This window comes from Candidatus Nitrosotalea sinensis (assembly GCF_900143675.1).
GTDB classification, from domain to species: Archaea; Thermoproteota; Nitrososphaeria; order Nitrososphaerales; family Nitrosopumilaceae; genus Nitrosotalea; species Nitrosotalea sinensis.
In genome coordinates this window covers 1-57,671 of sequence record NZ_FRFC01000003.1, presented here as the reverse complement: position 1 = coordinate 57,671, position 57,671 = coordinate 1, and the positions used below count along the sequence as shown (strand labels likewise).

59 protein-coding genes (1 of these 59 running past the window's edge) are annotated in these 57,671 nt (G+C 36.1%); 32 read left to right on the top strand and 27 right to left on the bottom strand.

Going from position 1 to position 57,671, the window contains the following annotated elements:
• A protein-coding gene (locus tag NSIN_RS01840; RefSeq protein WP_101009127.1) for a hypothetical protein crosses the window boundary here: on the top strand, window positions 1-618 show its 3' portion. It extends 285 nt beyond the left edge of the window; the window shows 618 of its 903 coding nt (coding positions 286-903); the start codon falls outside the window, past its left edge; the stop codon is at window positions 616-618.
• A gap of 348 nt (window positions 619-966) precedes the next feature.
• Here NSIN_RS01840 and NSIN_RS01835 read toward each other — a convergent pair whose 3' ends face one another.
• The 4 genes from NSIN_RS01835 to NSIN_RS01820 are packed head-to-tail and all read right to left on the bottom strand — an operon-like array spanning window position 967 to window position 4,394.
• Window positions 967-1,686, bottom strand: coding sequence for an SIR2 family NAD-dependent protein deacylase (locus NSIN_RS01835; RefSeq protein WP_101009126.1), 720 nt, complete (start codon window positions 1,684-1,686; stop codon window positions 967-969).
• Between the two features lie 3 nt (window positions 1,687-1,689).
• Window positions 1,690-2,589, bottom strand: a complete 900-nt coding sequence (rnz, locus tag NSIN_RS01830) for a ribonuclease Z (protein ID WP_101009125.1) — start codon at window positions 2,587-2,589, stop codon at window positions 1,690-1,692.
• Window positions 2,586-3,518: a DNA methyltransferase gene (locus tag NSIN_RS01825; RefSeq protein WP_101009124.1), complete on the bottom strand. Its 933-nt coding sequence runs from the start codon at window positions 3,516-3,518 to the stop codon at window positions 2,586-2,588. The genes rnz and NSIN_RS01825 overlap by 4 nt, the downstream gene beginning before the upstream one ends.
• Window positions 3,519-4,394, bottom strand: a complete 876-nt coding sequence (locus tag NSIN_RS01820; RefSeq protein ID WP_101009123.1) for a ribose-phosphate diphosphokinase — start codon at window positions 4,392-4,394, stop codon at window positions 3,519-3,521. It lies immediately after the preceding gene.
• 177 nt (window positions 4,395-4,571) lie between these two features.
• Between NSIN_RS01820 and NSIN_RS01815 the strand changes: the two genes are divergently transcribed.
• The 4 genes from NSIN_RS01815 (at window position 4,572) to NSIN_RS01800 (ending at window position 7,824) form a co-directional block, all read left to right on the top strand.
• On the top strand, window positions 4,572-5,489 hold the full coding sequence (locus tag NSIN_RS01815; protein WP_101009122.1) for a cobalamin-binding protein: 918 nt from the start codon (window positions 4,572-4,574) through the stop codon (window positions 5,487-5,489).
• A 65-nt stretch (window positions 5,490-5,554) separates the two neighbouring features.
• Complete coding sequence (locus NSIN_RS01810; protein ID WP_101009121.1) at window positions 5,555-6,400, top strand: metallophosphoesterase; 846 nt, start codon at window positions 5,555-5,557, stop codon at window positions 6,398-6,400.
• Window positions 6,401-6,404: 4 nt separating this feature from the next.
• Entirely contained in the window at window positions 6,405-6,947 is a 543-nt protein-coding gene (locus NSIN_RS01805; RefSeq protein WP_101009120.1) for a hemerythrin domain-containing protein, read from the top strand.
• Window positions 6,948-7,080: 133 nt separating this feature from the next.
• Window positions 7,081-7,824, top strand: a complete 744-nt coding sequence (locus NSIN_RS01800) for an HFX_2341 family transcriptional regulator domain-containing protein (RefSeq protein ID WP_245871873.1) — start codon at window positions 7,081-7,083, stop codon at window positions 7,822-7,824.
• Here NSIN_RS01800 and NSIN_RS01795 read toward each other — a convergent pair.
• The 3 genes from NSIN_RS01795 to NSIN_RS01785 form a co-directional block, all read right to left on the bottom strand.
• The gene (locus NSIN_RS01795) at window positions 7,821-8,039 is read right to left on the bottom strand and encodes a hypothetical protein (RefSeq protein WP_101009118.1); all 219 of its coding nucleotides are present in this window, start codon (window positions 8,037-8,039) and stop codon (window positions 7,821-7,823) included. The two genes, NSIN_RS01800 and NSIN_RS01795, sit on opposite strands and share 4 nt — an antisense overlap.
• A gap of 41 nt (window positions 8,040-8,080) precedes the next feature.
• Window positions 8,081-8,812 (bottom strand): SDR family NAD(P)-dependent oxidoreductase, encoded by a 732-nt coding sequence (locus NSIN_RS01790; protein WP_101009117.1) that lies wholly within the window; start codon window positions 8,810-8,812, stop codon window positions 8,081-8,083.
• 345 nt (window positions 8,813-9,157) lie between these two features.
• Complete coding sequence (locus tag NSIN_RS01785) at window positions 9,158-10,072, bottom strand: transcription initiation factor IIB (RefSeq protein WP_101009116.1); 915 nt, start codon at window positions 10,070-10,072, stop codon at window positions 9,158-9,160.
• 643 nt (window positions 10,073-10,715) lie between these two features.
• On the opposite strand from NSIN_RS01785, the gene NSIN_RS01780 reads away from it, so the two are divergent.
• A complete protein-coding gene (locus NSIN_RS01780) occupies window positions 10,716-11,354 on the top strand; it encodes a Snf7 family protein (RefSeq protein ID WP_101009115.1) in 639 nt (212 codons plus the stop codon).
• Here the strand turns inward: NSIN_RS01780 and NSIN_RS01775 are convergent.
• Window positions 11,351-12,592 (bottom strand): MFS transporter, encoded by a 1,242-nt coding sequence (locus NSIN_RS01775; RefSeq protein WP_245871872.1) that lies wholly within the window; start codon window positions 12,590-12,592, stop codon window positions 11,351-11,353. The two genes, NSIN_RS01780 and NSIN_RS01775, sit on opposite strands and share 4 nt — an antisense overlap.
• 431 nt (window positions 12,593-13,023) lie before the next feature.
• On the opposite strand from NSIN_RS01775, the gene NSIN_RS01770 reads away from it, so the two are divergent.
• Window positions 13,024-13,365 (top strand): hypothetical protein, encoded by a 342-nt coding sequence (locus NSIN_RS01770; RefSeq protein ID WP_101009113.1) that lies wholly within the window; start codon window positions 13,024-13,026, stop codon window positions 13,363-13,365.
• Here the strand turns inward: NSIN_RS01770 and NSIN_RS01765 are convergent.
• Window positions 13,362-13,946 carry a transcriptional regulator gene (locus tag NSIN_RS01765; RefSeq protein ID WP_245871871.1) on the bottom strand — a complete coding sequence of 195 codons (585 nt, stop codon included), beginning with the start codon at window positions 13,944-13,946 and terminating at the stop codon, window positions 13,362-13,364. The genes NSIN_RS01770 and NSIN_RS01765 overlap by 4 nt on opposite strands.
• A 243-nt stretch (window positions 13,947-14,189) precedes the next feature.
• Here NSIN_RS01765 and NSIN_RS01760 point away from each other — a divergent pair, with 243 nt between their 5' ends.
• A complete protein-coding gene (locus NSIN_RS01760; RefSeq protein WP_101009947.1) occupies window positions 14,190-14,507 on the top strand; it encodes a DUF6659 family protein in 318 nt (105 codons plus the stop codon).
• A 38-nt stretch (window positions 14,508-14,545) separates the two neighbouring features.
• On the opposite strand, the gene NSIN_RS09595 is transcribed toward NSIN_RS01760, so the two are convergent.
• A complete protein-coding gene (locus NSIN_RS09595) occupies window positions 14,546-14,872 on the bottom strand; it encodes a TRAM domain-containing protein (protein ID WP_101009112.1) in 327 nt (108 codons plus the stop codon).
• Between the two features lie 211 nt (window positions 14,873-15,083).
• Between NSIN_RS09595 and NSIN_RS01750 the strand changes: the two genes are divergently transcribed.
• The 4 genes from NSIN_RS01750 (at window position 15,084) to NSIN_RS01735 (ending at window position 18,176) form a co-directional block, all read left to right on the top strand.
• Complete coding sequence (locus tag NSIN_RS01750) at window positions 15,084-15,344, top strand: winged helix-turn-helix domain-containing protein (RefSeq protein WP_101009111.1); 261 nt, start codon at window positions 15,084-15,086, stop codon at window positions 15,342-15,344.
• Between the two features lie 2 nt (window positions 15,345-15,346).
• Window positions 15,347-16,543, top strand: coding sequence for a helix-turn-helix transcriptional regulator (locus tag NSIN_RS01745; RefSeq protein WP_101009110.1), 1,197 nt, complete (start codon window positions 15,347-15,349; stop codon window positions 16,541-16,543).
• Entirely contained in the window at window positions 16,540-17,886 is a 1,347-nt protein-coding gene (locus tag NSIN_RS01740) for a hypothetical protein (RefSeq protein WP_101009109.1), read from the top strand. The genes NSIN_RS01745 and NSIN_RS01740 overlap by 4 nt, the downstream gene beginning before the upstream one ends.
• Window positions 17,887-17,978: 92 nt before the next feature.
• Window positions 17,979-18,176 carry a hypothetical protein gene (locus NSIN_RS01735; protein ID WP_101009108.1) on the top strand — a complete coding sequence of 66 codons (198 nt, stop codon included), beginning with the start codon at window positions 17,979-17,981 and terminating at the stop codon, window positions 18,174-18,176.
• On the opposite strand, the gene NSIN_RS01730 is transcribed toward NSIN_RS01735, so the two are convergent.
• Window positions 18,173-20,533 (bottom strand): 6-bladed beta-propeller, encoded by a 2,361-nt coding sequence (locus NSIN_RS01730; protein ID WP_101009107.1) that lies wholly within the window; start codon window positions 20,531-20,533, stop codon window positions 18,173-18,175. The two genes, NSIN_RS01735 and NSIN_RS01730, sit on opposite strands and share 4 nt — an antisense overlap.
• 98 nt (window positions 20,534-20,631) lie before the next feature.
• On the opposite strand from NSIN_RS01730, the gene NSIN_RS01725 reads away from it, so the two are divergent.
• From NSIN_RS01725 to NSIN_RS01715, 3 genes are read left to right on the top strand one after another with little or no spacing between them, the layout of a single operon-like run.
• Entirely contained in the window at window positions 20,632-21,345 is a 714-nt protein-coding gene (locus tag NSIN_RS01725; protein WP_101009106.1) for a 7-carboxy-7-deazaguanine synthase QueE, read from the top strand.
• Window positions 21,345-21,905, top strand: a complete 561-nt coding sequence (folE, locus tag NSIN_RS01720; protein WP_101009105.1) for a GTP cyclohydrolase I FolE — start codon at window positions 21,345-21,347, stop codon at window positions 21,903-21,905. The genes NSIN_RS01725 and folE overlap by 1 nt, the downstream gene beginning before the upstream one ends.
• 38 nt (window positions 21,906-21,943) lie before the next feature.
• Window positions 21,944-22,198: a hypothetical protein gene (locus NSIN_RS01715; RefSeq protein WP_101009104.1), complete on the top strand. Its 255-nt coding sequence runs from the start codon at window positions 21,944-21,946 to the stop codon at window positions 22,196-22,198.
• Here the strand turns inward: NSIN_RS01715 and NSIN_RS01710 are convergent.
• Together NSIN_RS01710 and NSIN_RS01705 are read right to left on the bottom strand one after the other, a co-directional pair.
• The gene (locus NSIN_RS01710; RefSeq protein ID WP_101009103.1) at window positions 22,195-22,866 is read right to left on the bottom strand and encodes a 7-cyano-7-deazaguanine synthase; all 672 of its coding nucleotides are present in this window, start codon (window positions 22,864-22,866) and stop codon (window positions 22,195-22,197) included. The two genes, NSIN_RS01715 and NSIN_RS01710, sit on opposite strands and share 4 nt — an antisense overlap.
• Window positions 22,867-22,904: 38 nt before the next feature.
• Window positions 22,905-23,732, bottom strand: coding sequence for a GRP family sugar transporter (locus NSIN_RS01705; RefSeq protein WP_281259587.1), 828 nt, complete (start codon window positions 23,730-23,732; stop codon window positions 22,905-22,907).
• A gap of 84 nt (window positions 23,733-23,816) precedes the next feature.
• Here NSIN_RS01705 and NSIN_RS01700 point away from each other — a divergent pair, with 84 nt between their 5' ends.
• On the top strand, window positions 23,817-24,572 hold the full coding sequence (locus tag NSIN_RS01700) for an enoyl-CoA hydratase/isomerase family protein (RefSeq protein WP_101009101.1): 756 nt from the start codon (window positions 23,817-23,819) through the stop codon (window positions 24,570-24,572).
• Here NSIN_RS01700 and NSIN_RS01695 read toward each other — a convergent pair.
• Together NSIN_RS01695 and NSIN_RS01690 are read right to left on the bottom strand one after the other, a co-directional pair.
• Window positions 24,567-25,484, bottom strand: coding sequence for a homoserine kinase (locus tag NSIN_RS01695; RefSeq protein ID WP_101009100.1), 918 nt, complete (start codon window positions 25,482-25,484; stop codon window positions 24,567-24,569). The genes NSIN_RS01700 and NSIN_RS01695 overlap by 6 nt on opposite strands.
• Window positions 25,484-26,242: an ATP/GTP-binding protein gene (locus NSIN_RS01690; RefSeq protein ID WP_101009099.1), complete on the bottom strand. Its 759-nt coding sequence runs from the start codon at window positions 26,240-26,242 to the stop codon at window positions 25,484-25,486. Before NSIN_RS01690 ends, NSIN_RS01695 begins: the two co-directional genes overlap by 1 nt.
• A 57-nt stretch (window positions 26,243-26,299) precedes the next feature.
• Here NSIN_RS01690 and NSIN_RS01685 point away from each other — a divergent pair, with 57 nt between their 5' ends.
• On the top strand, window positions 26,300-27,316 hold the full coding sequence (locus NSIN_RS01685; protein ID WP_101009098.1) for a lysylphosphatidylglycerol synthase transmembrane domain-containing protein: 1,017 nt from the start codon (window positions 26,300-26,302) through the stop codon (window positions 27,314-27,316).
• A 36-nt stretch (window positions 27,317-27,352) separates the two neighbouring features.
• The gene (locus tag NSIN_RS01680) at window positions 27,353-28,147 is read left to right on the top strand and encodes an SDR family NAD(P)-dependent oxidoreductase (RefSeq protein ID WP_101009097.1); all 795 of its coding nucleotides are present in this window, start codon (window positions 27,353-27,355) and stop codon (window positions 28,145-28,147) included.
• Window positions 28,148-28,152: 5 nt separating this feature from the next.
• Here the strand turns inward: NSIN_RS01680 and NSIN_RS01675 are convergent, their stop codons facing one another.
• The 4 genes from NSIN_RS01675 to NSIN_RS01660 all read right to left on the bottom strand — a co-directional run bounded on the left by NSIN_RS01675 (window position 28,153) and on the right by NSIN_RS01660 (window position 31,314).
• Window positions 28,153-28,551 (bottom strand): hypothetical protein, encoded by a 399-nt coding sequence (locus NSIN_RS01675; RefSeq protein WP_101009096.1) that lies wholly within the window; start codon window positions 28,549-28,551, stop codon window positions 28,153-28,155.
• A gap of 15 nt (window positions 28,552-28,566) precedes the next feature.
• Window positions 28,567-28,788: a hypothetical protein gene (locus tag NSIN_RS01670; RefSeq protein WP_101009095.1), complete on the bottom strand. Its 222-nt coding sequence runs from the start codon at window positions 28,786-28,788 to the stop codon at window positions 28,567-28,569.
• Window positions 28,789-28,934: 146 nt separating this feature from the next.
• The gene (locus NSIN_RS01665) at window positions 28,935-30,158 is read right to left on the bottom strand and encodes a glycosyltransferase (RefSeq protein WP_101009094.1); all 1,224 of its coding nucleotides are present in this window, start codon (window positions 30,156-30,158) and stop codon (window positions 28,935-28,937) included.
• Window positions 30,159-30,189: 31 nt separating this feature from the next.
• Window positions 30,190-31,314: a thiamine biosynthesis protein gene (locus NSIN_RS01660; protein ID WP_101009093.1), complete on the bottom strand. Its 1,125-nt coding sequence runs from the start codon at window positions 31,312-31,314 to the stop codon at window positions 30,190-30,192.
• An 84-nt stretch (window positions 31,315-31,398) separates the two neighbouring features.
• On the opposite strand from NSIN_RS01660, the gene NSIN_RS01655 reads away from it, so the two are divergent.
• The 3 genes from NSIN_RS01655 to NSIN_RS01645 are packed head-to-tail and all read left to right on the top strand — an operon-like array spanning window position 31,399 to window position 33,998.
• Entirely contained in the window at window positions 31,399-32,115 is a 717-nt protein-coding gene (locus tag NSIN_RS01655; RefSeq protein ID WP_101009092.1) for a phosphoadenylyl-sulfate reductase, read from the top strand.
• A gap of 9 nt (window positions 32,116-32,124) precedes the next feature.
• The gene (sat, locus tag NSIN_RS01650; protein ID WP_245871870.1) at window positions 32,125-33,264 is read left to right on the top strand and encodes a sulfate adenylyltransferase; all 1,140 of its coding nucleotides are present in this window, start codon (window positions 32,125-32,127) and stop codon (window positions 33,262-33,264) included.
• A gap of 32 nt (window positions 33,265-33,296) precedes the next feature.
• Window positions 33,297-33,998, top strand: coding sequence for a hypothetical protein (locus NSIN_RS01645; protein ID WP_133124028.1), 702 nt, complete (start codon window positions 33,297-33,299; stop codon window positions 33,996-33,998).
• Here NSIN_RS01645 and NSIN_RS01640 read toward each other — a convergent pair.
• Window positions 33,995-34,609, bottom strand: coding sequence for an endonuclease III domain-containing protein (locus tag NSIN_RS01640; protein ID WP_101009942.1), 615 nt, complete (start codon window positions 34,607-34,609; stop codon window positions 33,995-33,997). The two genes, NSIN_RS01645 and NSIN_RS01640, sit on opposite strands and share 4 nt — an antisense overlap.
• Window positions 34,610-34,703: 94 nt before the next feature.
• Here NSIN_RS01640 and NSIN_RS01635 point away from each other — a divergent pair, with 94 nt between their 5' ends.
• Window positions 34,704-35,858, top strand: a complete 1,155-nt coding sequence (locus tag NSIN_RS01635; protein ID WP_101009090.1) for an aconitase X — start codon at window positions 34,704-34,706, stop codon at window positions 35,856-35,858.
• Complete coding sequence (locus NSIN_RS01630) at window positions 35,855-36,238, top strand: aconitase X swivel domain-containing protein (protein WP_101009089.1); 384 nt, start codon at window positions 35,855-35,857, stop codon at window positions 36,236-36,238. Before NSIN_RS01635 ends, NSIN_RS01630 begins: the two co-directional genes overlap by 4 nt.
• Here NSIN_RS01630 and NSIN_RS01625 read toward each other — a convergent pair.
• From NSIN_RS01625 to rqcH, 3 genes are read right to left on the bottom strand one after another with little or no spacing between them, the layout of a single operon-like run.
• The gene (locus tag NSIN_RS01625) at window positions 36,233-36,832 is read right to left on the bottom strand and encodes a TIGR00296 family protein (RefSeq protein WP_101009088.1); all 600 of its coding nucleotides are present in this window, start codon (window positions 36,830-36,832) and stop codon (window positions 36,233-36,235) included. The genes NSIN_RS01630 and NSIN_RS01625 overlap by 6 nt on opposite strands.
• A complete protein-coding gene (locus NSIN_RS01620) occupies window positions 36,829-37,314 on the bottom strand; it encodes a Mut7-C RNAse domain-containing protein (protein ID WP_101009087.1) in 486 nt (161 codons plus the stop codon). Before NSIN_RS01620 ends, NSIN_RS01625 begins: the two co-directional genes overlap by 4 nt.
• On the bottom strand, window positions 37,311-39,242 hold the full coding sequence (gene rqcH, locus NSIN_RS01615; protein WP_101009086.1) for a ribosome rescue protein RqcH: 1,932 nt from the start codon (window positions 39,240-39,242) through the stop codon (window positions 37,311-37,313). The genes NSIN_RS01620 and rqcH overlap by 4 nt, the downstream gene beginning before the upstream one ends.
• Before the next feature lie 100 nt (window positions 39,243-39,342).
• Here rqcH and NSIN_RS01610 point away from each other — a divergent pair, with 100 nt between their 5' ends.
• The 4 genes from NSIN_RS01610 to cobM are packed head-to-tail and all read left to right on the top strand — an operon-like array spanning window position 39,343 to window position 41,907.
• A complete protein-coding gene (locus NSIN_RS01610; protein ID WP_101009085.1) occupies window positions 39,343-39,771 on the top strand; it encodes a hypothetical protein in 429 nt (142 codons plus the stop codon).
• Between the two features lie 29 nt (window positions 39,772-39,800).
• Window positions 39,801-40,391, top strand: coding sequence for a precorrin-6Y C5,15-methyltransferase (decarboxylating) subunit CbiT (gene cbiT / locus NSIN_RS01605; protein ID WP_101009084.1), 591 nt, complete (start codon window positions 39,801-39,803; stop codon window positions 40,389-40,391).
• Window positions 40,392-40,424: 33 nt separating this feature from the next.
• Complete coding sequence (cobI, locus tag NSIN_RS01600; RefSeq protein ID WP_101009083.1) at window positions 40,425-41,147, top strand: precorrin-2 C(20)-methyltransferase; 723 nt, start codon at window positions 40,425-40,427, stop codon at window positions 41,145-41,147.
• Complete coding sequence (cobM, locus tag NSIN_RS01595; RefSeq protein WP_101009082.1) at window positions 41,140-41,907, top strand: precorrin-4 C(11)-methyltransferase; 768 nt, start codon at window positions 41,140-41,142, stop codon at window positions 41,905-41,907. The genes cobI and cobM overlap by 8 nt, the downstream gene beginning before the upstream one ends.
• Here the strand turns inward: cobM and NSIN_RS01590 are convergent.
• A complete protein-coding gene (locus NSIN_RS01590) occupies window positions 41,902-42,657 on the bottom strand; it encodes a glutamate racemase (protein WP_101009081.1) in 756 nt (251 codons plus the stop codon). The two genes, cobM and NSIN_RS01590, sit on opposite strands and share 6 nt — an antisense overlap.
• 110 nt (window positions 42,658-42,767) lie before the next feature.
• Here NSIN_RS01590 and NSIN_RS01585 point away from each other — a divergent pair, with 110 nt between their 5' ends.
• Complete coding sequence (locus NSIN_RS01585) at window positions 42,768-43,409, top strand: Snf7 family protein (protein WP_101009080.1); 642 nt, start codon at window positions 42,768-42,770, stop codon at window positions 43,407-43,409.
• A 110-nt stretch (window positions 43,410-43,519) separates the two neighbouring features.
• Here NSIN_RS01585 and NSIN_RS01580 read toward each other — a convergent pair whose 3' ends face one another.
• The gene (locus NSIN_RS01580) at window positions 43,520-44,194 is read right to left on the bottom strand and encodes a uracil-DNA glycosylase (protein WP_245871869.1); all 675 of its coding nucleotides are present in this window, start codon (window positions 44,192-44,194) and stop codon (window positions 43,520-43,522) included.
• Entirely contained in the window at window positions 44,187-44,954 is a 768-nt protein-coding gene (locus tag NSIN_RS01575; protein WP_101009078.1) for a hypothetical protein, read from the bottom strand. Before NSIN_RS01575 ends, NSIN_RS01580 begins: the two co-directional genes overlap by 8 nt.
• Window positions 44,955-45,306: 352 nt before the next feature.
• Here NSIN_RS01575 and NSIN_RS01570 point away from each other — a divergent pair, with 352 nt between their 5' ends.
• The 3 genes from NSIN_RS01570 (at window position 45,307) to NSIN_RS01560 (ending at window position 51,019) form a co-directional block, all read left to right on the top strand.
• Window positions 45,307-45,933 carry a hypothetical protein gene (locus NSIN_RS01570; protein WP_101009077.1) on the top strand — a complete coding sequence of 209 codons (627 nt, stop codon included), beginning with the start codon at window positions 45,307-45,309 and terminating at the stop codon, window positions 45,931-45,933.
• Window positions 45,934-46,188: 255 nt separating this feature from the next.
• Entirely contained in the window at window positions 46,189-49,002 is a 2,814-nt protein-coding gene (locus tag NSIN_RS01565) for a fibronectin type III domain-containing protein (RefSeq protein ID WP_133124027.1), read from the top strand.
• A gap of 130 nt (window positions 49,003-49,132) precedes the next feature.
• Entirely contained in the window at window positions 49,133-51,019 is a 1,887-nt protein-coding gene (locus tag NSIN_RS01560; RefSeq protein ID WP_101009075.1) for a hypothetical protein, read from the top strand.
• A gap of 310 nt (window positions 51,020-51,329) precedes the next feature.
• Here NSIN_RS01560 and NSIN_RS01555 read toward each other — a convergent pair whose 3' ends face one another.
• Window positions 51,330-51,890, bottom strand: a complete 561-nt coding sequence (locus tag NSIN_RS01555) for a hypothetical protein (RefSeq protein WP_133124026.1) — start codon at window positions 51,888-51,890, stop codon at window positions 51,330-51,332.
• A gap of 1,677 nt (window positions 51,891-53,567) precedes the next feature.
• Here NSIN_RS01555 and NSIN_RS01550 point away from each other — a divergent pair.
• The gene (locus NSIN_RS01550) at window positions 53,568-57,599 is read left to right on the top strand and encodes a LamG-like jellyroll fold domain-containing protein (RefSeq protein ID WP_165775220.1); all 4,032 of its coding nucleotides are present in this window, start codon (window positions 53,568-53,570) and stop codon (window positions 57,597-57,599) included.
• The last annotated feature ends 72 nt before the right edge of the window (window positions 57,600-57,671 follow it).

The window sequence follows — 57,671 nt, the reverse complement described above, 5'->3', positions numbered from 1 at the left end:
TTTGCAAAGAATGGAAATACATGCCAAATTTCTGTACCTGATCTTGCCCAGACAATAAACGGAAAGAAACAACTTACAGGTATTATTCAACTTGATAATTGCTCATCAAATCTGGGTGATCCAGTCCAAGTTGTACAACTTACAGTAAAACCAGACTCTCCTCAAGTAAATGTCTCAAGTGGTCTTGAGGTAACACCATATTCTGATAAATCTTCCACATCTACCATAACTACACCTGGCAGCTTGTCAGGTATATCGCAGCCTAGTACTAGTACATCACCTCAAACAGCACAAGGTACAACACTTCCCACACTGCCGCCATACTATGATACCATCAAGCTGACTGTAACAAATCAGGGAACAGGTGCCACACTAAACTTTGTAGATTCATCCGGCCAGACCAAGTCTGTTCTTGTTACAATGAAAAACAGTGATTCTGTAATCTTTAGCGGTACTTTTTACTCGTCCCAATTTACTGCTGATGTAAAGGACGTTCCAGATACACCGCATATCATAGAAATGACAATAGACAATACTGTCTATGGCACATTACATGCATCTGCATATGCTCCATCTAACATGCAAAACTCTACCATAACTGGAATATTGTCACAGTAGGGGGGGGGGGCCTAAAGGTCTCTGTATTGCGTTGCTAGTCCAGACAGTAACTTTTGGAATAAAATTATGATAAATAGTATAATGTCAAGGCAAAATCTTGATTATTCTGGTGTGATATACAAATTTTACAATAATAATTCGAAATCAATATAGAAAATCATAATAATTATTAAATAAGACAATGCCCTAGTTAAAGTAATGCGGAAAGATGCAAATTCTGGCAAATGAATTTGCGTGGCCCTGCGAAAAACAGTACATAGTTAAGCACAAGAACAGTGCGAACGGCAAGAGAATGCTTTTGCCTATACAGGGTCACGCCGTCACACCCTCTTGACGTTTTTTAAAATCCTAGCCTGATACTATATTTACAAGCCTTGGAAGGGCACTTGCAGCTGATTCTCTCAAGGATATATCCATGATATCAGACATGGGAGTTGGGTCTGTGTTCGCCTCTACCATGGTTGCACCATTCTGCTTGGCATATACGGGCAGCAAATTTGCAGGAGATACTGCAAGTGATGTTCCAACAACTATCATGATATCGCATGTACTTGCTTGTTTCATTGCATGCTCCCATACATCTTGTGGGAGAGCCTCGCCAAACCACACAACATCAGGCCTTAGCATGTTGCCGCACTTGCACAAGGGAGGAAGCTGCGAAAATCCAGTTGTTATCTTGTCTTTAAAACTACAGACAGTGCACTTGATTGTAATTATGCTTCCATGCAACTCGTACACATTTTTGCTCCCTGCCCTCTGATGAAGACTATCTATATTTTGAGTAAGTACGTGGACATTCTTGTATTTTCCAAGTTCAGCAATTGCCAAGTGTCCCGGATTTGGTTTGGCATCAAGAATGTTGCGTCTTCTTTCTTCATACCACTCCCACACAAGTTTTGGATCTTGATAAAAAGCATCTATCGTTGCAAGCTGCATTGGATCATATTTTCTCCAAAGACCTTCCTTTCCTCGAAAAGTTGGAATTCCACTTTCCTGTGATATCCCGGCACCTGTCACAAAAACAATTTTTTCTGCATCTTGCAATTTTTCTGATATGGCATCCCACATTTTTTATCTGATGTTAATCTCCAGCAGATCTCTTGCACCAACAACAGACTCGTGAATGGTCTTTGCCTCTCGTACAAGCTCGTCAGTGTTTTCATATCTTGCAGAAAAGTGTGTCAGTATCAAGTTTGTAACTCCTGCCTTTTTGGCAAGCTCTGCAGCTTCTTTTGATGTAGAGTGATAGTTTTCCTTTGCCTTGTCTTTTAATGAATCATCATATGTGGAATCAAATGTCATGTAATCACACCCCTTGAAAAATTCCTCAAGTTTTCTAGTGGGCCTAGTATCACCTGATATGCCAATTTTTATCCCCTTGCGCTTTTCTCCCATCACATCAGAAGGCCTTATTGTTCTTCCTTGAACTGTAATTTCCTTATCATTTTGCAACTCGTGCCAAAGCTTTCCCTCTGGTATTCCCAACTCCTTGGCCTTTTCAGGATAAAACCTTCCAGGCCTGTCATTTTCTGTAAATCTATACGAATACGCAGGAATAGAGTGCTCTGCCTCGCAAGTATGTATGTTATATCCAGAATCATCAAGCACTAGGCCCTCGCTAATTCTTGTTATTCTTACAGGAAATGTCAGCCCAAAGTTTAGCACCTTCAAGTTTGCAGCAATAAACTCCTCGATTCCTCTTGGGCCATAGATGTCAACGGATTCGGTCCTGTTCTGCAATGACATTGTCTGCAACAGTCCAAGTATGCCTACGCAGTGGTCCCCATGAAGATGTGTTACAAATATCCTAATCTTTTTGTTCCATCCAAGCTTTGCCTTTTGAAATGCAATCTGCGCTCCCTCTCCTGCATCAAACATTAGTATCTCTTTGTCAAGCACAAGACAGATGCATGTCATGCCACGCTCTGTTGTTGGTTGTGCTGCTGATGTTCCCAAGAATACAAGTTTCATGATAATACTCCTATGACCCTTGTCAAGCTCTTATGTCGATATATCTCGTATTTTTTTGCTTTGTTCATCTCTTCTACCTCTAAACCTTTTTTGTACACCATTACAAGTTTTTTTCTTTTTGGAATTATTGACAAAAAATCCTTGACAAGCCTCTGCGGAGGTATTGAGGATCTAGATGATATTCCATAGGGCAAGTCAGTTACAATGCCATCAATTTCATCTTTGAAATCAAGCATCTTGTTGTACTGGGAATTTATCACCCTGGAACGAAAACCATTTGCAGCAAGGTTCTTTGATGTTATCTTGCACATTATTTTATCATAGTCGATTCCTATTGCATTTATTCCCATGGATTCTGCTTCAAGCAAAATAGTACCTGTACCGCAGAATGGATCGCACAATGTCTTTCCCTCATTTAACTGGGACAAATTTACAACACACCTGCCAAGTTTCATATCAATCTCATGAGGATGCTTGACAGATTTTATCGGATGGACCGGAGTTACTATGTTATCTGCTATACCTAGATACTTTTTGTCATCTGTTACTATAACATATACAGTAAGGTGGGGATTTGAGAGCGACACTTGAGAGTCCCATTTTTTCTTTAGTATGCCTCCAACTTGTCTCTCAAGTGAGGTACCAATTTTCTTGGATGATAAATTAATGGTTCTGCACACAAAAGATTCTGGCTTTGTAATTGAGAGGTCAATCTGGGATGAATCCTCAAATGTATCTAGTATCTCACCTGAATATCTTGAAAAAGTAGACCTTGATGCTATCTTTTTCCATGATACCTTTGACTCTACAAAGACAAGTCGCGGACTAGATTGCACCCTAGTCTTGGTGTCATAGCTTTTTGATATTGATGTTATTTCGTCTCTTGCCAATTCCTCATGCTGACTTGGCAGCACGAAAAAACTTGTCATCTAGGTAAGCGCCTTGGCAATTATCGGGGAAACATCAACAACAGATGTCTTGCCAGGTATTGTATTTGCACTGATTATCTTTGTGACCCCGGCTTTTGTGATGTTCTTTTCTGCATCCCCTATTAGCAATGCATGTGTGCAACAGACATAGACCTTGCCGCTTTTTTGTTTCTTTAAAAATTCTGCAGCTTTTACAATGCTTCCTCCGGTACTTATCATGTCATCAACCAATATGACGTCTCTTCCCCTTATACCGTCAATCCCTTTTGATTTTATTATTACATTTCCAGTCTTTCTGTCTCTTTGTTTTTCAAGCGCAATGTAGTCAACACCCAAAAATTTGGCAAAGTTTTGTGCTCTCTCAGTTCCTCCCTTGTCGGGGGATACCACAAGTGGCTCATGTAATGACATTTTTTTGAAATGTCTTGCGAGCTCTTCAACGGCACTGACATTTTTTGCAGGAATCTGTAAGTGTTCCAGTGCTATCATGCTGTGGATATCCACAACAATTATTTTTGTTGCACCGGCGGCTTTGAACATCTTGGCTACCACTTCCATTGTTATTATCTCGCCTGGGAGAAACTGCCTGTCCTGTCTTGCATATCCCATGTATGGTATTACCACTGATACATTTGACGAGCATGCCCTTGCCTGTGATGTTATTGCAAGGCCTCGAATTAAATTCGAATCAACAGGTGGATAAATTGACTGGACAACTATAATTCTGCCTTCTGGCTTTTTCTTTAATGTTATTTTGCTCTCCCCATCTGGAAAAACGCGCAATTCACAGCCCACAAATTTGGATTTTAGTCTAGTAGCTATCTTTTTTGCCAATTGTTCTGAAGATGGGCCTCCAATAACTGTAAGCTTGGACATAAATCAAATCGAGCCTTGGGCTATTCTTAAGTTTTGAGGACTGGCAATTGAGCAGATCCTAGTCTTTTGAATCTGTTGTATTTTTTCAGGAACAAATTATGATATGGTATTTCATTTTCTCACATGTGAAAACAAAAACAAGTTTTAAACTAGATTATTACCAAGTAATTTCCTATAATGAGACTGGTATCATTCCTTCCAAGTGCAACAGAGATGCTTTACGAACTTGGTGTAGAGGATTATATCATGGCAGTAACCCATGAATGCAACTATCCAGCAGGGGCAAAGACAAAACCAAGGGTTATTCATTCTTCATTTGATCCGCAAAAAATGTCAAGCCAGGAAATTGATAGCAAGGTAGTAGAGCTTGCCAATTCTGGTAAGGATATTTACATTTTAGATGAGCAAGTACTCAAAAAAGCAAATCCCGATCTTATTGTGGCTCAGGGAATATGCGAAGTGTGCTCCCCTTATACAAGAGAAATAAGCAGAGCCATGACACTGCTTGAAAACAAGCCCGAGGTTCTCATACTGGACCCAAAAAATCTTGATGATATATTACAAAACATAATTCAAGTAGGAAACAAGGTAGGAAAACAAGAGAAAGCAAAAGAGCTTGTAGAAAAACTTCAAAAAAGAATCACTCGTATCAAAAATACTCACATTGTTTCCAAGCCCAAGGTGCTATGCATTGAATGGCTTGACCCTCTATTTTCAGCAGGGCATTGGGTGCCTCAAATGGTGGAAATTGCAGGGGGAATAAATGGAATAAGCTCAACAGGAGACAAGTCAAGAAGGATGCAAATAGAAGAAATTACAAAATTTGATCCTGACATTGTCATTCTAATGCCATGTGGATTTGACGTACAAAGAACAATTGCTGAATATGAAAAGTTACTTGAAAATCCTATCTGGCGCAAAATTAAGGCAGTAAATCGTGGTCAGGTCTATGCAGTAAATGCAAATGAATACTTTAGCAAGCCAGGCCCAAGAACCGTAACAGGAGTTGAAATTCTAGCAAAAATAATTCATCCTGATACATTCCGAGATCTTCAGATTCCAAAAAACTCTATCCAAAAAATTGATTTTGAATGATTCCATTTTTGCAAACTAGTTTCATGGAAAAATTTCAAATTAGGCCAATAATCTAACCTAGTTGATTGGATCTAGTATTTTCTGACATTCATGCAGATTTTAATGGACTTGATGTTATCGTCAAGACTGCGTCAAGTGATGATTTTGTAAAAAAATTTGGCTCTTTTTCAAGAATCATAAACTTGGGAGATCTACTTGAACGGGGTGTTCATCCAAAACAAGTAATATCCAAATTGCGATCACTCGAGCAGAATTATCCACTTTTTTCTGTGATGGGAAATCATGATGAAGGATTTCTTTCAGGGAAAACAGTTAGTGCGAGTTCCATTGAAAGCATGGATGCACACAAAGCCCTTGATGAAAATGACCTGTCATTTTTTAAGAAAAATAGCGACGGCACATTTGGAAACCAAGAGTTTGTTGATGCAAAAAATGGCTTGTTTTGCGTTCATGGGGGACCACTTGATCCAAAAAAGATAACTCCAAAAAATGCAGATGGAGAAGCTTGGCTATATCAGAGAAACTGGCAGAGATTAACTGATGAAGGATTTGAGTTTTTTAGCTATCATGGATATCATTACAAAGCATCATCGGCATTTGATGAGGCAAGCAACCATGTAAAAAATCACATAATACTATGTGGACACCAGCATATGGAAGCCGCTCTTGTACACAGGCAAGGAACCATTCACGACATTTATCATACACTTGATACAAAAAAAGAAAAAATTTCAGGTCACGTGTTAGAAAGTAAAACCATAGACATTGAACCTGCAAGTGACTATCTAATTAGACTGGGTCTTGGTGGCCCTGCAGGATATTATGGGGTTGGCTCGTCAATGCCACATTTTGCAGTTATACAGTATAACCCAAAAAAGGTAATACTATTTACAGTAAATCCCATAGAATGACCAAATGAGTGGTACTGAGATACTACGTAATGATCACAAACAGATCCGTAGATTAGAAAAAGTAATTGTAAAATGTTATACAAAACTTTATGCAGGAAATGACATTCCTTTTTCTGATCTGGATATTATGGTGACAATAATGGCAGAATTTTTGGATGCTGTACACTATGCACGAGAAGAAGATCAGTATTTTCCATGTGTTGCAAGCTATAACTCACTAAAAGAAGAGATTCGTGTATTCATGATTGAACACGAGTTTGGCAGAAGAATTGCATCAAATATTTCAAAACATCTACAAAGATGGAAATCTGGAGAAGACCAACGTGAACCTGTTGCAAGATTTCTCAAAGCATATGCAGTGTATCTCGATGATCACTTGACAAAGGAAGACAAGTTTTTTGATAATGCTCAAAACCAAGTATTATCACAAGAAGAAGAAAAAATGATGTATGAAGAATTTCGTGCAGTTACTGCCGTTATCACAAAGTTTGATGATCTGGTCAAGTCTATAGATTATCTCGAGTCTACCCATTGGATGAAAAACTAGTTTTCAAAGATTGATTTTATTCTTGGATACACTGAGATTTTTTCATCTGTTGTAATTTTTTGTTGCATGATTTTTAGATACAAAGCAAATTATTATATATCATCATTATAGTATGTCAACTATACATACTAACATGACTAATATAGTAAATCTGCGTGTACATGTGGCTCCTGTAGGATTTGAGATTGATAGAATTGCAATACCTGCAAAGCAGATGAAGGCAGATAGAGTCTGGCTTTTAATGCATACTGAACCATCAAAAGACAGGGCACAAGGGTACATGGAAAAAATACGTGCCCAACTAAAAAAAGAAAAAATCGAAGTACAAATCGCACATTCTAACAGATTTGATCTCTTCAAGATCCTAAAGGCACTACGTGAAATTGTACAACAAGAAGAAGGTAATGATATTTTTGTGAACTGCTCTTCAGGATCAAAGATTCAAGCAATTGCATGTATGATGGCATGTATGATGTTTCAAGGAAAAACAAAACTTACACCATATTATGCAGAGCCTGAAAGTTATTCAAGTGTGAAAGGAGAACAATTATCATCCGGACTCAAATCCGTTGTCAAATTACCAGCCTATGAAATTCACACACCAAAACCTGTTTTGGTGCAAGCTCTGAAAATTATACAGGAAAATGGTGGTAAGATAACTAAAAAAGAAATGGCAAAGATAGCGCACGAAAAAAAACTAATCACGGTACATGCAAGAGACGAGAATTTCCAACAGGCTCGATTTGCAAGTCTTGATAAAAATATTATTCAACCACTCTTAAATGAATGGAGATTCATTGAAGTCGAAAGAATTGGAAGAACTAGGTGGATTAAGATAACTCAAGAAGGTCTTGGAGCAGTAGAATTTCTTGTCTAACCGCGGGTAGTAAGCTCTGGCTTGAGAGTCCAGGCAACACCCATCGCAATGAATGGAACTGAAATTAATGCAGCTATTTCCAAATATGTCCTAAATTGTTCTGATTGTTGTGGGGTAGGATTAGACCATATGAAAGGTACAGGTAATGCCGCTGCAAACCATATGATTGAAAGCATTATGATTATCTTGAGGGCGCCTTTCTTTTTTGGAACCATGTTATATTCACGGATAGGTTCTATTAATTTTGTTAGTATAATTATTTGGTTATGGCACCGCCATCTACGGGTAAAATTGCACCTGTAATCCATGAGGAATCCTCTGAAGCAAGATAAAGTATAGCCTTGGCAACATCATCTGGCATGCCTATCCTTCCAATTGGGTGCTCTGCTACTGCCATTGCTCTGTCAGCATCATTTTCAAGCCATGGTTTTGTCATATCTGTCTCTATAATGCCTGGGCAAACACAGTTTACACGTATCTTATACTTGGCATATTCTACTGCCCATGCCTTTGTAAGCAAGACAAGGGCGCCTTTTGAAGCAGTATATGCATCGGCTTCAAAATTTTCAAATGACTTTAATCCTGCATCGGATGAAACGTTAACGATACATCCACTAGTTTTCATAAGATGTGGTATCACAGTTTTTGTAAAACGGAACTGGCCTGTCAAGTTTACATCAATCACTTCATTCCATTCTTCTTCGGAAATCTCATGCAGAGGTTTTATTTTAGGAAGAATGCCTGCATTATTTATCAAAATATCAATTCTTCCAAAAGTCTCTATTGTTTTCTTCACAACATTTTCTACATCTTTGGTCTTGCGAATATCTCCGGAAATTTCTAGAATATTTTTGCTATACTCAAATTCTGATTTATTTCTAGATGTTATTACAACCTGTGCTCCATGTTGTGCAAATAATGTCGCAACAGCTCTTCCAATACCTCTACTCCCTCCAGTAACAATTGCTACCTTACCTGCAAGTTTCATCCATTCTTGGTTTGTGTACCATCACATTAGTTTGTCGAACGATGTAAATCAAAAAATTATGTTTGTCATTATAATGATCACAAATTATAATTTCACTTATTGAAATATTTTATTCAAATATGATAAAATTATGAAAAAATCTGAATAAAATAATAAATACTATTGTGTATTATACAATATAATGCAGAAAGATGCAAAATCTACTGCTTAAACGAGCGTGGCTCCGTAGACGAAAAATGTGAATCCCACATGGGTGTGGATTAAAAGAGGTAATCTCTGTCGGTCTACGAAAAAGGGCCACGCCACTATTGTTTTAATCTAGTGAAAACTGGGTTTTAGAAAAATTTAGAGTTTTAATGATTCCTTTAGTCCCTTGTATCTATTTCTGATTGTAACTTCAGTTACTCCTGCAGCTTGCGCAACATCTTTCTGTGTCTTGTTTTCTCCATTCATGACACATGAGAGATAAAGTGCAGCAGCTGCAAGACCCATTGGATCTTTTCCTGCTGAAATTTCAATCTCAGCAGCATCTTTCAGAATCTGCAAAGCTTTTCTTTTTGTCTTCTCACTAAGACCTGCCTTGCTTGCAATTCTTGCAACACATTTTATTGGATCAACCACTGGCATCTTTAGATCAAGTTCTCGCAATAACAATCTGTAACATCTTGCAACATCTTTTCGCTTTATGTTGATTCCATTTGCAACATCAGTAAGCGTTCTAGGTGTTTCAGTATCTCTACATGCTGCATATAGTGCAGCAGCTACAAGTCCTGGAATTGATCTACCTCTTACAAGACCCTTGTCCAATGCTTTTCTGTAAATGTATGCAGTTTTTTCAATTACTGCATCAGATAATGCAAGTTTATCTTTTAATCTATCAAGTTCACTAAAGGCTTGTCTAAAGTTTCTATCAACTGGTTCGTGTACCTGACTTCTACTATCCCAAGTTCTTAGTCTTTCTATTGTGCTTTTCATCGATGCAGAAAGCGGTTTTCCTGAAGCATCCTTGTCTGCAGGACCAATAATTGTTGCAAGTCCCATGTCATGCATTGCAAGTGAAGTAGGAGTTCCGGTTCTACTTCGATCTTCATGTTCTTCTTTTGAAAATGATCTCCACTCTGGACCTGATTCTTCTACACGTTCTGTTAATACAAAACCACAACCTCCACAAAACATCTCTCCAGTTGTGTTATCTGTCACCATAGGACCTTTTCCGCAACGCGGACAACGTCCACCAGAACCAAAGGATTCGCGAGTCATATAATATCTTATAAGAATTTCGATTAACATAAATAAAAAGGTTTAACTATGAGTTCTATTTCTAGAAATTACTAATTTTATATATAGAAATTAGAGGAATTATAATTTATATTAATTTTATATCAAAATACTATAATATCGTCATATAATCTATGTGCAACTACACCCTCCTGTTATTGACTTGAAATCTTATTTCTATATCTCAAGTAATATTATTTTGTAATTTATTTTTCCAAAATTATTTCTTCAACAATTATTTTTCTAAAAATTTATTTTTTAAAATTGTTTTTTGATTGTTAAGCAAAACCTTAAATACATTCGTTATGAAGAACCCGCATTAAATAAAATGGAACAATGTCCACTTTGTTGTGAATTCCAGCCGTCAAATCAGGCACTGGCAATCCACTTGAAGAAAATCCATCCACAGAGAAATACTGCTATTGAAATAGTACAGTAAGTCTTTGCCTGGGGGATAGTCGTAGGATGTATCCAATCAAGGTTATCCACAAATTTTTAGTTTTTTATTAAGAACAGGCATATAATGCAAACTAGTCTAGTTCAGTTATTCTTGTCAGCTAAATTTAGTATACGGTGAACCGTATTTCACACCTGAAATTAAAAACCAAATTTTTTAGTGGTATGCATGACAACATTTGCGAATAATTGGCAAAAGCCAATGGCACCAAGCATTGGTGAAAGAATTAATGATGTAATAAAACCAAAAGGTCCTCTAAAACCAAGAATGGAGAATGGAATAAAGAGACTCCAGACTCAAATTGGAAAACTCGACGGTATGATTACAAAACTAAAACAAAGAGATGAAAAACTATTCAAGAGAATTGTAATTGCTACACAAAATCATGATCTTACCACAAGTAAAGTTTTATCAAAAGAATTAGCTGAAGTCCGAAAAGTAACAAAGCTTTTAGGAAATGCTAGAATTGCTCTAGAACAGATTGAGCTTAGATTAAGCACATTCCATGACTTGGGTGATACAGTAGTAACCATAATGCCTACAATAGGCCTTATGAAGAATCTCAAATCTTCTCTAGTCAAATTCATGCCAGAGGCTGACCGTGAGCTAACTGGAATGACTGAAATGCTTGGAGGTCTTATGACTGACACATTCCATAGTGGAGACTTTGGAATAGATTCTAGTGCCACAAGCGAAGAGTCAGAAAAGATTCTACAAGAGGCATCAGCAGTAGCAGAGGCAGCAATCAACGACAAACTGCCTTCAATGCCTGTTGGTCAGGAATCTTCTTCAGCACGCTACGTCTAGACTATCTTATGTGATAGTCTGTAGCGGAAGTATGCTTGGTATAGTATCAATGATACTACTAGCATAGCAGAGGAGAAAAAGAACATGGTTGCATAGCCTGAGAACTTTGTAAGCTCTCCTGTAACAAGAGAGCCAACAAATACCCCTATACCTGTTACTGCACTGTTCACTCCAAGATACTTTCCCTCAAAACCTTGTGGGATACTTTTGAAAAATATGACTGAACTAGATGTACTGAAAATCGAAAATGCAATTACCATCAAGCAAGCTGATGTCATGGTAATAGGAAAGCCTAAAGACTCTATCATGAATAATGCTGCAAGTCCTGGAATTATTACTCCTAAAATTCGTGGTATGTGAGCCAAAACAGTAGAACGCTCTTCTCCAAATATTGAAATTATTTTTGGAGCTATGAAAAATACCAACAACATAGTTATCGTCTGTATGGTATAATTTAGAAATACATCAGAATTTGAAAACTTGAGACTTTTCAAAAATGGTGTCCATGCAGTAAAATAGATGTTACTTCCAAAATAGAAAAAAAATGAAGCCATGTAAAATATGCCTATTTCATTGCTAACTCTTCCTTTGAATAGCATCAGTATGTGTCTAAAATCATATGCCTCTGGAATTCTAGGGAAGACAAAATGGTGATTGCTAATTGAATAACGTAGGCCGTGTAAAGAATGAGCTATACTGCTTCTTTCTATGTGAATAACATCACCTTTCACAGTTGTACTTAGAATCATGGCTATTCCGCTTGACACACCACATATCAAAAAATATGGTCTAAGATCAAAATAGAAACTACCTATGGTTCCAATTATCATTGCAGTTAACATGCCAAGGCTACCAATGATTGACGTTCTTGCAAATAGCCAACTCCAGAGATTTTTTTGCACGGATTCCATTACCAAAAGTTGTGTAACTGGGCTTCTTGCAACCATGAAAAAACCCAATATAGTTACTAATCCATAAAGGATGTATACTGAGCTAGTAAAATACATCCCCAAACTACAAATCAGAACAACGAAAAATGAAAGAACAAGTATCAATTTTTTGGAATGAAATCGGTCTATTATCTTTCCCCACACTAATGATCCAATAGCTATTGCACCATTCTGTAATGCTGACACAATAGCAACTTCTCCTATTCCTCCTCCTAGGAATAGAACGTATAATGGAATTACAGTACTGAGTCCTTGTGCTGTAATTTGAGCTGGTAGCAAATACAGCATCCATCGTTTACTTTGAAGCTGCATAGTTCGTAGTTATCAGATCTATGGGCATTATTGTATAATGCATTTGAAAAATCTCCATAGTTTTGTCTATTCTTTGATATTGTGAAAAATTCTATCATGCAGAAGTATGATGCTCGCACAAGATGTGCGGACATGGCATGTTGACCTTTGTCATCATTTCCTTCGGGGGTACCTTGGGATGCCTGTAGAAAGTTTTGTCTTTCTACACATTGTCTGCATGATACCTATCTGGGGGAGGATGCCCTTTGATAGGGAGTATAATTACGTGAATAAAATATTTAAGGTTTATGCATAGTTTATACTTAAATTTTTAAAATTTTCTAATTCTTTGTAGTTGTTACATGTTTTCTTGATCATATCGTAATTTTCTCTATAAAGCTTTTATGATATGATGATGTAATAGACTCATGAAACAGACCAGCCAGGATGTGTATCAACTCATTTACGAATCAAATCTAGACAGTAAACTAGAACAGATTCTTATTGGATTGGTAAAAGACAATCCTTCCCCAAAGATTGAATCAATAATTCAAAAATTTCTTCTGTATGTACAACATTCTACAGAAAATTTCTGGACAACTTACTATGGTGCAAAAACATATGAAGAAAAACTAGATTGTTACTACCAATATTCCAAGAACCAGTGCCTTGCAACAGAGGTACTGGTACGAGATCTTGGTTCATTATCATCTGATGATGAAATAAAAGAGAATTTGGACGCATTGGTAAAAGAGAGTTTTACATTCTAGGTAAGAGAAGATTCTGCCTTTGGTCTGGATTCCTTGAATTTGGCAATCTTTGAACCCTCTTCATTTACAACCTGATCAATACTAAGTAGCCTTTCTCGTAAGCTAGTGATCATAGATGCAACATCATCTGCTTCCTTTTCTACATCGCTTCTCTTCTGTTGTAGTGCCTTAATGCCTTGCTTCTCCTCTTCTATATACTGGCCTACTTTGACAAGTTTCTCCTTCAAATTCTTGATATCTACTGATTCATCTTCTATGTTCTTTTCTAGGTTAGTACGCTTGTCCTTGAGATCTTTGATCATCAGGCCTACATAGTCTATGGCTTCTTCCAACTTGGTTCTCTTATCCATTAGTGCCTTTATTCCGATGTCTTCATTTGTGCTCATACGAGTTTGTTGAATAGGTTCGGGTATTTTTACTTGTTCAGAAGGACGAAAATTTGACTCTTCCATTACAGATGTTCCCGCTTCAGATCTTGGTTCATACTGAAAAGTCTTACCTGTTGAATTAGATGCTTTATCTGTTCCTGAAGAAGTGGATCCAAATTCGTCATCCTTCTTCTTTCGGAATTTATCAAACATATCGTTATGAAGTATTGTTATTTTTAATATATAAAAAGTGATATTGTTTAGTTTTTTGGCTGTTATTCTACATCGATATTCTTACCACCATCTTTTACAGAATGATAGTATTATTCACAGATCTATGACTTTGAACAATAAATTTTGGATTAAGATATATTTAGAGAATTAGTTCTTGGTTCTAGTTACTTGAATAAAGTCAACCTCCTTCCCATAGTAGAGTATATCATTGGACTAGACCCAATGATGAGATTTGCTGCTATAATAGATCTAAAAGGCAACATATCTGAAGCAATAATGAAAGAAGGTAAAACTTCTCTAAAATCACAAAAAGAAGAGGAACATTTCTGTAAGCAGGTAGCTATTAGGAGAAAAATTAGACAACAGTTTGACAAAAGCCTTGGGCCTGTAAATTATGTGCATATAGAACGACAGAAGATTTCTCAATTTGTCATATATCCTAAACGTAAGACTGTCTATGTTACAATGGAACCAGCCATGGATATAAAACGAAAGCTGGAAATTGTAGAATTGATTAAAAAGAAAACTGCAAAATTATAAAAAATTAAAGAAATAGAATTTTTTTCAGATGCCTAGATCTACTCTGTAGCTGGCTGTGGGGTTCCTTCGCCTACTACATCAGCAGTAGCAAATCGTCCGCCTACCTGTGTAATCTTTATTTTTGCGTTCTGACCTACTTGCCCGCCTTTGACGAATATCACAAAACCTTCAACTCTTGCAATACCGTCTCCTTTTCTACTGATTTCAGTTATGGATACATCATATTCCTTACCAGTTTCTACTGGTTTTGGTCTATTGTCTTCAAATCTTCGACCACCGCCGAATCTTCGTCCACCTCCATATCTTCTTTCTCTGCCGTATTCTCGGCTTGGGCTTTCACCAAAACCACTATCGTTAAAGCTCACCGTTACACCTCCTTCTTAGCCAACTAGCTTTCTTTACCCTATAAAATCCATCCTTGTCAGTTCTCCCCCGCTTCGTAATTGCTAAAAAATTGACCATTTCTAGGCCTGAAACGGCTGTTCCGCTAGGCGTTCCGCTATGAAATTTCATACTGTACCTGATAAAACATCAATTCTATAATACCTCATGTCAAAACAACAATACAGGTCCGAAATGGGCATAATAGCCGATATCCTTGGTGTAACCATGGATGGAGGAACACAGGGAGTAATTGTTTCAGCCATATCCCGAAGAGCAAACCTATCACACTATGCTGTGCTTGAGAAATGCCAGAAGTTGATAGATGCTGGCTTGGTTGAATCTATGAAAGCAGATAGAAACAGGCTGTTTAGGGTTACTGAGAAAGGGATAAGATTCTTCCAAGAATTTCAAAGATTCCAGGGAGTAATGCAAGGACTCAATCTAAGGTATTAGGCATGTATTCCAAGTACCAATTGGTTGAGGTACAGGATGTGTTACTATCTGAAGGAATGATTTTTGTAAGGATTAATTGTATTCTCACAACAATGGTGAGAGCTCCAGTTATAGCAGCATGCTTTCTTTTCCTTGCTCTTTCGACATTTGTGCAATATGCAATAGGCAACCCCAAGGTTCTTGACTTTACAACTTATGCAGATGGAACTACTCATGTTTTTTATCAGACTGATGTAGATCCCCAATCGCCTGACTTTACTTTCAACCTATATGGTACTAATATTGATAATCTTGTTGTCCAAGATGAAAATGGGACACTACTCTCCAGTAAAATAAATGCAAACACAGTAACAGTAGCAACACTAGGATCATCTACTATAAAGGTGGATTATGACACACCAGATCTAATATCAAAAAATGGAAAGACATGGACTTTTCATGTAAATTCTGAAACTGATTATTCTATACTTTTACCAAAAAATACTGTGATTGTTGGAATGAGTGCATCTCCCTTGAACATGCAGATAGTTGACGGTCAATCACTTATTTCACTACCAAGTGGATCATCTGATATCAATTACATCTTTGGTGTGCTTGGTACAAGTCAAACTGCTACTCTGGCAATTCAAAAAGCTCAAGATTTTATCAGCACAGTAAATGCTGCTGGAATACAAACTCCGCTGGCATTGGCAAAGCTTAATGAATCAAGGGCAGACTTTAATCAAGGAAAATATTCTGATGCAGAGTCCATTGCTAATCTAGCAAAGAATTTGGCTATTCAAGAGCAGCAAACTGCTAATTCAATACATGATACCAAATCCGCTGATACATTGCCAACACTTCCTTTGATTATTGGAGGCGTAATTGGTGTAGGGGTAATTGGATTTGTGGTGATGAAAAAATCTAGATCAGGCAAGAACATAATGTTGAAGGAAACTCAGGGTGATGACACTATGCCTGAGAAAGAAACAATTTACAGACTCAAGCCAGAATTACGCCAAGACGATAAGGAAATTATAGCATTTATCTCAGAAAAAGGAGGCCAGGTATACGAAAGTGAATTACGAAAAAAATTCTTGATGCCAAGAACAACTATGTGGCGTGCAGTCAAGAGACTAGAAAGAGAAGATGTTGTCGAAATAGAAAAAGTAGATCAACAAAATCTAATTAAACTCAGAAAAATGGAGGATCAGAAATGAAAAGTCTATCTATTGTGATTGCTACACTAGTTGCAACACTAGTTTTAAATGGTCCAATTCAATCGTATGCAGATCCACAGCTTGATACACTGGTAAATATTGCTACCCAGGCAAAAAACAACCTCAATATTCGAATCTCTCAAATTTCTAATGTCTCTACAGAAATTACCTCACTATATCAACAAGGTTCTGATGAAACTGATGCTCTAACTAGAGCTACTGATGTTCAGAATATCACATCTGCAAAACAACATTTTCTCTCTGCAATGAATTTCTTTAAACAGACTAATGATAAAATTAATTCTATTAATGCAACTGAGGTAAATGACCAGCAACGTGTAGATGTTGCAAAACTCCAAAGCGAAATAACAAGATTAACAAAAATTGCCGAAACTCTAAGAACAATATCTATAACTAATCATGCAGGCTTTGATTTCACACCTTTTGATGCTTCAATTCAGCAAGCAAAACAAGCCCTTGATGCTGGCAAAATTGATGAGGCATCAAAATCAATTGATGCTGCAAATCAATTAATTGTTAATGCCCATCATGCTTTATCTGAAATTGCTCAAGAAAGAACTACTGATAGAGCAAAGGATTTCACAGAAAAACAAATCGAACGATTTGATAAGATAAATGAGCTTAATACAACTCAAAATTACTCTCCTTTGGTTTCAAATACAACAGTATCTACAACCAATAATAATCAAACATCAATACCAGAAAATACTAACGAAATGATTGCAAAACTACGAAAACTTGTATCAGAGGGCAATGTTGATGAAGCATTAAAAATAATAAAATCACTTGATAAATATCAAAATGATACAACAACACAAAATAATGAAAATACAGAACAGAAATACCAAACTATCACTGTACTAAATAATACAAATTCTAGTTCTAATCTGCAGTCAGCAACCCAATCTAATGTTCCAGGTGGTCTAACCAATGTTACAAACTCTATTGAAAATTCATCTAATAATATCTCAAATCAGACTAATGAAAATGACAAAATAAACAGGAATTCATACAATAATGATACTAGTGAAATTAATAAAAATAAAAAAATAGAAAAAACTGAACACCAAACTAGATTTGATACTAATGAGCAAAACAATACCGATTCTAACCTAACATCATCTAATTTTACATCGATTCATGATATCCAAACAAATTCATCAAATAATAGGCAAATCCACGAGGATCACATTATAAACAGAACTACATTGCAAGAAACTCCACATGGAAATGTGGATTCACAACAGCACAATAGTGTACATGAAAGAAACAATAATTCTGAACAACGAGGAAAACCAACACATGAAAAGAACGATCATTAGGTATGTCATCTAAATACCTTATATCGGCTTGTTAATCGCTAATCCTATTGTACCCATAAAATTCATATAGATTTTTACCAACACCAAAACGGATGGCTTCAAAGCAAATTTCTATAGGTGTAGGAATACCAATGATAGTAGTTGGTTTCATACTGGCTTTTATTCTTGCTCCAATTCAAGTAGATCTTAAAGATACTGTAGAATTTATTGGAAGTCTTATTGGAATACTTGGAGTATTAATCTTCATAGCAGGATTTCTTTCAAGAAAAGTAGCTCCTGTAACATACTAAACTTTTACAATTCCAGTTGATATTAAATATTGGATACTTTGCCAAAAAGTATTATCATCAATCTGGCCTGATGACCACTGTCTGATATTTCCTTTTAACCAATTTGGAATTTTTGCATTGTTGTCTTGACTTAGAGATGGGATCTTAAGAACACCTTGGTTTATCATGTATTTTACAACTAATGAGAATTCTTTCTTATCCATGGCTCCTTCAGACCACCAAACAGATGTATTTTTTATCCAACTGGGCTGATTGTTCTTATTTGTCTGTCCGTATAATGCAAATTTTTGTATGTTGTTGTTTTTCTTATCTACGACATAGATGTTATCACTACTATCAATTGCAAGACCTACAGGTTGTTCAAATTGACCTTGTCCAGTACCTTCTGTACCCCAACTTACAAGGAAATTCCCATCAGAATCAAATTTCTGAATTCTATGATTCCCAGTATCTGCAACAAAAATGTTATTTTTAGAATCTATTGCTATTGCAGTTGGATTGTTGAATCTTCCTTCCTCGTTTCCACTAGAACCATAAAAGTTTACAAATTCCCCAATGCTTGAATATTTCAAAATTCTGTTATCTGTAGTTATTGCATACAAATTATCTTGTGAATCAAATGCTATGGATTTGATACCAGTAAAAGATGCTCCATCTGTCAGTGATGAAACTATATGATCTTTGTAAGTTCCTTTGTCATCAAATATCTGAATAATCCCTTGTTCTAGGTCTCCTGCAAAAAGCTCCTTCTTGTGATTGGAGTTTATAGCTGCTGGCGCTTTAAACATACTAGGACCAGTACCATATGATCCCCAGGAGTATACAAAACCTCCAGTTTTGTTAAACATAAGTATTCTAGAATTACCTGTATCTGTTACATACGCATATTTCTCATTGACAAAAATGCTTGATGGATTCCTAAATTGACCATTTGATGAGCCCATCTCACCCCATGAAAGAAGCAAGTTACCTTTTGAGCTGAATTTTTTTATCTCTGAATTTCCAGAATCTATCACATAGATATTGTCATTCTTATCAATAGCAATATTGTTTGGAAACTGGAATGTTGTAGAATTAATTTCAGAAACAAAGTAAGGAATATTGTACTGTATTGCACTCAAAATTTTTCCATCATCAATTGCAGCACCAATAACGGAAAATATGGAATATTTTTCAATTCCATCATAATTTACATACAAACGCCACTGGCCACTGGTGTCATATTGTGAAATTTTATGCGGTATAATAATTTCAGTTGTATTCATTGGCAATTCTACTGGGGAGCTAGATATGCCATCTGGAGATGTAACCCATGTACTTATAGAATTTGTAGTAACATTTGATACGTGTATCTTGAAATTAGCAATCTCTCCTGGTTTGTAATTTAATTTGTTTGGTATAATCTCAACTTGTATGTTTGGCAGCTGAAGCGGATTCTGAATCACTCTAAATGTTCCGGTCTTTGTTATTCCTGCATAATTGATCTCAAATTTGTAGTCTCCAATTATTTTAGATAAATTCTTGAGAGATATGGTATAATGTACGGATTGAGGAGAAAATTGAGTACTAGTTGTGTTTCCTAGAGGATCTGTTATTTTTATTGTTCCTGTTGAATCTGTTACTCTGCTCATTAGTAATTCAAATGTAATATCGCTTCCTGGATACAAAGTGTCTGAATTCTTAACTGATAATTCCATCAATTTGTGTATGTCTCCTAAAAGAAAAGGTACTGTTGTAGTGGAATTAAAGTAGCGAACTTTCAATGTGTATAATCCCGGTGGATTAAATTTTGCAAATTTTAGCATTGGAAAATGATATAGTATACTTGGTTTGTCTGCAGTTATCTCAATTTCAGGTGTTCCTAGTGCATCATTTCCATCTTGATCATAAAAATTCAATAAATAAAAGTGTGCGAACTTGGCATACGGCTCAAAGTAAGATGAAGTGATGTTAATATTCATAGTATCAGGTTCATAGTAAGTTATCTTGTCTGTAATTACAGTCAAACCAAGGGGTTTGACATTAAAATGGACCGTTTGATTAACTCCCGCATATTTGTAATCAATTGTCCATGAACCAAACTGGTTATCATTAGCATCACGTATTATTTGATGTACTATTTTTTGTGGTTTGAATTGATCTGTAACAACTCCTGATATTATAGAATTGTCCGGTCTATGTGCTACCCAGTTTATCTGTCCACCATTATATCCTTGAATTGACAAGTAAACCTTTATCCACTCATTTGCACCAAATTCTTGCTTTTCAGGAACTGCAGTCATTGTTATGGCATTAGCATTTTGAAATGTGAAAAATACTATGACTCCCAATGTGACCAGAAAAACTAGGTTTTTCATAGATGATGTTATTTCCACTATTATATTCACTTTAGCAAAAAAAGTCCTTCACAGGAAGATCCAATTAAATAAATAATGAACAAGTACAGATCGAATACTTGAACATAAGACTTTATGAAATATTCACTTCTGTAGAGGGTGAAGGAATTTTGTATGGGACAAAGACGCTCTTTGTCAGGTTATCTGGGTGCCCGTTCAAATGCTTTTACTGTGATACAAAGGATGCTCTCCCAATGAATTCTGGAAATGAATATTCTATTACTGAAGCGAAAAATCTGATAAAAAAGAACTTGCAAAAAAATACATACAAAGTTAATTTTACTGGAGGTGATCCACTAGCACAATCAAAAGCCTTGGCAGAATTGGCAAAATTTGTTCAGAATAAAAAAATTCCAACTTATTTGGAATCATCTTGTTACGATTCTAAAAAATTCACCGATGTTCTACCTTACATAGATTTTATAAAAATTGAATTTAAAACTCCAGATTCCGGATTTGTTGATTTAAAACATTATTCTAAACTCTTAGAAAATGAACTTGAATGTTTAAGACTTGCAAAAAAATCCAAGAAAACTACGTATATCAAAGTAGTAGTAAGCTCAAAAACTCAGCTGAAACCATTTAAAAAATTGCTTGGACAAATATTCAAAATTATATCAAAGACAGATCTTGCAGGATTTATAATACAGCCTACGTATGGTATATCTGAGCCTAGTTTGGAACAATTATTCAGCTTTTATGATTCAGTTTATCCGTATTATGATCAAGTTAGAATAGTACCACAACTACACAAATTCATAGGTGCACCATGATGAATAAAGAAAGAATAAAACGATTAATTCGTGAAATAATTGCAGAGATAGGAGAAGATCCAACAAGGGAGGGCCTTGTTGACACTCCTAGCAGAATAGCAGACATGTATGAGGAAATCTTCAAGGGATATGAAGGAGAATCAGAATTATCTGTCAAATTTTCTGAAGACTCTGATATAGTAATTGCAAAAGATATTCAATTCTATTCTATGTGTGAACACCATATGTTGCCGTTCTATGGTAAAATTAGCATAGCATATTCACCAGACGGCAAAGTATTTGGTATCTCAAAACTGGTTCGCCTAGTTGAAAAATATTCTGCTAGACTGCAGATACAAGAAAGAATCACAAAGAATATCGCTGACGAACTATATTCTGAAGGAGTAAAAGGAGTAATTGTTATTGCAGAAGGAGAACATCTTTGTATGAAAATGCGTGGGGTACGAAATGATGCAATAGTTACAACAATAGCATCACGAGGAGCATATGATAAAAAAGAAGCAAGATCAGATGTTCTTAATCTGATATATAGTGGAAAATCAAAACCAACCATTAGTTAATCTAAAAAATTAAATAATAACATAAAACCAGCACAGTTATGGGCGCACACAACAATATTCATGTTCCAAAAGAATCTTGGCCTGCCTTTTTGTGGTATGCTATAGAATTCTTCGTTGTGTTGGCTGCTGGACTTGAAATATCTCTGAATTCCATGGATTATTTCAAGAAAATGGGTCTTGGTGACCCAATGTCAACATGGGCTTTTTGGGGTATGGTTGGAGTGGTATTCCTAGCTTATTACATTCTTGTAAGACCACTAATACTAAGAAAGCCTATACTGTCAAAGATCTAGATTTTCAGATATTTCGTTTTATCCGCTATCTTTGATTTGTAAAATGCTAATCTTCTATTATTGCATGATTCACATGTTCCGCAATGAATTTTGTTACCACCATAACAACTCCAACTTTTGAAAATATACTGACCTAATTCTTTGTAACCTTTCCTTAAAAGATCACTCTTTGAAAGATTATCCATAAACGGACTCCAAATTCTTATCCTCTTTCTTAAATTCAGATTTATTCCGTCAATTTCGCCTTGATTCAAGGCCTTTGTCAATAATTTTGCAAATGTTGGCCTGCAATCAGGATATCTCATGTCTCCTGTATGTGCTCCATATGCAACAATCTCAGCTTCTCTTGCAAATGCCCATGCTGATGCTATGCTGAGAAAAATAGCATTTCTTATTGGAGCAACTATTGAATAATCAAATTCCGAAGGAATTGTTATTTTAGAATCTGTCAATGCATTTGTATTTCCATACAGTCCTTTCATGAAACTAATGTCTACAACTTTATGTTCCTTGAATTCTAGTAATTTTGAAAATTTTTGTGCAATCTTTATTTCGTTGTTTGCTTTTTGGCCGTATGAAAAAGTTATTCCATACAACTCATATTTTTTCATATAGGCAGCAGTACATACAGAATCCAAGCCGCCACTAAACACAATAACTGCTTTCAATTTGAAAATGCTTAGAATTTGACTAAATAAATGCTTGACTAGGCTATAGACAATAACGCAGCTCCTGATAAAATCATGACAGATCCAGTAATTACTCTAAATATGTTCTGCTTGTTGGCTATCTCTTTAAAATATAAAATTCCCCATGATACTGCAAAGAGCGTAGCTGTTTGGGAAATTGGATATGCTACTGTAATCCCTACTGATGTGATGGCAATTAAGACAAACAAACTTCCTGCGTTAAACAAACTTCCTGAAGCTATTCCTGCGATAATATCTTTTCTGATCCATTTTCGTGAAATAAACAAGAGTGGTATACTAATTGCAAAAATAGACAAACTTGATGAAAAAAATCCAGATTGTAATGTGTGGGTCATTTGCATCGGTATAACATATGAACCTCCCACAATTCCTGATATTATAGCAATCACGTATCCTCTTTTTTGCACGGCCGAAGTCTTTGTTGCACCTGTTACAAATGGTAAACCGGCTAACAGTAACCCTATTGCGCCTATTGCTAGGGGCATGTGATTAAATTTTTCTCCAAAAAACAATATCCCCCAGAGAAATGAAACTAGGATACTAAATCCTGCAAGTAATGGTGATGTCTTTGAAAGTCCTATCAGTCTTACTGAATAAAGTGCAAGTATGTTTCCTGCAGTCCATATCGCCCCACCAATAAGACCACTAGGTAAAATCTCAAATCCCCAGAAAAAACTAATCGGTATTGCAAAAAGAAGAGCACCAATTCCTGTAGACCCTTGAAGTTGACAAATGTCTGCAACCTTGACTTTTTTTACAGGCACAAAAAAAGTACCCCAACAAATAGCTGAACCAATAGATGAAATTAATCCAGACGAATTCAAAGACAACTTTCACTGCAAGGTTGACAATATAACTCGGTTTCTATCCACTCTAAAGTTTAATTTTGGCCAAGATATTTTTTCCATATGGCTTACCTAAAAGTTGAACGAGATGATCAAGTTGTTCAAATCACAATCACTCGACAAGAAAAACTAAATGCAATGAATCTGGCTGTAATGGACGAATTTATCTCAATACTGGATGGATTGGAAAAAGACTCATCTCGAGTCATTATAATAACTGGTGATGGTACAAAGGCCTTTTCAGCAGGGGCCGACATTGAATATATGAGTAGTATAGGACCATCAGACGCAGAAAAATATGCACTACGAGGACACGAGGTCCTCAATAAAATTGAAAAATTGGAAAAACCTGTAATTGCCGCTGTAAATGGATATGCTTTGGGTGGAGGGTGTGAGCTTGCACTTTCATGTGATCTAAGATTTGCTTCTCCAAATGCATATCTTGGGCAACCAGAAGTAACTTTAGGAATATGTCCGGGATGGGGAGGCACACAAAGATTGTTACGAATTATAGGTCCAGCCAGAGCAAAAGATCTCATATTCTCTGGTAGAAAAATTACTGCAGAAGAGGCATTCTCAATGGGTTTGATAAACAAAATATTCTCCTCTGAAAATCTAATTTCAGAAACTAGATCATATGCAAAGACAATATCAAAAAATAGTAGCTTTGCAATAGGAGTTTCTAAAATGCTTGTGAACAAAGGAACAGATGCTAATCTTGATACTGGACTAAAACTTGAAATCTATTCATGGGCTGTCTGTTTTTCAACTAAAGACAGAGAAGAACGAATGCGTAAATTTGTTGAAAAAAAATTATAATGCAAAAGCACCCTTACTTGGCCTACAAACTACTGTGATACATTCTGTATTGGCAGAAGAAAACCCTTTTTCCATTGCTTTACAGATCTTTTTATGATTTGCAGATTTTGATGTAAATGAAATTACTGATGGGCCAGCACCACTTATTGTTACACCTAACGCACCTGCCTGCAGTGCATTTTTCTTAACATTGTCAAAACCTGGAATCATGTGTTTTCTAGCTGGTTCTACTATTATGTCCTTTATTGATCGACCCAATAATTCTACATCTTTATTGATAAATCCAGTGGCTATAGCAGCTGCATTAGCAAGATTTCTTACATGATCATGTAATTTTACTTGTTGTGGTAAAACTCCTCTAGATACTTTGGTCTTCTTTTTAGGAACAGCGATTTTTGGTATTGCAACACACAGCACTAGATCCTTTGGCGGTTCAATTTTTATGACATCAAGAGGATCTGTTCTTACTATTACAAACCCGCCAAGAACTGAGGCACTCACATTATCATAATGAATAGACCCTGCACTTGCCCTTTCTCCCATTCCTGCAAATTCTACCAAAGTATTTTGATCAAGATTTAGGTCAAATAATGAATTAAACGCAACTGCAGCAGCTGCTGCAGATGCTGCACTACTACCCATTCCAAATCCTGCCGGAACACCTTTTTTGATTTTGACTAGAAGACCTGTTTTTACCTTGAATGCCTTTGACATTTCAATAATCACTATTCCTGCAGAATTCTTTTCAGGTTCTAAGGGAACAGAGTCAGAACTTTCGATAACTATCTGTGTTCCTTCATTCTTTGTTATTTGTACTTCATCGTAATATGCGTCAAGAGCAAGTCCAAATACGTCAAAGCCAGGACCTAGGTTTGCAGTAGAGCTGGGAGCTCGAGCAATTACGCTTTTCATTAATCTTCTACCTCTTCACCCAAGTTAAGTATGCGACTCAATGCAGCTTGTAGATTCGTCATGCCTTCTCCGGTAACATTGGAAATTGGAATCATTCCTTGTGCAAATCCTCCTAAATTCAAACTTCGTAGAATATTGACTGCAAGTGTATAATTTTCACCGTCTGAACTTTTTGCAAGGGAACTCTCAAGACTTGTCATGTTTGTTGACCATTTCAATATGTCTTTAATCTTATCTTCAATAAGATCTATCTTTGTTAGCACATTTATCTGTGGTAATCCAAGTCTCAGCTTTATTGATGTGGAAAGCAATGCAACTGAAACAAAATTTGAAGGAGAAGTCATCAATGATCCATCATGAAGAAATATTGATGCTTTCTCTTCTATGTTCAAGTTTTGTACGATAAATGGACCACTTGCTCTATATGCAAACAATTCTACTTGTCCTGGAGTATCTACTATAAGATAGTCTGGATTTACATTGTCTATCTCATTTTGTATATCGTCTATCTTTGATGCAATAAGATCATTTGCCATGATCATTGATCCGTTTGGACCAAGATCATATTGTTTCATGATATCTACTATGTTGATATGGTCTCTGACATCAATATCACATGTGTATGGAAGATTTTCTACACCAGGATCCAAATTCAGCATTCCTACAAACGCCCCATTTCTAGAATAGTAATCTAGAATTTTAGAAGCCAATAATGACTTTCCTGCACCTGCAGTTCCAACGAGAAAGATTGCCTTCATTTTTCTGATAATTCATTCTATGTTGAGCTTATATTTCCATCTCTGAGTAAGGATGCAATGAACTGGAAGATCCTTGCTATTCCTGTGAGTATTATTCCATTCCTAATTATTGCTGCTACATTTAACGTAAGTTTTGATAATATTCTTGCAATAGGTATGTTGCCATTCGTAGGAGCTTCCATAGCTATGGCTGCCAAATTATTCACACAGGGACTGAAATTCAATTATCTTGTAAAAAAATTTCTGGGTCCAGTTGATGTAAACTGGAGAACAATTTCGGTACGAATTGGCAGTGAATTTGTAACATCTACAACTCCTTCTTTTGTAGGTGGAGAATTGGTAAGGATAATGTGGTTGGGTAAAAAAGGAGTTCCAATTGGAAAAGCATCATGGGTAACAATTATAGAAATTGTAACGGAGGTTCTAGTGTCTGGAATATTTGCAATAACTGCTGCAGTAATTTCATTTACATATGGTGCATATATTATAGGAATAACAATACTCGCAATCAGTATTCCCATTACAGGACTTTGGTCTACGTTATTCTTTCTTTCTTCTAAAAGAACATTCCAAGTACCTGGTTGGGCTTCAAAACTTGCTACAAAAGTAGGAAAAGAGCGTTCTACAAAATACATCGATAAAACAAATTTGTGGATGAAAGAAATATGTGACATGAGTAGGGAAACTCTGCATACCAGAGAGATCAAAAAAGCATTTACTGTATCTCTAATAATCTCAGTATTTACATGGTCACTTTACGGTCTATCGTTTATGATAATTGCAAACGGTGTTGGTTATGTAATTGACTTTTTCCATTCTCTCATGGCTACAATGGCCTCTATAGCAATTGGTAATCTGCCTATTACCATTGGTGGATCTGGATTAACTGAATTTTCTATATGGGCCTATCTAGGTCATCTACATAGTCTAACATTTGAAGCTGCCAAGAATAGTCTTCAATGGAATATTGTAATAGGGTGGAGAATAGCAACTTATCATGTTGGTCTTGTAATAAGCTGGATATTTCTAATGAAAGTCGTGTATCCTAGCATAAAAAAGACCAAAACTGCATAGAAAGCACTTTATTTTAATGCCCTGAATTTTCAATTATTGAACTATAACAAAAAAGTAGTGGTTATCACAGGTGCATCAAGCGGAATTGGCGAACAATCTGCTGAAAAATTTGCACAACTGCATGCAATTGTAATACTAGTATCTAGAAATGAAGAGAAACTACAGCAAATATCTTCTAGGTTATCAAAATATCAAACTACTATACTTGTTTATGCTTGCGATATATCAAAAAAAGATCAAGTAGACAAGATGGCTAAATTTGTAATTGAAAAATTTGGCAGTGTAGATGTACTTGTCAACAATGCAGGTTTTGGGATATATGACACTGTAGAAAAAATTAAAGTTGAAGAAATGGAATCACAAATGAGTACAAATTTTTTTGGTATGATGTATTGCATCAAGGCCTTTTTACCAAAGATGTTGGAGAAACGGTCTGGTCATATTGTCAATGTAGCTTCTGTGGCTGGAAGTGTTGGTATTCCTGGAATGGCATCTTACTGTGCATCAAAATTTGCCATGTTGGGATTCTCTGAATCTTTATATCATGAACTTAAAGGAACCGGTGTTGGAATAACAGTAGTTAGTCCAATAATGGTACGAACCAATTTTTTTGATCATGTATCTTTTGGTAAAATGCCTAGATATTCTTCAACATCACTTGATCCAAAAACCGTTGCAAATGCCATAATCAAAGCCTCCTCTTCGCCCAGGCTTGAAATTGTTGTACCTCAATTTGTCAGATTTGTGATATGGCTAAAACAAACACTGCCATACATAATAAACCCGATAATTGGCGGAATTTTTAGAAGATCACTTAAATCTAAAATATGATATTTCTATTCTTCTGATTCTTCTTCGGCTGCAGAATCTGAATCGACATCCATTAATTCTAGATTGGTAAGTTCAAATTGATAAATTGCATCCATGTCTATTTCCATTTCTTTCTTCAAGTATTCGATAACTTTTTTGCTCAAGGGTGCCTTGAGTGAGTTTATTGTAAACTCGTAGACAACTCCCTTCATAAGATCAGCAGGTTTTATTTTCTTTGGAAGGTTCATTCCCTCAATTATTTTTCTTCCATCCTCAATTGCTTCATACAGCTGTGAATCTATCTTCATATCTTTATCATAAATTTCCAATATGTAACCGGTTCTTGTGATAGACTCTGGCTTGCCAAATTTGGCATCCTTTATCTCATCTTGTACCCATTTTGGAATCTCTTTTTCTTTTCCCATTATAACTCACTAAAACTAACCTTGTTTGTCTTTTTTACTTGTCGTCCACCAATCACGATATTCATCATGTTTATCTTCACGTGTTTTTTCTCGTTTGTTTAATCTGTACCTTATGTCACTTACTTGTTCTCTTGTTGCAAACAAACCACACTTTTTACAAATGAAATGTTTTGTATTAGCGTCAAATTTCATCTCTACTACTATATCTTTAGCTGCACATTCGGGGCATTCAGTCAACGACGGCGATCATCCGAGTTATCCATAAAAGCTTTTGGTCAGTTTTCTGGTACGCGGTCTATATCCTCATCCCTAAAAGGTCAGTTCGCCCATCAAAGTGCCGCGTACCAGTGCATTATTTCTTCATGAAAAAATTATAATTCTTTCTAGTTCTCTAACATTTCAGAGATAATTTTTACAGTATTCTTTGTTCCATCTGTATTGTAGTTTCTTGAAAACTCTGCTAGATTTTCTTGGTATTTGTTATAGTCTTTATGTATGAGAGATACTGCCTTGACAGTCTGTTTTACATTCGTAGCTAAAACTCCGAGGTTCCTATCTTGAGCCCATTGTATTTGATTAGTATGTTCATCATACACTGGTATGCCTATGATTGGTTTTGCCTTGGCTCCCAGTATCTCACCCATTGCAGTATGAGAACCATTTATCACTGAATATTTGCATAAATTTAAGACAGTATCTTTTTCCTGTTCTGACAAAAATCCTGCATCTATCTGAATCCAATCTATTTTTTTTTCCAATGCTTCAGAAATTGAATATGTTTTTCCATCTCTTCCCAAAACCTTGTCAAGTGCAGAATCTGCACTTGCATGTGATATTACCCTTCGTTGGTTGGCCATCTCTGTACTGTGAAACGCATTTTTGTAATTTTCCAAAGTTATCTTTTTTGTTGACTGATTGCCTGTTATCATCCAATATCCAAAGCTATCTACATTTTCAATCAATTTCTCTAAATCTGATTTAGGCTTGGAATGTGTTGTTGTGCTATTTGAAAAATGTCCTACATACACAACTTTTTCCTTTATCTTGTCAGGGAAGTTAAGATTGTATTCACAGATTGTATATGGTGGAGGAGAATCTGCAACAAGTATTTTTGTTGCTCTTTCAATATTTTTTGATACGTATATCACTCCTGGATACAAGTAAAATCTGGATGCCCATAACTTTGGCTTGAATTGATTTGTAATGAAAATGCATTTGATGTCTCTTCTTTGTGCTATTGCATTTGACCCTACATCTCCATCATTTACTACAAGATCGAATTTTTCTTTATTGTATAATCTTCCTTCATTTCTCAGATATTTAGTAACTACTGAAAGCAAAGGAGGTCTTCCTGACATTGGCAATAGAAAGTTAAGAGTAGATAGCGATATGCTGGGACCTTTTTTACCATCTATTGGTACGGGCATCTCAATGTTGTGGATTCTCTCTTTTGGAAATTTTTTTAATAATTTTTGATAGATCTCACCACTGCTGGTATAATGCATTTCTACATCCTTTATCGTCTCATGAATTGTATCGTTTAGGTGCATCATTCTGGTGAAATGACCATTTCCCCAAGGATAGATGAATCCTCCAATCTTCTTCATAAGAGAAAGTAAATTTGACCCGTTTAAATTCTCAGTGATTTGATTTCAACGAATCAATTATGTCATGTATGTTTTTTGAACCCACTGTGATTGTGATAATCTTGCAAGTCTTTAGAACATCTTTTACATATTTCATAGTTTCAGACGTGTTAATTTTTCTATTATTGGGATGATTCCTGCACAATTCGTCTAAGCTTGAAATGTATTTTTCAAGTCCCATCTTTTTTGCATTTTCAAAAATTTCAGAATCTATACCTGAAAGAGCAAACCATGGAATTATTTTATTTTGTAATACTAAGTTTGCATTATGCTCACAAAAAGAAGCTGGAAATATCATTGGAGATATTCCTAAGGAAACTCTACCAATCTTTTCTTTGGATGCTATTGATGTTAGTATCTGAGTTATTGTAATAATTCTGGTAAACACATTTGCAATTCCCTTTATCTTACAAATTCTAATACTCTGATTCTCTTCAATCATGTGTGGCAATATTTTATTTACAATTTTTACAAGCTTGAGTAAATCAGGTTCACTACGATAACAGACAAGAATTTTCACATCAAATCCCATCTTTATGGTTTGAAGGCATGATATTGCAGACAATTCATCATACACACAACACAAGATCTCTGATCTTTGTGAATTGTATGGAATACCACCCAGTCCCTTGTCTACAAAAATACAAACATAGGCATGTGTATCTGTCAAATAGACATATACCTGCCTATCATGATCTGACTCAGAACCAGGTTTTGCTCCAAGGTGACTAACTTTGTCTATTAGAGAAGACATTGCTGTAATTTCAAGATCTTTTGCAAGAAAATTTCTAGTCTTTCCATCAATCTTGATATGAAATTTTTCTCCTTTTACTAGTAGACTTAGTGTAGTATTTGTAATGGCTGCCAAGACTGTATCAAAATCACTATCTACTTCTTTTGCAATTGTAATTTTTTCTATTCCAAATAAGAGATTCACTGCAGATGATGCAAGAACAGGATCATCTGCTTCTATTATTATTAATGATTCATTCTTTCGTAGATCACCATGGTGTTGATTATTTATTTTGAGAATTTTTTTAATATTTGTTTCAAGGCTATTTATTTTATTTAATGAGTAAATTGATGGAAAAACAACAAGTACTGTTTTTTCTACCATGTGTTTTCACTGTATATCTCATTTATAACTCTAGAATGAATAATTTACACAAATAATATATGACGAATAACGCGAATTTTTGTTATGCCAAGGTTTACCGCTGAAACAATACAGCAATTAAATAAAGATCTACAAACTCCTCAGGATGTTCTCAAGTGGTCTTTAGATAATCTTCATCCAAAAATAGCAATGGCATCAAGTTTTGGAGCAGAGGATGTAGTGGTGATTGACATGCTAATGAAAATAAATCCAAAAGCAAGGATCTTTACTCTTGACACTGGAAGACTAAATCAAGAAACATATGATGTAATGGATGAGATACGTAAAAAATACAATCTAACTATTGAAGTAATGTTTCCAGACCAAAATGAAGTAGAACAAATGGTTCGCGTAAATGGTCTAAATCTATTCTATCAAAGCATTGGTAACAGAAAACTTTGTTGTGGCATACGAAAAGTTCATCCTCTAAACAGGATGCTTTCAACACTGGATGGATGGATTACTGGATTAAGAGCAGATCAAACTGAAGTACGATCAAGTGCAAATAAAATTGAAATTGATGAGCAACACAGTGGAATGCTTAAGATAAATCCTATAATAGAATGGACTTGGGACCAAACATGGGATTATATCAAGAAAAACAATGTTCCCTATAACAAATTACATGACAAAGGATTTCCAAGTATTGGATGTGAGCCATGCACTCGTGCAATCAAATCTGGAGAACCATTACGAGCTGGACGCTGGTGGTGGGAATCTGACTCTCAGAAAGAATGCGGACTGCATGCAGACCACGGGTAAGTGATATCATTGACAGGTTCTGGAATATCAAAACCACATGGTGGCAAGCTGGTAAATAGAATAACTACAAAAGATCCTAATCAACTGTTTTCCATATCCATTAATGCAGATTTAGCAAATGATGTGGAGAATATAGCTGATGGTATTTTTAGTCCTCTTGAAGGATTTGTAATGCAGGAAGATTTTGAGAATATAGTCTCAAGAGGTAGGTTGGCAAATGATTTACCTTGGACAGTTCCGATTGTTCTTGATGCAGACAAGGATACTGCAACAAAAATGAAAGATGCAAGAGATGTTGCTCTAAATGTTAATGGTATGAATTTTGCTATATTGCATGTAGATGATGTTTACACTTTTGATAAAAACACGGTCGCGTCCAAAATCTATGGAACATCCGACATAAAACACCCGGGTGTTGCAAAAACTATGAACATGAAAGAGTTTCTTGTTGGTGGCAAAATTGATTATGTAAAAAGACCAGACGAGACTCAAATCAGACGATACAGAAAAACACCTACTCAAACAAGAGAATTTTTCCAAAAGGCTGGATGGAAAACAATTGTAGCATTTCAAACAAGAAATGTACCGCATGTTGCTCATGAAATGCTACAAAAGGCGTCTCTTAACACACATGATGGATTATTTGTGAACCCACTGATAGGTAAGAAAAAATCAGGAGACTACAAGGATGAAGTGATTGTTGCTGCATATGAATCCCTAATGCAAAATTATTATCCTCAAAACAGATGCTATCTTGGAACATTACATACAGAGATGAGATATGCAGGACCGAAAGAAGCAATACATCATTCCATAATGAGGAAAAATTTTGGATGCACTAATATCATAATAGGAAGAGACCATGCAGGTGTAGGCACATACTATGATCCATTTGCTTCACAAAAGATATTTGATCAATACCCTGACATTGGGATAGAACCAATATTCTTTCCTGCATTCTTTTATTGTAGAAAATGCCTGTCATTTGCAAGTGAGAGAAATTGCCCGCATGGTGCAGAATATCAAGAGAGCCTGAGTGGAACTAAGCTCAGGGCAATGATTCTTGATAAACAAAACCCATCTGAATACATGATGAGGCCAGAAGTATTTCAGGTACTGGCAAAATCAAACAATCCCTTTGTGGACTAGATTTTTATTGAAATGAATATTCATTTCAAGTTATGCGTATCTTACTTGTGGCACTTTTGCTGACAGGTTCATTTCTGCCTGTATATGCTCAAGAAGCTACTATGAACAAGTCTGAACGCTATGACTCTGTTACAGTACCATATAGTGCATTTAATGTAAATGCCAAAAATGCTACAGTGTTTAAACTTGACCATGAGCATGTAACAAATTGGGAGATTGAGATGCAAAACAAACTCCATTATGCAGGTCAGGGTGGAAATACTGTAGTAAGGTTGTATGAAGATCTCAAAACACCCAAGTTTATAGAAATTGGCATGGGAGGTCCTCCCGATTATAGATTCTGGGTTGCTGTCAATACTCCTGAAGATGGATATTTTATAATACATGATGAAAAAAAGATTGGCTGGACTTCTGACAAACTCATAACTGCAACTCATTCAAGTAATGGTGGCCTGACTGTTAGCGTAGGATCAAAAGAAGCAGTTGCAAATCTAGATGTTGCTGGTTTTACAATGAGAGAGTTTACAGTATCTGGAATGAATTCTACATCCGACCTTCCACCAGTAGACTCGGGTGAATTTACTTTTAACATTCTTTCTGGTGATCCTTCTGGAAATCCTATATTCTATATGCCATTTATGGTACTAGCAGTAACATTAGTGTTGATTGTAGTATTGCTAAAAACCAAAAATAGAACTTCCGAAGAGAAGATGTCTCAAAACAAATCATCCTAGTTTCTCGTTGTATAGTAATCACAATCTTTCTTTATCTGACAAACAGAACACATTGGCGATATTGGCTTGCAAATGTTTTGTCCATACATCACAAATGTATCATTTATTCTAATCCAATGTTCTTTTGGGATCTTTTTCATAAGTTCAATCTCTGTCTCCTCTGGAGTCTTGGTTTGCACCATCCCTAATCTGTTAGAAATTCTATGTACATGTGTATCAACAGGTATTGCAGGTTGATCAAATGCATAAACAAGAACACAGTTTGCAGTCTTCCGGCCTACTCCTGGCAAAGTTAATAGTTCTTCCATGGTGTCAGGAACTGTACCTGAATATTTTGAATCAATGATTGATGCAACCTCGATTATTCTTTTTGCTTTTACATGATAGAAGCCTGTTCTTTTGATTATTTTTTCTACATCTGGTAATTTTGCTTTGGCAAGTGATCTGGCAGTCTTGTATTTGGAAAATAATTCTCTTACCACTGCAGATGTACTTTCATCTCTTGTTCTTGCTGAGAGTATTGTGCCTATCAAAATGCTTAACGGACTGCCATTCTCTGCTTCACGAAGTTCTCTTAGCGCTGTCATTCGAGGAGGTTTTACAGAATCCATTGTTGAAATCATGCCGTCTAAAATTCTCTTGATTTTTTTCAACTAGTTGTTTTTGACCACACAAGTATTATATCTGTTATAACAAAGATCAGCATTGGAACTAACAAAAGAAGAAGAGGCAGCACTTGATGGAAAGCAAGGAGAAACTCTTGCACTTGCATACAGGACTCTTGTTGCAATAGGAGAGGCCTCAGGAGCTGATAGATTACTTCCAATAGAATGGGCTCACCTTTCAGGTGTTAATTATAATACAATAGGTGATGCGGGAAAAGAATTTCTATCACACTTGAGTCAGGATGCCAAATTCAAAGTAAAAACAACTGTGAATCCAATGGGATTTGATTTTGATTCTGTTTCGCAATATAGCCTGGATGATAAATTCATTGAAAGTCAGCGCAGCATAAAAAATTCATATGAAAAAATGGGCGTAATTCCGTCATATTCCTGTATTCCGTACGAAATATTTGACATTCCAAAGCAAGGAACACATGTTTCATTTGCGGAAAGTAATGCGGCAATCTATGCAAATTCTTTTGCAGGACTGAAAACAAACAAGGAGGGAGCATTTAGTGCACTTGCAAGCGCACTAACTGGCAAGAGTCCGTGCTCTGATCTACGTGACGATGACATACGCAAACCAAACCTGACAATTCGCATGAAGGTAGAATCTAAAGATGAGCTAACATACGGCATGCTTGGGTATTTTGCAGGAAAGGTAGCAGGAAGCTCTGTTGCAATCTCGGGAGTAAGTGATCTTGACCGACGCAGCTGTAAGTCTCTTTGTGCAGGCATGGGTACATCTGGTGCATGTGGTATGTTCACTTTCGGAGAAGGAGAGGGTGAAAAAATAGATTTTGATAAAAATGAGTTACAAAAAATACATGATGAGCTAAACACATCTGAGAGTGGGGATCTCATAACACTTGGTAGCCCGCAACTTGGTCTTGAAGAGATAGGTGATTTGGCACTTATGCTAAAGGGCAGATCGTTTCAAAAACGCTGTATGATATTTTGTCCGCGTGCAATAAAAGACCAGATAACCAATCTGGGTTATACTAAAGAAATAGAGAGAGCAGGGGGAGAAATATTGTATGATTGCTGTACCTGTCTGTCTCCCTTGGTTGATAACAAGCAAGTTGATTCTGTTATTACAAACAGTGTAAAAGGTGCGTATTATCTTAAGACATCAAACAATGTAGATGTCAATCTCAAGAGTCTTAAAAAAATAGTAGAAGAGGAAACAAGATGAATGTCAAGGTGATAGTGAGAGGAAAAGCAACAGGACAGCTTCTTGTAGCAAAAAATCCTATAAATTTTCTAGGTGGAATTGATAAAAAAACTGGTATAGTTCATGATAAAAAACATGATCTCTTTGGAAAATCTGTTGGGGGGAAAATTCTTGCATTCCCATTTGGTGTAGGAAGCAGCGTTGGTGCTTATACGTTGTATTCTCTGCAATACAACAACTGCGCACCCCTTGCTATGATATGCCTAAAAGCAGATCTAACAACCGCATCTGGATGTGCCATTTCAAATATTCCTCTAGTTGTTGTAAACAAAAATGACTTTGACTTGTTGCAGGAAAATAAACAGATTACACTTGATGCAGTATCTGGAACAATCTCATAATTCCAATCTCTTGATGTCCTTGTTTGGTTTTATTTCCTTGAATACAATTCCTTCAAATTTGAAGACCTTGGTACTTTTTTGCTTCCAGTGATCAAATGGGGCCCCTGCTTTTTCACAAGTATAATTCAAAAATTCCTCTACACTCCATCCGTATTCTACAGGAACTTGGGGAAGGAGCAATCCTGAGCCCAACTCCCACTTTACAATTAGACCGTCCCTTCCTATCTTTATCATCTTGTGATACTCTGATGAATCACTAACTTTGATCTCAATGGGTGAAGTCAGCACAGTGACCTCAAATACAATCTCATCAAGCTCCTCAAACCTTACTGGAGGAAAACGTGGATCTTCTGTAGATGATGCTATTGCAGCATCCAAGAGAGATTGGTGCAATATCTTGTTGGGGGCGGGAAATCCTATGCATCCTCTGAGACTTTCTTTCTTGTTAAGTGTTACAAAGACTCCTGACTTGAATGAAAATCTTGCCTTGATCTCTTTGTCTATTTCTATTTTTTTTCCTATCCTGAGATACTCTGTTACTGCTTTACGTGCAGTTTTTACCAATATTTGTCCGTCTTGATCTGATAAACTCAATTCATTCTATCATTTAGTCTTGCAGCAAACTCTTGAAGTTTTTGGAAATGTGTTCCTTCCCAATAAATTTTCTTACAAGCATTACACATCCAAAATTTTTTCTCTCGTTCAAGTACTCCCTCAGGAACTTTACCTATAATTCTAAATTTTTCAACTTGCTCCAAGTTTCCATTACACTCGATGCAATAAGAGCTATCTGTATCTACTGAAAATTGACCTAGTTTTATCTTTGAATTTATTTGTACAACTTGTTCTAATTCATCATTTCCTCTAATGAGAACACACATTATGTTTTGTTTTTCTGCATTTTTTGCAAGTTGTTCATCTTTAGTTATAATTACACGTTTTTCATTTTTTGCAATCAATACAAGCTTGTCGTCTTCTATTGTGGAAAAATATTTGGAATCATAACCTAAAATTCGCAGTTTTTTTGCAAGATTGCCTAGCATTGAATCTATTACAAAATTTGGTCTTGTATTCATTCGTATGCATCTCCGTGACCGGACTCTACTATGTGACTCTCTCCTGCAGGAAGAACTCGTATAAAGTCATCAATGGGTATTGCCTTTGCGATCTCTTCTTTTTCTTTGAATTTCATCAATTCAAGTTTTACTTTTTTTGCAATCTCAGTCATATCAATTCCTGACGGTTCAATTATTACGTAATAGATGCAGTTCTTCTTTATTGCTGATGGGGTTCCACACATCAGCAAATAATTTTCATTTTTTTCATATAGGCCAACTGCTAATTGTAATGTGCTTACCTGCACAAAATTTCTTGAACCTTCAATTACAAATGATCCTTTTGCTATGAATTGTCCGCTTGGAGCCGCAGTCTTTACTTGATCTGGCTTTATCCAATATGCATTTAGTCCATATACTCCTGCTCTCCATGCTCTGCTAAAACATACTGTAGCCTGTGAGACTTCTTTTACACTTGCAAGATCGTTTTCTGTACTTTCTCGCAAGAGAAAAAATGGTGATCCTACAATTTCTGCATGAAACACCATGTCATTTTTGTTAAGATGTTTTCTTATTACAGCTGAATTTGATGAAGTATCTCGTCCTCCTATTGCTAAATGTCCGTCTGATGTAATAAACCACCTATATCTCTCAAACCACTCCTTCTTTCTTTGTACTGCAAATACTATCGAGTCTTGAGCTACACTTGCTTGTTTTCTATATGACTCTAAACTTTTTTCGGTTTTTGATTTTTCTAAATTAATTGTATCAGTTGCTCTCATTTGTCTCTTTGATTCATTGAATAACGTAGATGATATTGCTTGGATTGATGACTGGGGATTTACTTTTATTTTTTCTCCTCCAATGTCTATGAGAAATATACCATTTTCTCTTGCTGTATGTGAATTATATTTTTGTAGTATGTGTTCAATTGATGGATCTGTAATGGATAAGGTACCTGAATATGTTGCCTCAAGAAGAGCTTTTGCAACATTTGAAATTTCATCTGATCTCTGTTTTACAAGCAGGATTGCCTTGTTTTGTTCCTCAAGCTTGTGTTCAAGCTCTGTAATCTTTTGATTTGCAGTAACAGATTGTGATGACTTGCCATGCTCTAGCAAGTTTTCTGAAAATAATGAATCCAATCCTTCCATGAAACTTGATACCTTGACTGGATTGTATTTTTCCATATTTGCAAGAGAGATTGGAATCACATCTGCATTTTTTATGTCTCGTATTATGAATGGGTCATGTTTTCCTGTAATCACTTTGTCAATCAAATTTCTTGTTGAATTAAATATGATGTCAACTTCCTCATCTGATAACGTATTTCCAATCTTGTTGGAATCAAGACCGCTTGATCGAATTATCTCCTCTGCGTACTTTCCTGGCAATCCAAGTGTTCTTCCTACCCATCTTGCAATTGATGTAGGACTTGATTTGATATTTTGAATGTCATCTTTTGTTACTTGTAAAATATTTAGTCCAGATGATGGTGGTGGTACATAATTCAGCCCCACTGCTAATTTTCTATGACGTACGTCTATTGAATGCAACAATGAAAGGATCTTCATGTCTTTATTACACAATATTATGTTGCCATCTCCAAAGAATTCTCCTATCACGATATATTCCTGGTCAAATCCAGAAAATGTAACATATACAATTCTCTCGCTTCCAAGTTGTTTTATTTCTGTTATCTTACTTCTCAACAGATCATTTCTAAATCTCTTTAACAATCTGTTTTCTTCCATCTGATTTATTTTTACATTGGTTATCCACAAACCAAAAGTTGAGAACATTACAAGCAGGTCTGGTTTTTCTGGATGATGTAACTTGAAAAGGAGACTGTTACGACTTACTCCATAAATATTGCTTACATAATAGTCCTTTACCTGTTTGCTCATCTCTGTGACCAGATAGTGTAATTCTATTCCTGCTAGAGTCATGATGATGTCTTCGTATGGCCATTGATTATACGTTTAGATCCATTGCTGTATCAACCAAACATTTTAAACGGGATTAAACCGAGTGATTTTGAAAATTTAGTTGGTACGACATCCAAAGAAAAAAGAAGATGAAAAATCTGATGCTGGTAATGATATAAAGGATAATCCGGCAGGATCTCCAGTTTCTACTCCTACAGATGAGTCGCGTACAAAGAACGGGCTAAACAAAATATTCTGGCTACGAGTTGCAATGGGAGTAATTGCAGGTGCACTTGCTGCAATAATTGGAAGCAATCAATCGATGTTTTCTGAAGAATCGTCCAGAATGACTTTGGGATTTGGTATAATGATAATACTATTTGTTGTTTCATATGTGGTAGCAAAATCTATGCATATTCCTATTGCCGCTACTGACAAGAAAAAACTCATCACTACTGGATATGGAAGTTATTTCTTGATGTTCATCTTTTGTTGGATCTTGGTAAATACTCTAATCCATCCAGAAGTAGGAATTGCAGCAGTCAGGTAATTCTAAATCATTCTTCAAGGTTAAATCTAATGTGGAAACATCAAACTCCTGGAATTCCGGATGAATATTTTGAGCGGGTAGAAGATGTACCAATTACAAAAGAAGAAGTTCGTGTAATCCAGATAAGTAAAGCAAGACTATCAAAGGGACAAACCGTATATGACATTGGGTGTGGCAGCGGATCGATCAGTATAGAAGCTGCACATCAAGTAGGTGCAGCTGGAAAAATTTTCTCAATAGATATTGATCAAAATGCCATAGACCTTACAAAGAAAAACTTGGAAAAATTTCAAATCTCTAATGTTGATGTGATTCTTGGAAATGCAACTCAAAAAATTAATGATCTTCCTCCTGCTGATGCCATTTTCATAGGAGGTACCGGTGGGGAAACTGCGGAGATAATAAAATTGTGTGAATCAAAACTAAAACAAGGAGGACGGATAGTGATTGGGACAATCCTTGTTGAAACGCTGTATTCGGTACTAAATACGATTGAAAAACTCAAATTTTCATCAATTGATATAATTCAGGTAACAATATCCAAAAGCAGGAAAACCTCTACCGGAACCATGTTTCTTGCACGAAATCCTGTGACAATAATCTCTGCAACTAAAATCTAGAGTTTTAATTAGGTGCAATTTTGTTCTCATTTGATGTATGAACTGACTTGTGTCGGCTGTGGCCCTGGAGATCCTGAACTTCTTACTGTAAAGGCAGTAAAAACAATACAAAATGCCGAGATTATTGTGTGTCCTACATCCAAGGAAGGTAAGCCAAGCATTGTTTATTCCATAATAGAACCACTAGTAGACAAGTCAAAAAAACCTGAAGTTGTCAATCTTGTATTTCCAATGGTAAAGGAAAAAGATACTCTTGAAAACAGTTGGATACAAAACTCGCAAGTAATTGCAGAGAAAGTTTTGTCTGGAAAAAAAGTTGTTTATTTGACTGTAGGGGATCCGTATCTTTACAGTACTTGGATATACATTGACAGAGAATTGCATACAAAACATCCAGAGATCAAAATCAATGTAATACCTGGAATTGTGTCCATGTTTACATTTGCATCAAAGGTGGGAATTAGTCTTGCAGAGGGTGCAGAAACCATGGCAGTAATTCCATCGTGTTATGATTTATCGCGAGTAAAAGAGACTGCAAGAAATTGTGACACTATGATATTTTTAAAAGATGGAAGATATTTTGATCAAGTCATATCACTACTAAAAGAAGCAGGATTTCCTGACAGTTCTATATTTGCAATTGGTCAAGACATTGGAACTGACCAGGAGATCATAAAAAAATTAACACTGGGTCAGGTCACTAAAGATACAATGACAACAAAATATTTTTCAATAATGGTGGTAAAACGTGGCTAAGGTATACTTTGTCGGCTGTGGCCCTGGAGATCCTGAATTAATTACAGTAAAGGCAAAAAAGCTAATACAAAAGGCAGACGTTGTAGTATATTCAGGATCACTTATTCCTGATGAAATAATAAAGATGTGTAAAAAATCGCAACTTCATGATGCTGCAAAACTTGTACGGGAAGATATATTTAAAATTCTAAAAGAAAATGCGCTGAAAGGAAAACTTGTTGTACGTTTACATGATGGCGACCCAAGCATTTATGGCGCAATAAGGGAACAGACAGACAATCTCAAAAAAGAAGGAATTGACTATGAGGTGGTACCTGGGATCACATCATTTTTGGCGTCTGCTGCAGCGCTTGGATGCGAACTAACACTTCCAGGCGTTACTCAAACAATCATTGTTACAAGGGCAGAATCTCGAACGAAGGTGCCCAAACGAGAACAAATATCTGAGCTTGCCAAGCACAAGGCAACACTCATCTTTTATCTTAGCATTCATCTAATTCCAAAAATTGTACAAGATGCAATCAAAGGGGGTTACTCCAAATCAACACCTGTTGGAGTTGTATACAGGGCAAGCTGGAAAGATCAGAAGATCATCACTGGAACACTGCAAGATATAGCAAAAAAAATACATGATGAAAAAATAACAAGGACTGCAATCATAATAATTGGAGATGTAATTAATCCAACTTCATATGAATACTCTAAGTTATATGACAAAACATTTACTCATGGATACAGAAAAGCTCAGAAAAAATCATAATGAACTTACAGTATTTTTAATTCCAATCTTGGATAATTGTTTTTGAAATTTTACTGCATCACCTGATGTGTAGATTTTTAATTTTCGTCTTGCTGGAACTTTACGTTCAAATATTTTTGCAATTTGTTTTGCTATGGAATCTGCAGGGTCTAGAAATACTATTTTTGGAAACAACTCCTTGAACATGGGTAGCAAAAATGGCAAATGTGTACTTGATAATGTAAAAATATCTATTCCATCATCTACGTATGGAGTGATTATTTTTTTAATTATTTTTTTTGTTTGTTGTTTCTGTAAAATAAATTTTCCAGATTCCACCAAGTCAACAAGCGGGGTTGCATTTATCTTTGCAACTGTTATTTTTGAAGATAGATTTTTTTTGATATATTTATCCAGTGCCTTATTTTGTACTGCTACCTGTGTTCCAAGTATTCCGATTTTTTTAGATCGGGTCTTTAGTGCAGCATCTTTTAGAGGAGGATATACTCCAATTATCTTGTCTTTTTTTTCTATATCTAGTAATAATGATGGCGTGTTAGAGCCTACCACTATTACATCAGGTGAAAAATTTTCTTGCAATTTTGAAATTGTATTCTTGATTATTTTGTCTAGCTGGGATACTGTCTTGGTTCCGTATGGGTAATTTTTTTGGTCTGCAAAATAGATTATCTCGGAGCGAGTCCTTTTTTGTATCGGTTTTATTACTGACAGGGAGCCAAGGCCAGAATCAAAGACTGCTATTTTTGGCATTGTATGTTTTTGGAATTTAAAGTCTGATTTACGTTTTGTTAGCTAAATTTAGCCTAATGTTGAGGATAATATACACCGGCCATTAAGAACCAACTTTAGAACTACCCCGCATGACCGGCTTCGATAAGACCTGGACTCGACCAGAGTCTGTTGGTTTAACCGAAAAATTACGTGAAACTGTAAAACCACAAGGCGCTCTAAAACCTAGGATTGAGCAAGCTGTGAACAAGTTACAGGGTCAAATATCGAAGATGGATTCTATGCTTGGAAAACTGAGAGAAAGAGATGCTCAGTTGTTCAAGAGAATCGTAGCCGCAATGCAACATCACGATGCAGCAACAAGCAGAGTTCTGTCAAACGAACTGGCTGAGATTAGAAAAGTGTCAAAGATGTTAGGAAATGCTAGAATGGCATTAGAGCAGGTACAACTGCGTCTAACCACAATACATGATCTAGGTGATGCAATGGTAGCAATCGCCCCTGCAATGTCCACAATGAAAGGACTCAAATCATCACTAGGAAGATTCATGCCTGAAGCAGATTCTGAACTTAATGCAATGACACAAACACTCAACGGATTGATGATGGACTCTCTTGCAGGAGGAGACTTTAATGTTGACAGCGATGTCTCAAGCGAAGAAACCGAAAGAATATTGCAAGAAGCATCTGCAGTTGCAGAACAACAAATTGGCGACAGATTCCCATCAGTTCCATCACCCTCCGGCGTATCGTCACAATCAACATACGAGTAGGGAAGCTCGGATGGGGAGACTGGCGAATGCGTCTTCTTTTTATATCATTTTAGCAAGAAATGCCTTTGTCTTGGTATGATGGTTTGTTTGTAATTGATTATGCCACTGATTTATTTTGTAATAATGTCTCTAGCACTTGAAAAAATGGAAGACCATTGGTTCCATGACAACCTGCCGGTTTGTGTATTTTGTCTGCTTGGATGATATGAGCATATTACAGTGTACCTTCCGCAAGTAAATTTTGTACCATGAGAAAACTTGGAATCCTTCATACCAAGTAGTTTGCGGCATGTTTCAAATGCTATTCTTCCAAGGCAGATTATTACTGTAACATTTTGGAGTATTTCTAATTCCTTGACAAGAAATGGAAAGCAATTGTCAAGTTCTGCTCTTGTAGGCTTGTTATCTGGAGGTGCACAGCGTGCAGATGCTGTAATGTATGTATCAGTTAGCTGTAACCCATCATCTATTCTCTGGCTTGTTGGCATATTTGCAAAGCCGGAATCAAAAAGGGCTCTTGCAAGCCAATCACCTGAACTGTCTCCTGTGAACATTCTTCCAGTCCTGTTTCCCCCATGGGCTGCAGGTGCAAGCCCGATTATCAGTACTCTGGCATTTGTGTCTCCAAAACCTGTAAGAGGCTTTCCCCAATATTTTTCGTGATTGAATCGCTTTACCCTGGTTCTTGATACATTTGCTATGTATTTTACAAGACGCTGACATTTCGTGCAAGAAATAATTCTCTTGTTTATTTGATGGATTGAATTTGGTTGTTTGCTATGCAAATCTTTTGAAGATGACATTTCTTGAGAAATAAATCACTACAATAATTGATCCTAGTAATGTTATTGCAGGAACAGGAAATTCAGGAAGAGATTTGTCAGGTGATATCAATTCGCCCCACTTGCTAGGGCTTGGTATTTCTGATGCAGATGTTGAAATATCTTGGGGCCATGAGTATGTCTTGTTTGATTGTGAATGGTATACACTAACATAGAAACCATAGTCTGCTGATCTGCCAATTGTATCAGTTGGAATTCTGAATTCGTAACCTGGATGTGGAACATCTGTATAACGATCATTTACATCTGAAATGGATGCAACACCTATGAATCCATCTGGATTGGAAATTGTTTTAAAGTTACTAGGACTTGTGGAATCTCCTTGTAGTGTAATTGGTTCAGTACCGGAAAGAATTGTCTGAAAACAATAATCGCTTGCATTAGCAACTGTATTCTTGGTATCATTTGTATCAAAACATATTGTAGCTTTGTCTTTGCCACTACTCCATTGAGTTGTTTTTACATCATCGACAAATACATATATGAAATTTCCTTGATGTGCAGTTCTTAGATCAATGATTGTAGTGCCGTTGTCATATGTCAATGGATTCCAACTAGATTTTTTCCACTCTGTATAAAATGACCATTTGCCATCGAAAATTACTTTATCCAAATCAAAAGATTTTGTAATGAAAATTTGATCTGTAGCAAATGCACTGTGAATTCCAAATAAACAAACAACAAGCAATACTAGTAACTTCATTTGACTTGCAATTGTACCACTAAATATTAAATCATTTTTAAATTCTCAAAGACGTATACTTATAATCAGTAATCTTGTTGTTAATTCAACTTGAACAAAAAATATGCTGTCATGTTGGGAATCGGTATTGCACTAGTTATATCCGTGGTTGGATTGTATGTTTTATCTGCGCAAGAAAGTAAACCTGTTGATAAAAACTTGAGACAGCAAAATGAGACGACTCCTGCGGCGAAAAACTATTCTATACAATTACACGAATCTGTTGGAATAAAGTCTAAATAATTCCGTTTTGGAACTTGTTGGATTTAATAAATTCCATAATATCTAATAAGACCAAGGCATATTCGACCCTATGAAGAAACTAATGACTTTGGGAATAACCAGTGCTGTAATAGCCCTATCCGTAGGCTTGTTAAGCGTGAGTGGATTTTCCATAAATCCGTCCTCTAATGTAGGACAGACCACTAGTGCTGAACCAGTCCAAATGTTAGGCCATGTTACATTGATGGTTACTGACGCACAAGGTCAAATCAAAGAATACCGACAAGGAGACAACCAAGTAGTACGATCAGGTGAAAGCTGCGCAGGCAGACTGATATTTGGTTCGACTGCAACCGCAGGATCACTGTGTACTGGTGCTTCTACCACTACATATGCAAACCTTGCACTCGGTACTTCAAGTGCTACAATTAGTGCAACTTCAACCAAGTTGGGTAACGAAACAAACGTTTCTGGACTTGCAAGAGCAGCAGCAACTACAAACTCTGTAGCCGATTCCTCAGGAAGCGGTGCAACTGTAACTCTATCCAAGCAATTCACAAATGGTGGAGCAAGTACTAATGTGAGAGAAGCAGGAATATTCAACGGTACATCCTTTAATACAAATGGAATGTTTGCAGGTCAGACATTTAACACAATTGTATTGAATACAAACGATGCACTGACTGTAACCTGGACAATCACTGTAGGAACACAGTAAATTTCTTTATTCTTTTATTTTTTTAATGTACTCAGTCAAGACTATGTTTCACCAAAATTATTTAATTATAAATTATATTTCCAAAATATGGGAAACAAATAATAGGAATTACTGTATTTAGATTATTGTAGAAATTTTCCTGTTGTATGATCTGCACTTTTTGGCCCAACAAATGTGTTTGAAAGTTCCATTTTGGAACTATAATAAAGACAAGAATTCCTCAGTCTTTATCATTTCAATAAAATACCACACCCTGTGAGAAAACAGCTTTCCCTAGTTATGCTATTTAGCATATCTGCACTTTTGTTCTTTCCTTCATATGTCTCATTAAATAATAATGGCATTATTCCATCTGCAGATGCAATCCCACCAGTGCCTGCTGTATTGTATGGCGCAGATTCTGTATCTAATCTATATTCAATTGATCCTTCTGATGGCTCCTATACTCCAATAGGATCTGGAATAGGTTCTGTAGTTACTGGAATTGATTTTAACAGCACTGGATTTTTGTATGGCGCGGATGGTAATGTAACAACCATCAGCACTACAACAGGAGTAGGTGCATATGCATATTCCAAGTCTGCTGACTGTACAGGAGGATTTGCATTTGATCCAGCAATCAAGCCTAATCCTAGATTCATCTGTGGTTTGGTCTTTTCTCCATTACTTGTAGTAAACGGTCTTAATCCAAACGGATCTTTTCTAAGCATTACCTCACATTTGCTTGATCCATCTGACACTTCATCATTTGGAGGTCTTTCCGTTGGCCCTGATAATAACATCTATTATGCAGACACCTATGGAATATATCGAATAATTCAGCCTGTAAACTCAGCAAGCTTTAGCTTGTTTGCACCGTTAGATTTCTCTGCATTCCCTGATACTAATTGTGGTGTAATATCACTCTCGTTTGATACATCTGGAAAACTATACGGAGCAGTATCATGTGATACAAGTCAATACTTGGCCACAATCAATCTAAGCAACGGCCCAAGTACAACTCCAATAGCAGTATCCAAGGTAGCACAATCTGTTCCCGGACTTGCTGCAATATCTTTTGTTCACACTATTCCTAGTCCTCCATCAAGTCCAATAGCTTCAACTGTTAACGGTACTGTCTCACTTACATGGACAATTCCAACATCCACTGGAGGTTCTGCAATACTTGGTTACAATGTGTACCGTAGCACTACTCCTGGAGGAGAAGGTGCAACACCACTTGCTACTGTAACAAACGCACCAGGATATACTGATAACAGTGGACTAGTACCTGGTCAAACATACTATTATACCATTAAAGCATTCAACATCAGCGGTCTGTCACCATCATCAAATGAAGTGTACTTGATTGTATCACCTGTATCACCATCTAAACTAACAGCAACACCAGGAAACAACCAAGTCTCACTCTCCTGGACAGCTCCAACATCTAATGGAGGTTCATCAATTACTGGTTACAACATATACCGTGGTACTACAGCAGGAGGAGAATCTGCAACACCAATTGCTACTGGAGTAACTTCCACAAGCTTTGTTGATACTGGAGTAACAAACGGTCAGACATACTACTATGTTATCAAGGCAGTAAACTCTGGCGGTATGTCATATGCATCAAATGAAGCAAGTGCTACATTATATGCAGCAGCACCTCCATCTGCTCCATCTTCACTAACAGCAACACCAGGAAACAACCAAGTCTCACTCTCCTGGACAGCTCCAACATCTAATGGAGGTTCATCAATTACTGGTTACAACATATACCGTGGTACTACAGCAGGAGGAGAATCTGCAACACCAATTGCTACTGGAGTAACTTCCACAAGCTTTGTTGATACTGGAGTAACAAACGGTCAGACATACTACTATGTCATTAGAGCAGTAAACTCTGCTGGCGCATCATCTGCTTCAAATGAAGCAAATGCCACACCGTCTTCACCTCCAGCTTCACCATCTGCGTTAACTGCCGTACCTGGAGATAGCCAAGTCTCACTCTCCTGGACAGCTCCAACATCTAATGGAGGTTCATCAATTACTGGTTACAACATATACCGTGGTACTACAGCAGGAGGAGAATCTGCAACACCAATTGCTACTGGAGTAACTTCCACAAGCTTTGTTGATACTGGAGTAACAAACGGTCAGACATACTACTATGTCATTAGAGCAGTAAACTCTGCTGGCACATCATCTGCTTCAAATGAGGCAAGTGCAAAACCAATTTCATCTACAATCATAACACCTCCATCTGCTCCATCTTCACTAACAGCAACACCAGGAAACAACCAAGTCTCACTCTCCTGGACAGCTCCAACATCTAATGGAGGTTCATCAATTACTGGTTACAACATATACCGTGGTACTACAGCAGGAGGAGAATCTGCAACACCAATTGCTACTGGAGTAACTTCCACAAGCTTTGTTGATACTGGAGTAACAAACGGTCAGACATACTACTATGTCATTAGAGCAGTAAACTCTGCTGGCGCATCATCTGCTTCAAATGAAGCAAATGCCACACCAACAGCATCTACATCAACACCATTTGCAAAGAAGAGTGGTGTAGTAGAAAACCTGAGTATGCTTACACTTGTTACCAAAGATGATCAACATGATATTAAAGAAGCAGCCAACGATATAACCGAAAGTGTAACACCTACATGGTGGAGTACTGATGGTATACACCTAAACACAAAGAAAGGGGAACATGTCTTTGACGAAGAAAAAGAGGCAACAAGACACATGATGGATGTAATAAAAGATGGTAAAGAGTCTACATCTGTCTTAAATTCATTACGAAATGATATCAATCAATTGGTAGATGTAGACAATATGCTTGCTACCACAGCCATCAATGATGCCAAGGCCCTAGTCACACACCTCTCTGGAAACGATGCAAAAGAATTACAACATCACATTGATGATGCACAAAAGGAGATGAACAATGCAGCTGATGATTATAGCAAGGGTAACTTTGATGATGTAATTGAACATTACAAGCATGCATGGAAGGATGTAACAGACAACGATGACGATGTAAAACATGATGATGCTAAAGACCATAAAAAGTGATAAAGTCTACAATTACTAGTAGCCTCATGCAATAATGTATTTCAATCACCCGTTAATACTTCCATTTTGGAACTATGATCAATGCGAAAATTCCTAAATCTTTATCTGTTTCTTTACTAGGTGAACAGTTGTGAGAAAGGGGTCTCTTGCAGTACTGGTTGTATCGTTAGTAGTATTGTCTACTATAGTAGTATATTCTGCAGATGCTGCAGGAATTCCAAAGAAAGCCATATCCTTGGCATCGCGATTCATTGAATCTGATCTTCCTACTACATCTGTTTTTACAGATACTGCAAATACGTATAATGCAGGATCAAAGCAAACATTTCAAGGAAGTACTTCTGGTACTTCTGGAATAAGTCTGGCAGGAATATCCGGTAATCCAAGTAGTCTGTCCACAGGTGATCTGTGGTTTAATACTGCTGCTAACGTAAACGCATTCAAGTTCTTTGACGTAAACAGTGCCACTCAAACTATAGTTTCTACTACTGCAACATGTAGCAATAATCAGGTCTTAAAATATCAATCAGCTTCTGGTACATGGGCTTGTTCCTCATTTTTGTCAGCTGCTGTGACATCAATAAATACAGATAATACTGCTGCACAGTTCTTTAATCAAGTTACAGGTAATACAACTGTCACAAATCAAGGTACAGGTCAGCATACTATTGATATTGGCCCTAACGTAGTTACAACAACGGGAAACAACGGTAGACAGACATTCCAGAAGGGATTAGACTTTGGTTCAGGTCAGACAGATTATTTTGGCAATACTGGAATCATAGTTAGAAACCCTGCCAATACCTTTGCAACAACAATAGCAGGCGGTGCAGTAACAGCAAACCGTACCCTGAACCTGCCAGTAACTACTGGAACTGATACACTTGCCACCCTGGGATTGGCCCAAATCTGGACTAGTAATCAAGACTTTGGTTCAAGTACAACTGACAAGTTTGGCAATACTGGAATCATAGTTAGAAATCCTGCCAATACCTTTGCAACTACTCTAGCAGGCGGTGCAGTAACAGCAAACCGTACCCTGAACCTGCCAGTAACTACTGGAACTGATACACTTGCTACCTTGGGTTTGGCTCAAACCTTTACGCAAAATAATAATTTTACTAATACATTGTTTGTAAAAGGACTTAGTACTGGAACTATTAAAAAAACTACTAGTGGATATACTGCAGCAACAACTGATGATGTCATAGACGTTAACACAACAAGCACAAATCCTACAATACTCAATTTGCCTGATGCGACAACACTGAAAGGAAAAATTTATTGGATTAAAAAGGACGATACATCAGGTAATGTGTTGACGATTGTTCCATCTAACTCACAAACAATAGGTGGAAATGCTACACTGAGTATTTTTAATAACGGCGGTACGATGACAATACAATCTGACGGTAGTAATTGGCTAAGAATAGATCGTACAAGTGATGACATTAATTCGTTTAGAACAAGCGGTTCTACAATGAATCGTTGGTATGGTGCAGGTACAATGACTTATACTGCAACTACCTTGGCAGGAGTAGCTACTCTTAATGCTTATCCATTCGTAGTACCAAAAACAATTACAATTGATGCAGAACAATTTGAAGTTACTACCTCTGGAGCAACATCTGCATGTAGACAAGGAATCTATACTGACAATGGAAATCAACAACCTGAATTCTTGGTAAGTGGTAGTGACTCAGGTTCAGTTGCTACAACAGCAACAGGCGTCAAAACAACCACCTTTGGTTCACCTATTACACTATATGGTGGAAATATGTATTGGTTGGCAATTTCATGCAAAGCTACATTACCTACACTAAGGGCGATACCGGTTGCTGCAATACCCAATATTCTTGGAATGGTTAGTACAATGGGTGCTGTTGAAACTGCTACTGGATATACTGCAACATATACCTGCTGTACTAATGCACTCCCATCAACGTATGGAACTAGTCCGACAATAAATAGTGCTGCAACATCAGTTTACGAGTTGTTAGTTAGAATAAAAGGATAAATAATTTTTACGCTTTGATATAACAAACAAGTTAACAAATAATTCATTTGTTAAACTATTAGATTAGTTCTTTTAATTCTGATGAAATTTTGCCTAGTCATTTAATTTCGCATGTTGAAAATAATCTAAGCAATTGATTTTGTAGAAATTATTCAAAGTTAATCATATGATATTGTATTATATGATCAGATTCATCACAACTATCCACATGTGGTACACATGGCTGTTATAGAATAACTAGAATGATTTAGTTTGAAATGGCTGCAGAATTTGTACAATTAGTGCTGAATCAATACTACATTCATTAAAATTATTGAGAATTAGTCTTTGATAGGGTTTCTTTGAATTTTTCATTAAATTGATCTATCTTAGGATCAGTGCATACTGACCACATGGAAAACAATCTTGGATCTGAACAATCATTTTTTATTCTCTCCATGTTATCTGAGCAAGAATGGATATCATTGTCCGATGTCACATTAATGCATGAATTGACCATCTTTGTCAACGAATTATCTAGTTCTTTCATGTATGCATTTACCTTATCTTCAAATTGTCCAAGTCTTGGGTCTTGGCATACGGAATTTGTTGATGAGAAATTGCCATTTTTACATTCATCATTAACATCCCATAGACCACGTAAACAATTATCATCATATACTAGAGATTGACTCTGTGAGCAATAATCAAGAAGCTGAATTGATGTGTAATTGGCAGGTAACGTAAAATTTACAGCAGAATGACTTATGCTACCTTTAGTTATGTACTGGTCATTACTGTCTGTAGCAGGTTTAGTAATAGGCCCTAATATTACTAGAGCAGATATTATAATTGCAACCCCAATAATTATTGTAATTATCTTGAAATTCAACAAAGAACTGTCTTTATCACTGATAAATTAAGATGTCTTAATGATTCTATGCAATCTAGGTAAAACAATTGTTAGTTACTTTCCATGTAAAGCCAATGTGTATATCAGATTATTCTTCTGCAAGGACTATAGGAGCTAGTACTTTATTGTTATTTTTTCACATGAAAAATAAACACAATTTCTTCAAATTGAAGATTTTATTTCATGTTTAGAGTGTAAAAATTTGTGTACAAAGTAAATTAAGAAATTTATAAATTTTCAATTCCAGAAAATAACCTTCTCTATAATTATGTCATTTACAATTGATTGTATTTCTCAGTGAATTATGTGATTTACGTAGGGATACTCTCAAACATTTGTACAAAATTTTTGTCTAATCTTACTTAGACAATGTATCATTGCTCACAAATCTAAATTATAATACTCTCATGGGTATTTCTAGTACAATGAAATCATGTCATTCTAATCTATTTTTACTATGAATTAATTTGTGTGAGGTTTTATGTCTACTTTAGTTATAATCTACTTGCAAAGACATATTCTTTGTATTATTCATATGTAAATGATAATAATTTTCTTACAAATGATAACTTACGGTTTATTCTCTTATGATACTCTAAATATTTTTCTAATTTAACAATTTCATACTAATCTTGTTTTGTGATTTGAAATTCATATTTTTCTTGAATTGCATTTTGAATTAGAATAATCAATATCTGATTTTTTAATTTGAATATAGTATTTCTTTATTCAAATAATTCAGTTCAATATTGGATGTATCGGATATAACATATACATATATGATAATCATTCAAACATCACTACACTGCTATTTTAATTTCATTACATCTTATTTGTATTAGTAAATAAAAAGTAGATGAAATATGTTGTAAATGAAATCAATGTTTGATATGTCTTCATACAACAAATGAGGGTATCTATATTTTTTTTATATAAATTCATTTGATAAAAATTTTCCTAAAGAAATTCTTATTGTATTAGTCTTTAGCCTGTTATTTCCAATAGTATTATTATTTTTTAAATTCGATTGTTGCTCTAAAATATTTAAAATGGCATTTTTACTAATATAACTAATTAATTTATGAAAACTATGTTATCATAAAATTTTATATCAATATTATTTTATGATTGTACCGGAAAATATTGCATTGGTGTCATTAATAAATTTGTATTATTCTCTAATATGCTTTCTCTAGTAATAGAACATTTGAATATCTTTTAATTTACATGATACAAATAATTTTTCAATAAGTTATTTCATCTGCATGGATTATTGATGCATTTTGATTTTTCATATTTTGCTGAAACTGAGAAAAACTGACATCAAATCATGTACTATTGTGAAATCGCGATCCGTAAATGATTTTGTAATCAAAAAACTCATTTTTTGACAAAATTTAGCTATTCCAGAATGGACTGGGCTAAAACCCGTTTTTCCAAGTTGGAATGTAGATCCCAGCGTTATTTCCACCCCTCTTAATGTTAATGCAAATTTAAATAAATTATGATTGGTAGGATACTCACTTCTAGTATACTAGTACCTCCAATGGTAATTGTAGATTCTACAGGTCTACCGTCATTTTACACAGCCACTGTAATTCTAACTAGGAATGAATGCAGTTTTACCAATTCAATAAAACACAAGGAGGAACTACCTTGCAACTAAAAATAATTTCTCTCTTTGTTATTTTCTTACTTGTAATTTCATCGCTGTCAGCTGCAAGTGCAGATAATGTAGTTGGCTCTGATAACTCAAAACAAATTCCATTTGGAAATTCTATTTCTATGCAATCATCTGAACAACATGTGTCAAAAAGTTACCAGATATCATTGTCTGAAAATATTGGAATGTCAGAAAATCATGGAAAACAAAATAATCCATCAAATCAACCGCCTACAATCAATAATCATATTGTAAGTCTATCTGAAAATATTGGACTTGTTGAAAATAATAATTCAAAAATTGTATTGACCATTGCAAAACAAAACCTTAATGAAAAAATGATCACTGATAGATTAGGATCTAAACGATTAAAGAATCAAAAGATATCCAATGATCTACAAAATATTTCTTGGTTAGGATCACAATCAACAACTAGTCTATTTGGATTTGATACCAAATATGTTGGCCAGTTTTATGGTATCCAGAACATCTCCATACTACATAATTCCTATACAATTATTTCAAATTCTTTTGTAACTCTTGAAAATGATCTTAGTGTATTTTCTAGCTCATCTGCAAATGAAATTATAAAATTTGCTCATGTAACAAGCGATCCTAAAAATCCGACCATCTTGATTTTACTAATTCCTCTTTCAGGATATATTTTACTACGCTCTGAAGGAAACAAATTCCGAACACCACAAATCAAGCAAATTCTTTCATTTTGCTTTGTTGTAATTATTATCTCCTCAATTGTGGTTACTCCTTTGTCAATATCTCCCATATTCCTGGGAACTGTATATGCGGAAGAAACCAATTCCACTGTCTCACCTTCATTCCAGTATTCTAATGCAACTCATCTACTACCATCATTCCAATACTCTAATTCCACTGTCTCACCTTCATTCCAGTATTCTAATGCAACTCATCTACTACCATCATTCCAATACTCTAATTCCACTGTCTCACCTTCATTCCAGTATTCTAATGCAACTCATCTACTACCATCATTCCAATACTCTAATTCCACTCAACCTGTTGCAACCAATCCTACCAAATCTGTAAACCAAACAACAGGAACACCATCTCTTCCAAATGCAACAAAATCATGGCAATTTAACTTGGGTGCACAAAACTCTACAACTACAGGATATGCAAAAATACGAAACGATACTGGAATTGTATCTTTGAAACTAACTGGAACAGGCTATCTATCTGAGAATGTCAATTCCACAAGAAACCTGTCCAACTTTACCATATCATCATGGGTAAAGCCAGATTATAGCCAGGGATCTCCACAATTTACCATAGTAAGTAAAGAGAATCAGTTTATACTTGCAATAAATAATGTGCTCCCACCACAAAAAATAGCCATATTTTCTATCTTTGATGGTGTAAAGTGGAATACCGTAAACTCTACACTTCCAATTGGCGAGAACTGGACTAATATTGCAGCAACATTCAACGGTACCTCTATCAGCATCTATGTAAATGGCACATTACAATCCACTGCACATATTTCAGGAGTGCCTTATATTGCCATAAATGGAAAACTGGAAACAAAGACTGTAGATAACCTATCTTCCAATGCAGATGTAATCATTGGTGCCTATCTTAATACCCTAAGAGGACACTCTACAAATGAATTCTCAGGTTCAATTCAGAGCGTCAAACTATATGATTCATTACTAAGTCAGGAACAAATCGCACACCTTGGTTCTGTCAATAACAATCCTCTCAACCTAAATGCTGTATCACTTGGGCAGAAAACAACCAATTCCACCATATCATTCCAATATTCCAACTCTACCATGTCATTCCAATACTCTAATGCAACACAACCCTTGCTTCCAACCAACTCTACCCTTGACAACACAACAATTGTTACTGATCTTACGTTGAAGCATGCTCCAATCCAGATCAATAAACCAGTAACTTGGACTCAAAATGTGACTTTATCCAATCAAACTGACAAAGTAGCAGTAGAACTTCCACAAGATGCCAAGATTACAAAAATAGAAGCAATCAACAGTACACATGTATCCACTGTATATTCGTCTAATGCCACTTTATCACAGACAAATGCGCCTTTATCAGGCCTTGCTGGCATCTCAAATAATACTGATATCAAAAAGGTAAAGGCATCTAAACTAGAATTTGTTAATGATACAAATAATACTCAAATGGACTCTGCAACCAAGTCTGTTACTATAAACAATGACACCACTCCAATAGCATCTCTAAGTGACCTTCCTGGCTCTGTACAGAAAAACAAACCTACAAAACTAATTCTGGTCAATGACACCGCACAAAAATATAACATCCAATTTACAACTCCGGCCCCATATACAGTAGAAAAAGATGTCTCAACAAAGTCGACGTTTGATAAATTGGTCACTGTTGAACACAATTCTACCTTGCACTATACCAACGTAACCTCATTCTCAAATATCTCTGAGGATCTTGTAAAGAAAGGAGTACCATTCAAGCTATACTGGTTGATTAATGGTTCCAAGACAGATGTCACACACGATCCTAGATTTAACGTAAAGCTAGTAGATACTAATGGCAACGGTATAGCAGACCAGATGCAATGGACTGTGCCAAAATTATCCGCACAAGATTTCGAGATACAGGCACAAATCAATGTCATAAACGTCCAGTCATACCCAATACAGGGAGGAAACTGGACTGTATACTTTACCACTACTGGTACTGCAGATCTAAACATTACTGGAATTAATGGAACACAATTTGGAAATGCAACTCCTGCAGACCTACAATTCCTACTCTTGAATAATGGTACAACTGGGCTTAATGTAACAAGACAGGGCAATTCCATTATTTACCATAACTATTCTAGCAATCAAACCGGATATGAAACATCTCATGTGATAACCTTTGGTAAACATCACCTAATGTTCCAGTTTGGAGATTCTGTTGCATATGCAAATAACAATGCAGCCATGTCTAGTCCAATCTCTGCTAATATTCCACTCAGCATAACATTTGATAGTTCTAATGATTTCATCTATAGCAACAATGGTTATGTAGCAATATCAAATTCAAATGGTGTACTACAGCATAATTCTACCGGTCTTAGTTACTTTGGAGTTGCAGTAAACAGCACAGGGTATACCTATGCAGTAAATACTAACACAAACCAAATCGACATATACAATTCTGCTTGGACTGTTGTTGGAAATATTGGTACGGGTGTAAGTGGAAATGGAAATAACCAATTTTCATCTCCAACAGGAATTGCAATAGACTCATCCAATAACATCTATGTTGCAGATACAGGAAATGATAGGGTACAAGAATTTGACACTCATGGAAATTATCTCAGAACATTTGGCTCTAGTGGTACTGGTACTGGGCAATTCCTGGGACCGATGGGAGTTGCAGTAAACGGTACAGGGTATGTCTATGTTACAGATGCCGGAAATGACAGAGTTGAGATCTTTGATTCAAGTGCAACATACAAGAGTTCATTTGGATCTACAGGTAATGGAAACACACAATTTAACAGTCCAACAGGCATTGCAATTGATAAAATATTCAACAACGTGTATGTTGCAGATGTACAAAATGATAGAGTACAAAAGTTTGATAAAAATGGAAACTATATTCAAACACTCACCAATAGTCTTGACGGCCCAATCAGTGTTGCAGTAGACAGCAACAACTATGTCTATGTAGCAGACTCTAATAACAACGCAATAAAGCAATTCCAAACAGACTATAAACCACCACAAGATTCACTAGGACTCAATGCTGTTGTAGCAGTACACATATCTATCAAGAACCTTCAAGACTCACTCGGACTAAATGACAATACCGTCAACCCCCACGTATCCAGTCAAACAAAGCCACTCTCCGACTCACTCGGACTAAATGACAATACCGTCAACCCCCACGTATCCAGTCAAGAATGTTCAAGACTCACTCACACTCAACGACAATACAGTCAATGTACAAAATACACTCACAAAATCACTCTCCGATTCCCTATCACTCAATGACAATACCGTCAACCCACAAGTCTCAGTACTCAACCTCCACGACTCACTCACACTCAATGACAATACCGTCAA

Excerpts from the sequence above, each read along its gene's own strand:
- NSIN_RS01835 (WP_101009126.1), bottom strand. The coding sequence starts at position 1,686 with ATGTGGGATGCCATATCAGAAAAATTGCAAGATGCAGAAAAAATTGTT.
- rnz (WP_101009125.1), bottom strand. The coding sequence starts at position 2,589 with ATGAAACTTGTATTCTTGGGAACATCAGCAGCACAACCAACAACAGAG.
- NSIN_RS01825 (WP_101009124.1), bottom strand. The coding sequence starts at position 3,518 with ATGACAAGTTTTTTCGTGCTGCCAAGTCAGCATGAGGAATTGGCAAGA.
- NSIN_RS01820 (WP_101009123.1), bottom strand. The coding sequence starts at position 4,394 with ATGTCCAAGCTTACAGTTATTGGAGGCCCATCTTCAGAACAATTGGCA.
- NSIN_RS01815 (WP_101009122.1), top strand. The coding sequence starts at position 4,572 with ATGAGACTGGTATCATTCCTTCCAAGTGCAACAGAGATGCTTTACGAA.
- NSIN_RS01805 (WP_101009120.1), top strand. The coding sequence starts at position 6,405 with ATGAGTGGTACTGAGATACTACGTAATGATCACAAACAGATCCGTAGA.
- NSIN_RS01800 (WP_245871873.1), top strand. The coding sequence starts at position 7,081 with ATGACTAATATAGTAAATCTGCGTGTACATGTGGCTCCTGTAGGATTT.
- NSIN_RS01795 (WP_101009118.1), bottom strand. The coding sequence starts at position 8,039 with ATGGTTCCAAAAAAGAAAGGCGCCCTCAAGATAATCATAATGCTTTCA.
- NSIN_RS01790 (WP_101009117.1), bottom strand. The coding sequence starts at position 8,812 with ATGAAACTTGCAGGTAAGGTAGCAATTGTTACTGGAGGGAGTAGAGGT.
- NSIN_RS01785 (WP_101009116.1), bottom strand. The coding sequence starts at position 10,072 with ATGACTCGCGAATCCTTTGGTTCTGGTGGACGTTGTCCGCGTTGCGGA.
- NSIN_RS01780 (WP_101009115.1), top strand. The coding sequence starts at position 10,716 with ATGACAACATTTGCGAATAATTGGCAAAAGCCAATGGCACCAAGCATT.
- NSIN_RS01775 (WP_245871872.1), bottom strand. The coding sequence starts at position 12,592 with ATGCTGTATTTGCTACCAGCTCAAATTACAGCACAAGGACTCAGTACT.
- NSIN_RS01770 (WP_101009113.1), top strand. The coding sequence starts at position 13,024 with ATGAAACAGACCAGCCAGGATGTGTATCAACTCATTTACGAATCAAAT.
- NSIN_RS01765 (WP_245871871.1), bottom strand. The coding sequence starts at position 13,946 with ATGTTTGATAAATTCCGAAAGAAGAAGGATGACGAATTTGGATCCACT.
- NSIN_RS01760 (WP_101009947.1), top strand. The coding sequence starts at position 14,190 with ATGATGAGATTTGCTGCTATAATAGATCTAAAAGGCAACATATCTGAA.
- NSIN_RS01750 (WP_101009111.1), top strand. The coding sequence starts at position 15,084 with ATGGGCATAATAGCCGATATCCTTGGTGTAACCATGGATGGAGGAACA.
- NSIN_RS01745 (WP_101009110.1), top strand. The coding sequence starts at position 15,347 with ATGTATTCCAAGTACCAATTGGTTGAGGTACAGGATGTGTTACTATCT.
- NSIN_RS01740 (WP_101009109.1), top strand. The coding sequence starts at position 16,540 with ATGAAAAGTCTATCTATTGTGATTGCTACACTAGTTGCAACACTAGTT.
- NSIN_RS01735 (WP_101009108.1), top strand. The coding sequence starts at position 17,979 with ATGGCTTCAAAGCAAATTTCTATAGGTGTAGGAATACCAATGATAGTA.
- NSIN_RS01730 (WP_101009107.1), bottom strand. The coding sequence starts at position 20,533 with ATGAAAAACCTAGTTTTTCTGGTCACATTGGGAGTCATAGTATTTTTC.
- folE (WP_101009105.1), top strand. The coding sequence starts at position 21,345 with ATGAATAAAGAAAGAATAAAACGATTAATTCGTGAAATAATTGCAGAG.
- NSIN_RS01715 (WP_101009104.1), top strand. The coding sequence starts at position 21,944 with ATGGGCGCACACAACAATATTCATGTTCCAAAAGAATCTTGGCCTGCC.
- NSIN_RS01700 (WP_101009101.1), top strand. The coding sequence starts at position 23,817 with ATGGCTTACCTAAAAGTTGAACGAGATGATCAAGTTGTTCAAATCACA.
- NSIN_RS01695 (WP_101009100.1), bottom strand. The coding sequence starts at position 25,484 with ATGAAAAGCGTAATTGCTCGAGCTCCCAGCTCTACTGCAAACCTAGGT.
- NSIN_RS01690 (WP_101009099.1), bottom strand. The coding sequence starts at position 26,242 with ATGAAGGCAATCTTTCTCGTTGGAACTGCAGGTGCAGGAAAGTCATTA.
- NSIN_RS01685 (WP_101009098.1), top strand. The coding sequence starts at position 26,300 with ATGAACTGGAAGATCCTTGCTATTCCTGTGAGTATTATTCCATTCCTA.
- NSIN_RS01675 (WP_101009096.1), bottom strand. The coding sequence starts at position 28,551 with ATGGGAAAAGAAAAAGAGATTCCAAAATGGGTACAAGATGAGATAAAG.
- NSIN_RS01665 (WP_101009094.1), bottom strand. The coding sequence starts at position 30,158 with ATGAAGAAGATTGGAGGATTCATCTATCCTTGGGGAAATGGTCATTTC.
- NSIN_RS01660 (WP_101009093.1), bottom strand. The coding sequence starts at position 31,314 with ATGGTAGAAAAAACAGTACTTGTTGTTTTTCCATCAATTTACTCATTA.
- NSIN_RS01655 (WP_101009092.1), top strand. The coding sequence starts at position 31,399 with ATGCCAAGGTTTACCGCTGAAACAATACAGCAATTAAATAAAGATCTA.
- NSIN_RS01645 (WP_133124028.1), top strand. The coding sequence starts at position 33,297 with ATGCGTATCTTACTTGTGGCACTTTTGCTGACAGGTTCATTTCTGCCT.
- NSIN_RS01640 (WP_101009942.1), bottom strand. The coding sequence starts at position 34,609 with ATGGATTCTGTAAAACCTCCTCGAATGACAGCGCTAAGAGAACTTCGT.
- NSIN_RS01630 (WP_101009089.1), top strand. The coding sequence starts at position 35,855 with ATGAATGTCAAGGTGATAGTGAGAGGAAAAGCAACAGGACAGCTTCTT.
- NSIN_RS01620 (WP_101009087.1), bottom strand. The coding sequence starts at position 37,314 with ATGAATACAAGACCAAATTTTGTAATAGATTCAATGCTAGGCAATCTT.
- rqcH (WP_101009086.1), bottom strand. The coding sequence starts at position 39,242 with ATGACTCTAGCAGGAATAGAATTACACTATCTGGTCACAGAGATGAGC.
- cbiT (WP_101009084.1), top strand. The coding sequence starts at position 39,801 with ATGTGGAAACATCAAACTCCTGGAATTCCGGATGAATATTTTGAGCGG.
- cobI (WP_101009083.1), top strand. The coding sequence starts at position 40,425 with ATGTATGAACTGACTTGTGTCGGCTGTGGCCCTGGAGATCCTGAACTT.
- NSIN_RS01590 (WP_101009081.1), bottom strand. The coding sequence starts at position 42,657 with ATGCCAAAAATAGCAGTCTTTGATTCTGGCCTTGGCTCCCTGTCAGTA.
- NSIN_RS01585 (WP_101009080.1), top strand. The coding sequence starts at position 42,768 with ATGACCGGCTTCGATAAGACCTGGACTCGACCAGAGTCTGTTGGTTTA.
- NSIN_RS01575 (WP_101009078.1), bottom strand. The coding sequence starts at position 44,954 with ATGAAGTTACTAGTATTGCTTGTTGTTTGTTTATTTGGAATTCACAGT.
- NSIN_RS01570 (WP_101009077.1), top strand. The coding sequence starts at position 45,307 with ATGAAGAAACTAATGACTTTGGGAATAACCAGTGCTGTAATAGCCCTA.